Genomic DNA, 57,501 nt, shown 5'->3' with positions numbered 1-57,501 from the left:
ACGGTCAGGCTCCCGCAAACACGGCACTTGCGGCATCCCGCCACGGCGGAGCGCCCCTCACTTTCTTCGCGCCCGCTCCCCGCTCTCGCCGAACGTACGACGGTAGGCCCCCGGCGTGGTGCCGAGGGCGGAACGGAAACGTCGACGGAGGTTGACGGCCGAGGCGAGGCCGACGCGGGTGGCGATGGCCTCGACCGGCAGATCGGTCTGCTCCAGCAGAACCCGTGCCGCGTCCAGACGTTGACGCAGCAGCCACTGGCCCGGGCTGGTGCCCAGCTGGTCGGTGAAGCGCCGGGCCAGGGTGCGGCTGGACAGTTTGGCGTGCGCCGCGAGCCGGTCGAGGGTGAGCGGGGTGTGGAGTTGGGTGGTGGCCCACTCCAGAAGGGGTGCCAGCGATTCGTCGGGGATCCTGCCGGGTGCGGGCCGCACGGCGTACTGGAGCTGGCTGCCCTCGCGGTGCGGTGGCAGGACCATACTGCGGGCTATCTCGGCGGCGTGGGCCGAGCCGTGGTCGGAGCGTACGAGGTGCAGGCACAGGTCGATGCCCGCGCCGCTCCCGGCGCTGGTCGCCACGTCGCCGTGGTCGACGTAGAGCACATCGCTGGCCACGTCGACCGCCGGGAAGTCGGCGGCGAGCTGGGCGGTGCGGCGCCAGTGCGTGGTGGCGCGGCGGCCGTCGAGCAGCCCGGCCTGGGCGAGGACGAACGCGCCGGTGCAGATGGCGACGATCCGGGCGCCGCGTCGATGGGCCGCCCGCAGCGCGTCCAGGATGGCCGGCGATATCTCGACCCCTGGCTGCTGCCAGCCCCAGCCGGGTACGACCACGGTGTCCGCCGCTTCCAGGGCGTCGAGCCCGGCCTCCACGAGCATGGTGTAGCCGACGGTGGTCGGGAGCGGCCCGGGGTGCTCGGTGCACACCTGGAACGCGTAACGGCTGGGCAGTTCCGGCCGCTCGGTGGCGAAGACCTCGGAGGCACAGGCGAGTTCGAACGGTGACTGGGGTGAATTGAGCAGAGCCACGACACGGTGACGGTCCATGGCGGGAATGTACCCGACGATGTCTTTCTGGACTCTACGGCGCGGGGCTCGACTCGATCACAGTGGAGTCATGAGCGAGATCACTGAAACAGGACCGTTGAAGAGCGTCGTGCAGGTCGAGGAGGTGGAAGGCGTCGTGGTGGCACCCGGGATCGTGCAGCGCAGGGTGGGCGGCACCGACCACGCGCGCGGCTGGCTGGTCGACTTCGCGCCGGGCAGCGAGTGGCCGGGGATCGACTCCCACACCACCGAGGAGCGCTACTACGTGCTCAGCGGGGAGGTCATCGAGGGCGAGGAGCGCCACGGGCCGGGCACGTATGTGGTGTTCGCGCCCGGCAGCTCGCACCGGCCGCGCAGTGAGAGCGGGGCGCAGATTCTGGGGATCACGGTGCTCTGAGCGCGCCTGAACGCACGAGTGGGCCGGAGGCACGATGCCTCCGGCCCACTCGGCCGCGCGAAGTCGGGACTAGCGTGCGGCGTGCCCGCTCGCCAGCGGCCACTCGCGGTTCAGCGCGCCCAGCGGGATGCGGCGCTCGATCACAGGCGTCCCGAACAGCGAGAGCTGGAAGTGGAGTTGACCGCTCAGGTCGAATCCGCCGTACAGCACCCAGGCGCCGGACGCCGAGGTCTTGCCGTCGCTGGACGCGGTGGCCTTGGCGTCGGCCTCACCGCGCAGATACGGGGCGAAGTCGGCGCTGACGCCGACCGCGCCGTACAGACCCACCGACGCCTCGGCGCCGAGGGCGCCCTTGACGCGACCGGCGGCCGTGACGCCCGCCGTCACCGGGGTGCTGTGCACCGCCGAGGTGCTGACGGGGGACCAGCCCTTGCCGGCCTTGTAGCTGCCGCCGACGCGGAAGTCGCCCTTGACGTCCTGCTGGACGTCGAGCGTGACCTTGCCGTCGGCCTCGACCTGGACGTAGCAGGTCAGGTCGAGGTTGACGACGACGGGCACCGGGCCGACCTGGATGACGGGCGCGCTGTGCAGCTTGGCGAACGGGATGCGCTTGGGCTGGCCGGTGCTCGCGGCGGCGCGGCCCTGCAGCGCCCACTGCGAGGACCACTTGCCGCTCATACCGAGGAACGCGGAACTGGGACCGAAGCCGGTGCTCTTGCTGCCGTCGTACGAGAACTCGACCTCGGGGGCGAGCTGCACGAAGCCGGAGACGGAGGCACCGGCCGAGGCGGGAGCGTCCTTGGCGGTGTCCACGGCGGCGTTGACATCGAGGCGCAGGTTGCCGAGGGGCAGCTTCGCGCCCTTCGGGCCGAAGTTCAGGCCCTCGCCCTTGGCCCAGGAGAAGGTGACGCCCTTCATCAGGGGCAACACGGTGACCGACGACGGGTCGACGGGGACCTTGCCGTCGGCCTTGTCCTCCTTGAGCACGGAGGCCAGGGTCGTGTCGGCGGTCTTGACCTCGGTGCCGTGCTCGGTCTTGCCGACGACCTCGGTGACCTTCGCGAGCAGGCCGTTGGGGGCGCCCGGGGCCGGTGCGCTGGCGATGATGTCGCCGACCGCGACGGGCTTGTCGGGCGCGGGGGAGTGGCTCGGGGAGTGGCTGGGCGATCCGGGGCGGTGCTGCGGCGCCGAGGATATGACGGCCCGTTGCTTCGCCTTGTCGTAGGAGGCGACCTTCAGCGTGGACTTCTCCGGCTGGCCCTTGCCCGAGCGGGTGCGGGCGATGGAGGTCGGCGCGGACGACTCCAGCGGCGCGGCGGCCACGTCGAGCTGCTGGGTGTCGTCGGCCGCAGACGCGGTGGTGGAGGTGCTGCCCGGCTCGGCCGCGCTGGTGTGCCCCGAGGAGGAGCAGCCGGTGGCGGCGAGCGCCAGCGCGGTCAGACCGGGGACGAGGAGGCGTCTGGTGAGGATGCGCACGTAGGTGTGACCTTCACAGTGAGGGGGGTGGGGCGTTACTCATGAGTAACGGAAAGGTGATCATGCCATGTACGCCCGGTGGCAGTCACATCGAGACGGCCGCCAACTCGCCCTCCGCACGGGAAGGTTGAAGCTTCATTTACGCAGGGTGTGCGCGCCCTGCGTGTGAGGCATCGGTGTGCGCGGTGTGACGGCCTCCGTTCAGGCGCGCGGTGCCGTGCGCTGCCAGGGGTTGAGCCGTTCCAACTGGGCGACGAGGTCGAGAAGCTGATGCTCGGAACCGGGGCGCCCGACGAGCTGGATTGCACCGGGCAACCCGGTCGGCAGCAGGCCGAACGGCATGGCCAGGGCCGGTCGGCCGGAGAGGTTCCACGGCGGGGTCATGGGTGAACAGAGGGTGTTGACCGCGATGTTGGCGAGCCAGCCGCGCTCGTGCCAGGCCTGGGCCCTGTACGACCCGGGTGCGCCGTGTCGATACCGCGTGGATCTTCACCTCCGCCCTTGCGCCGAGCCCGGCCCGGGCTATGGACACGGTGTGCGGGCTGGGGCAGGCTCCGGCGCCATGACAGCTGACCAGATCGGCCCAACTTCCCTACCAGCAGGACTTGGTGAGGCGATACGTGGCACCGCGGACGACATCGCGGTACTGCTGCGCGAGGTCCGGGACACCGCCGTTCCGGTGCCCGGCCTCACCTGGACGCTGGGGGAGACGGCGGCACACCTCGCCCTGGCGAACATGCTGATGGCCGACCTCGCGGCGGGCCGCGAGCACGGCTACGGGGACGGCACGGTCGAAGGTATCGCGGCGGCCAACGAACGCGCGCTCGCCGAGTTCGGCGAACGCGCGGCGCGGCCGTTGGCGGAGATGATCGTGGCGCAGACCGGGGCGTTCCTCGCAGCGGACCGTGGTACGGCACCGGTGAACACCCCCATGGGCACCATGGGTCAGGTCGTCCTCGGCTCGTATCTCCTCACGCACATGCTGGGCCACGGGTATGACATCGCCCGCGCGGTGGGCCGCCCGCACATGCTCGACCGGCGGCGTGTCGAGCTCTCGCTGCCCTTCATGGTCGAGGCGATGCCACGGGTGGTCGACCCCACCACCGCACGCCGCCTCACCGCGCGCTACACGGTCCGTCTCTGGGGCGGAGCCCGGTTCGGCGTGACGTTCGACAACGGGGCGGCGACGGTCGATCCGGTCCCCTCGGGCCGTGCGGACTGCACCATCTCCATCGAGCCCGTCACGTTCCTGTTGATGGCGCTCGGCCGGGCCGATCCACGCGGCGCCGTCGCCCGGGGGCGGGTGCTGGCCTGGGGCCGTAAACCCTGGCTCGCGCCGCGCTTCCCGACGCTGTTCAAGGCGCCCTGAACACCCCTGACACCGCGTACGACAAACGCCCTCGACACCGCGTACGACAATGGGCGGGTACACCCACCACCCCACCCGAGGAGCCCTCTTGTCGTCACAGCCGTCTGCCGGCCGAATCCGCCGGAACGCCCGGGCGCGGGCGATGGTGCTCGCGGTGGCGCTGCCGCTGCTGGCCGCCGTCGCCGTCGAGCCCGCGCACGCTCAACCCCTCGCGCAGGTGCAGCAGCAGGCACCGGCCGCCGCCACCATCACCGAGGGGCAGGTCAAGGAGGTCGCCCGGGGCGGTGTGATCACGTATCCCTCCGTCACCAGCTGTCTGACCGTGACCGTACGGCTGCGCGGCGGCGGTCTGGTGGGTGCGCACGCGAGCCTGTTCCAGGTGCCGGGCGAGCTCCGGTCGGACGAGATCCTGCCCGCCGTACGGAAGGCCGTCGCGGGCCGTGCGGTGCGGGCCGTCGAGGTGCGGGGCGCGGTGGGCGCCTGGAATCCCGGCTACTTCACCCGGGCGATCGAGAGTTACGGGGACGGCGAGGCGGTGCCGGTTCCGCAGGGGCGGGACTTCGACGGTCTGGCGCGCGCGGTGGCCCGGCAACTGGGGCAGCCCCGTGGCGCGGTGAGCGTCGAGGACGTACCGGACGGGGACCAGATCGTCCGCTGACCAGCCCCCGGATCCGCTCGGGGGTTATCCCCACCGAGGTCGTCGTGCCTACCGGATGGGATCATGGAACGGGCTCAACCACCCTTGTTCCATGACCGCTTACCGCAATCGAAGCCTCGCCGTCGCCCTCTCCGCCGCAGCCGTCGCGACGGCCCTGACCGCCACCGTCGCCCCGACGGCCCACGCCGGGACGGGTGGCCCCGAGGTGCCCCAGCTCGACTGGACTTCCTGTGCCGGGGCGGGCGGCCAGGAGTGCGCACAGCTGCCCGTGCCGCTCGACTACCGCCACCCGGACGGGCCGACCCTCACCCTCGCCGTGACCCGGCTGCGCAGCGACAACCCCGACAAGCGGCGCGGGGTGCTCCTCGCGATCCCCGGCGGCCCGGGTGGGTCCGGGGTCGGGCTGCTGAAGGAGAAGGGCGACGCCCTGCGCAAGCGGATGGCGGGCGCGTACGACATCGTCAGCCTCGACCCGCGCGGGGTGGGCGGCAGCACGAAGGCGAGCTGTGAACTCACCCCGGATGACCGGATGTTGGTGAATGTACGGTCTTGGCCCGGCCAGGGCGGCGACATCAGCGCGAACACCGAGAGGTCCCGCCGCGTCGCCGACGCCTGTCACCGCAACGGCGGCGCGGTGCTGCGCAGCTTCACCACTCTGAACGAGGCCCGCGACATCGACCTGTTCCGGCAGGCTCTCGGCGAGCGCAAACTCTCCGGGTGGGGCACCTCGTACGGAACGTATGCCGGTGCCGTGTACGCGCAGCTCTTCCCGCAGCACACCGACCGCTGGGTGCTGGACAGCAACGACGACCCGAACCCGAACCGCGTCGGGCGCGGCTGGCTGGCCAACGCGGCGCAGGGGACCGAGGACCGGTTCCCCGACTTCGCGGCGTGGGCGTCCGACCCGGCGCAGGAGGCCAAGGGGCTGCGGCTGGCCGAACGCGCCGAGGACGTGCGGCCGTTGGTGCTCGGCCTGGCGGAGAAGCTCGACGCCGCACCGAGGAAGACGACCACGAAGGACGTCCCGCTCACCGGAAACATGCTGCGCCAGACGCTCCAGATCGCCCTGATGAGCGACGACTCTTTCCCGATGATGGCGCAGCTCGTCAAGGAGGCCCAGGAGCCGACGGCGACGCCCGCCCTGCCCCCGTTCCTGGCCCAGCCGCTGAGCGACGAGTCCGTGGCGGTCATGTTCGGGGTCGTCTGCAACGACGTCAGCTGGCCGACGCAGGTCTCCTCGTACGAGCAGGCGGTCGCCGCCGACCGCGTCCGGCACCCGCTCACGGCCGGGATGCCGGTCAACGTCACACCCTGCACGTTCTGGCAGGACGGGGCCGCCGAGAAGCCGGCCCGGATCACCGCCGACGGCCCGTCCAACGTCCTGCTGATCCAGAACCGGCGGGACCCGGCGTCGCCGTACTCCGGCGCTCTGAAGCTGCGTCAGGCCCTGGGCGACCGGGCCCGTATGGTCACCGTCGACCACGGCGGCCACGAGGTGTACCTGGCCAACGGCAACCCCTGCGCCGACCGCACGGTCACCACGTTCCTCACCACGGGCCAGCGCCCGGAGGACAGCGTCTGCGAGAACTGACGGCCATTCAGCTGGTGAAGCCGATGTGCACGTGGTCGTGGTGGGTGGCGTCGGAGAAGTACTGGTTGGCCGTCGCGCCGCCCGAGAGCTGAACCGGCCCGCCCACGTTGTACGAGCCCGCGGCGGCGGCCGCCCGCATGAACGCGGTGATCAGGCCGCGCGAGGTCGCCGGATCGACGACCGGGTGGCCGTCGATGCGCCAGACGTCGAAGGCCCGGCCGAGCGGATGGTCGCTCGGCCGGTCGGTGCCGAACACGTCCAGCGGGTGGCCCGACCGTACGACGCTCACCGACACCCGGTAGTCGCCCGCGAGACGGAGCATCGCGCTGAGCACGCTCTCGTGTACCTGGCCGCTGCGGATGTCGGCGGCCGAGGCGGGCGGCAGCTCGATCCGCGACTGGGCGAGCACCGCCCGCGCCGAGGCACCGAGCGCGGCCGGGGGCCCCGGGTTCGCGGGGTGCAGGGAGGTGACACCCCAGCCGGTGGAGGCGCGGCTCAGCCGTACGTCGACGGTGGTGCCGCCGTCCTGCACGGCCGCGTCCGTCCTGGTGCTCTGCGCGCAGACCACCAGGACGCTCGCGGAGTCGGCGAGGATCCCGCCGTACTGGGCGTCGATGACCCGGACGACGGCCGCGTCCGCAGTCGGGGTCAGTGGTCCGGCCTGGGCGGCGAGTGCTGCGGCGAGCCGGGTGGGGATGCCGAGGGCGGCGGCCCGGGCGGCCGCGTTGCTCTGTCCGCCCTGCCCGGTCGGCCAGGTCCCCAAGGTCTCGATCAGGCGGACGGCGGCGACCTTCGCGGCGGGCTCGACCTCGCTCGCGCCCGGCTTCCACGGCACGGCGGGCGGCAGCGTCGCTCCGGCGCTCGCTGTGGAGCCGGACGCGGTATGCGAACCGGCGGGGGATGGAGAACCGGCGGCGGACGGGGAACCGGTGGGCGGCGACGTCTTCGTACTCGTCGAGCAACCGGCCGCGCAGGCGCACCACGCGGCGGTGCCCAGGAGCAGGGAACGCCGTCCGACGGCTGGTGGCTGGTTCTCGCGGTGCGCGGGACGACGTGCCATGACCGCTCCTCGGACGACGCACGGTGTGCAGATGGTGTCCACTATCCGCCCCACGCCCCCCGGCGGCGACGAACGCCTCTCCGCGACTACTCCGGATGCGCCAACGCCCCGTGACCGATCATCACGTCGGAAAGCTGCCGGACCCGGCCCCCGGGCGGCTGCTGGACTGTCGGGACGAAGACCGGCGGACCACCAGCCATGGGACGGGACCACATGAGCACAGCCACCACCACCCCCTCGACCTCCGCAGGCCGTGCCGCACGGCGACCACCCCTGTCCGGTTGGCTCGCGGTCCTGTCGGTCACGGCGGGCCTCTTCTCGATCGTGACCAGCGAGATCCTGCCGATCGGTCTGCTCACCCCGATCGGGTCCGACTTCGGGGTCTCGGACGGTACGGCGGGTCTGATGATGACGATGCCGGGGATCCTCGCCGCCCTGGCCGCGCCCGCCGTCACCCTGGCGACCGCCCGCATCGACCGCCGTTTGATGCTGTGCGCGCTCGTGCTGCTGCTCGCCGTGGCGGACTTCCTGGCGGCGGCCGCGCCCGCGTACTGGCTGGTGGTCGTCTCGCGGGTGCTCGTCGGCGTGACCATCGGCGGCTTCTGGTCGATAGCGGTCGGACTCGCCGAGCGGCTGGTGGGGCCGGAGTCGGCAGGGCGGGCAACTGCCGTGATTTTCGCGGCCGTTCCGCTGGGATCGGTACTGGGCGTGCCGGTCGGGACCCTGGTGGGGGACCACGCCGGATGGCGAACGTCCTTTGCCCTCATGGGAGTTGTCTCAGCAGCGGTGTTCGTGGCGTTACTCGTGGTCCTTCCACCGCTGCCCGCCCTGACGGCCGTCCGTCCCGCCGTACTCCGTGCCCTGCTGCGCGCCACCGGCATCCGGCGCACGCTGGTTGTCACCTTCCTGATCGTCATCGCCCACTTCGGCGCGTATACGTATGTGACGCCGTTCCTGGAGCAGGTCACGCGGGTCGGCCCGGGTGCGGTCACGGGTCTGCTGCTCGTGTACGGGGCCGCCGGTATCGTCGGCAACTTCCTCGGCGGTGCGATGGTCACCCGCCATCCGCGTGCCGCCTTCGGCGGGGCCGCTGCGCTGGTCGCCCTGGCTGCTTCGCTGCTGCCCGTGCTGGGCGGTTCGGCCGTGGGAGCGGTGCTGCTGCTGGTCGTGTGGGGGATCGGCTACGGCGCTGTGCCGGTCTGCTCGCAGACCTGGTTCGCCGTCTCGGCGCCGCGTGATGCGGAGGCGGCCGGGATGCTGTTCACCGCGTCGTTCCAGGCGACGTTGTCCCTGGGAGCGCTGTCCGGCGGGGTGGTCGTCGACCACGCCACACCGTCGGCGGTCATGCTGCTCGGCGGATCGGTGGCGGCCGCCGCCGCGCTCGCGACGACGGCCGTGGGCCCGGGCGGGCGGCGCCGTCCCCGATGAGGACGGCGCCGCCGTGGGGCGTTACGGGACGGTCGGCGCCGGGTGGACCGCCCAGTCGGCCGCCCCCCGGGGCTCGAAGCCGTCGGCCGGGTCCAGCGTGAGGGTGGTGAGCCGGGCCTGGGCGTCCAGGATCGCGACGACCACGCGGCCCTCGGCGTCCAGGACGGCGGAGGGGGCGTGCACCAGCGGGCCGCCGCCGAGCGGGATCCACCGCTGGCGGACCGGGCTGCCGTCGAGCGGCTGGATCGAGAGGCTCAGCCCGTTGTCGTCGGTGCGCTGGACCACGGCGGCCTCGCCGGTGGGGAGCAGCACATGGGCGACCGGGCCGAACCCGGGGGCGGTGTCGGCGATCTCGGGCTGGGTGTCCCAGGTCCCGCCCGCCTCGCGCTGACGGTTGACCAGCAACCAGCCGGTCCCCGGCTGCCGCGAGATCATCATCAGTCGGCCGTCCGACTGCTCAAGCAGCGTCACCGGCGCCGCGGGCCGCGCCAGCTGGGTGCCGTAGTCGCGCTGGAACGGGCCGCTGGGCGTCTGCTGGTACCAGCGCAGCATGCCCATGCCGATCATCCGGCTGGTGGCGTAGAGCTCGACGGCCCCGTCGCCCTTGGTGACGGCGGCCGCACCCTCCAGCGCACCGCCCTGGAGGTCGCCCCACGGCTCCCAGCCGCTCGGGGTGTACACCCGCGAGCTCAGTCCGGTGCCGAAGTTGCGGATGACGACCTGGATGCCCTTGTCGGTGGCGGCGACCACGGGCATGCCGAGCGCCCGGCGGCGCGGCTCGTGCTCCGCCGACGTGCCGTACGGGCTCTTGAGGTCGGTCCAGGCGCCGAACTCGCCGGTGGCGGCGTCCTGGACGACGTGCATGAGGTCGCGCTGGTGGGCCTCGGGCGCGGCGCCGAGCGTGGCGCGCACCGCGATGACATGGATGCGGCCGCCCGCGTCGCGCACGGCGTCGAGCCGGTCCAGGCAGCGGCCCTCGCCCCGGGGCCACTGCCCGAGCGCCTCCGGTCCCGACCAGGTCTCGCCGCCCGGCCGGTCCTGCGTCCACATCACCGGACGGCCGCCGAGCACCGCGAAGGCGGTGAGCCGGCCGTCGGCGCGCTGCTGGAGCCAGCTGGTGCTCGGCTGCCAGCGGTAGCTGGTGCTCTGTCCGTAGAAGCGGTTGTACGAGCGGTTGCCCAGCACGCGGTCGCCGCACATGCCCGGGGCCTCGCGGCACTCGTGGCCGTCCTCGCCGCCGTACACCGCGAGGTAGGAGAACTTGCGGGCGGCCTGCTGGGCGCTGAGGTTGTTCGGGCGGAGCTTGTTGCAGTAGCCGAGGTAGCTCTCGACGGCGGGCTTGCACACCGGGTTGGTCCGCTCGTACGCCTCAAGGGCGGCCAGGGCGAAGCAGGCGGCGGCCGTGTGGTCGGAGTTGTCGGCGTAGGCGATGTGACCGGTCGCCTTGTCGATGCCGGTGCGCTCCGGGTCGGGGTTCATGACCCGCACGACACTGGGCGCGTACGTCTGCAGGATGTCGGTCAGCGTCTCGATGACCCCGTCGCGCGTGAGCGGCCGGCCGTCGCTCTTGGCGGGTATGGGGCTGTCGGTGGGCCGCAGGGTGGCCAGGCGCGGGTTGAGCCCCCGCCACAGACCCATGATGCTCTCGCCATTGGTGCCGAGGCCGGTGCGCAGGTTGAGGAAGATCAGGGTGACATCGCCGTCACCGAGCGTGCTGATCTCGGCGGTGACGCCCTCGCGGACCTTCATGGTCGAGCGCTGCCAGTCGGCGCGGCGGTTCCCGGTGACCATGGCGGCGTACGCGGCGCGGATGCCGTGCTGGCGCGCGGCGGTGTATCCCGCGAAGTCGGGCACGGCGGTCTTGCGGCCGGGGTCGTCCGTGGGGAGGTTGATGCCGTCGGCCTCGCCGGTGGTCAGATACACACTGACCATGCCCACCCCCGACTGCAGGGACTCCAGCAGGTCCGGCGTCATGAAGTACAGGTCGTCGTCCGTGTGGGCGCAGATCTGCAGATGGGGCGCGGCGGTCGTGGGCTGCCGGGGTTGCGGCAGCGAGGGTGTGGTGAAGCGCTTGAGAAGACGCATGGTCGGTAGTGGCCTTTCCTGAGCTCCGATCGGTGGGGCGGTCGGTCCTTCGGACGGGAGCGCAGCGGACGCACAGGAGGTCGCACGCTCCTGCGTGTGGTGCTGATATGGGTGATGTGGAATGCGGAGCACGCCTCGACGGGGGCTCCGCGGCGCACCGGCCGGAGTGTGGGGTTTCTCCGGCCGGTGATGACGAAGGTCAGAGCTGGGCGAGGCCCTGCTTGAGCCGGCGGCCCAGCGGTCGCTCGACATAGCGGTGCACCAGCCAGGAGGCGCACAGCATGGTGACGATCACCGAGCCGAGCAGCACATAGGACGGCACCCGCGGGGACAGCGAGCTGAACAGCTCACGCCCGATGACCTCGTGCAGGAGGTACAGCGGATAGGTGAGAGCGCCCGCGTACGGCAGCCAGCGCCAGGTGATGCCCGAGAGCTTGCCGGTGGCCACGAGGGCCATGAGGCCGAAGCACGCGGCGATGATCAGGACCACCGGCCAGGACGGGACGTTGTGTCCCATGTACTTCTCGGTGTTCGCCCAGGTGTTGAGGGCGAAGGGAAGACTCGCGGAGAAGCACAGCAGCACGACGCCGCTCAGCATCAGGTTCGGGCGGAACCGGTACATCAGGTAGAACGCCATGCCCGCGATGAAGTACCAGCTGTTGTCCGGCATGATCAGCAGCCGCAGAGGGCTGTTGGTCGGTGCATTGGCGAAGAACACGCTGGTCACGGCCCATATGCAGCAGAATGCGAGCACTCTGCGGTAGGTGAGACCCCACCAGGCGATGACGGCGAACAGCAGATAGAAACGCAGCTCGGCGAAGAGCGTCCAGTAGACGCCGTCGACGTGCTCCACCCCGATCGGCTCCTGGAGCATGGTGAGGTTGGTGATCACCGCGTTCCAGGGCAGTGGCTTCGCGCCGCCGGGTATGAGGGCGACGGTCAGCGTGGTGGCGAGGACCCCGAACCAGTACGCGGGGTACAGGCGCACCACGCGTGAGACGAAGAAGTCCTTGAGGGACTTGCCCCAGCAGCTCATACAGATGACGAAGCCGCTGATCAGGAAGAAGAGCTGGACACCCAGCCAGCCGTAGGCGGCCACCGGGAACGCCTGCGGGAAGAGCGTCTTCACGTCGGTGTGCCAGCCACCGCCGCGGGCCATGTAGTGGTAGATCACCACCGTGAGGGCCGCGATCAGACGGAGTCCGTCGAGCGCGTAGATGCGTCTGGGACGGGTGGCTTCGGGTGGAGAAGCGGTTTCCGGCCGTTGCATCGTCGATATGAGCGCGCGCGTCGGATCAAGCATTGGTCTGGTGATCCCCCTACCGGGTGGTGTCCCGCCACCGGGCTGATTGACTGCGCCGCAGAGAGGGCGCACTGGTCAGGTGGCCCCATGGCACATTGGCCGGATCATATGACTTGCCACAGGAACCTCACAACAATGATCATGTTCCGGCGTGTTGGGCCTCGGTGCCCGGCCCGAAACGTCGCCGGTATGCGGACGGGCTGAGACCAGTCTCACGGCGCAGCCGGGCGCGCAGGTTCGCGGCCGTGCCCAGGCCACTACGTTGGGCGACGGCGTCGAGGCGCTGTTCGCCGCGCTCGATGAGGCGGCACGCGAGGGCGACGCGCTCACCGGTGAGCCAGGCCAGCGGGGTCGTGCCGAGCTGGACGCGGAAGCGGCGGTGCAAAGTGGCGGGGCTCACAGCCGCGCGGGCCGCGAGGTCGATCACCGTGAGGGGTTCGCCGAGCCGCTCCTGGGCCCAGGCCAGGACCGGCGCCAGCGATTCGTCCGGGACATCGGGGACGGGTCGCTCCACGAACTGGCGCTGGCCGCCGTCGCGGTGCGCGGCGAAGACGAGGCGTCGGCTCACCGAGTTCGCCACCTCCGCGCCGTGGTCGCGGCGGACCAGATGCAGCCCGAGGTCGAGCGCGGCCGCGCTGCCCGCCGCGGTGAGGATGTCGCCGTCGTCGACGAACAGTACGTCCGGCTGGAGCGCGACCGAGGGGAAGCGGGCCCGGAAGGAGTCGGCCCACTGCCAGTGCGCGGTGGCGCGGTGCCCGTCGAGCACCCCGGCCTCGGCCAGTGTGAAGGCGCCGCTGCACATCCCCACCAGCCGCGCGCCCCGTGCGTGCGCGCGCCGGATGGCGTCGAGGACCGCCGGGCGGCGCGGCACCTCGGTGTCCGGCCGGTTCGGCACGATCAGGGTGTCCGCCGTGTCGGCCGCGTCGAGTGGCGCCACACCGGTGAGCGTGAAGAACCCGTCGCGCATCACGGTCCGCGGCTCGGGGGAGCACAGGGTGAAGTCGTAGAGGTCGCGGCCCAGTTCCGGCCTGCGCAGCCCGAACACCTCGGTCACACAGCCGAGTTCGAAGGGGTTGGAGTTCTCGTCGACGATCACGACGACGCGGTGGGTGCGGTGGGTGCGGTGATCAGCCGTCCCCTGAGAGGAATCTTGCGGCATGTGCGATTTCTAGCACTCGTGGCGGCGGTGCGCCACGGCCGAGGATGAGCCCATGAGCAACGAGAACGACACCGAGAGCAGTGCACCCATCGCCCTTGCGCAGGCCCTGACCTCCTTCGACGCCCTGTGGAGCCCCCGCATCGTCACCCGCGTCAACGACTACGACGTACGCATCGCCAAGGTCGAGGGCGACCACATCTGGCACGTCCATGAGCACACCGACGAGTTCTTCCTCGTACTGGACGGGGAGTTGAGCATCGCGCTGCGCGAGCCCGCCGGGGAGCGTTCGGTGACCCTGCCCACCGGCTCGGTCTTCACCGTCCCGCGCGGCACCGAGCACAAGCCGTCCGCGCCCGACGGTGCCTCGATCCTCATGTTCGAGCCCAGCGGAACGCTGTCGGTGGGCGACCGCCACGACGACGTCCCCGGTCATGTGGACGCGACGACCGGACACGCTCTCTGAGCGGGTCTTATGCGCACCGAGTTACCTCGGTACCGCCAGGCACGAACCTGAGCCGGGCATTCCGCTCGCCCGGGCAACGTCCGTACAGCGAAAGGGACTTCCCTCCCCGGGTGATCGTCTGACATCTTGCGTCCACCACTCGTTTCGTACGACCCGGTAGGTGCCAACAGCCCCCGGGTCATCGGAGGACGCATTGATACCCCCCATATCCAGACGCCCCCGACGTACCCTGATCGCGGCCGCGGCCGTCGGGGCCGCGCTGACGTTCGCGGCGCCCGCGCTCGCGAGCACCCAGCCCGTCGCACCTTCGCCGTCGCTGTCCCGGCCCGCCGCGGCCAAGGTCACGGGCCGGAGTGCGGCCACGGTGGCCGGCACCCGCGCCTACCTCGTCATCAGCGCCCCCGGTGACAGCTCGGCGGTGCGCTCGGCCGTCACCGCCAACGGCGGCACGGTCTTCTCGTCCTTCGACCCGATCGGCGTGATCGTCGCGCACTCGGCCTCCGCCACCTTCGCCACCACCATGCGGGGCGTCGCCGGAGTCCAGCAGGTCGGAGCCACCCGCACCGCCGACGTACCGGCCGACGCCGACAACCCGGCGCTGCCCGACAACCCCGCCCAGTCCACCACCCCGGCGGGCGAGCCGGTGCGCTGGGACATGAGCCAGATCAAGGCCGACCAGGCGTGGGCCGTCAATCCCGGCTCCGCCTCGGTGAAGGTCGGCATCCTGGACACCGGTGTGGACGACCAGCACCAGGACCTCGCACCCAACTTCGACGCGGCCGACTCGGTGTCCTGCGCCTACGGCAAGCCCGACACCCGTACGGGCGCGTGGCGGGACGTGGACAGCCATGGCACCCATGTCGCGGGCACCATCGCTGCCGCGAAGAACGGCAAGGGCGTCGTCGGTGTCGCGCCGGGCGTGAAGATCGCCTCGGTCCGCCTCGCCGAGCCGGGCTCCACCCTCTTCTACGCCGAGAACACCATCTGCGGTCTGGTGTGGGCCGGTGACCACGGCTTCAAGGTCACCAACAACAGCTACTACACCGACCCCTGGCAGTTCAACTGCCCCGACGATGCCGACCAGGCCGCCATCATCGAGGGCGTGCGCCGGGCCCAGGAGTACGCGGAGGGCAAGGGCTCCCTCCAGGTCGCCGCAGCGGGCAACGCCAACTACGACCTCGCCCACAAGACCACGGACACCGCGAGCCCCAACGACTCCACCCCGACCACCCGCCGTATCACCAACGCCTGCCTCGACATCCCCACCGAGCTCCCGGGCGTCGTCACGGTCGCGGCCATGGGCAGCGGCAATGTGAAGGCGTCGTACTCCAACTTCGGCAACGGTGTGATCGACGTCGCGGCCCCGGGCGGCGACGGCGCCAACGGTGTGTACTCCACGCTGCCGGGCGGCAAATACGGCACCAAGAGCGGTACGTCGATGGCCTCGCCCCACGTCGTGGGTGTGGCCGCGCTCATCGCGAGCGCCAACCCCGGCATCACCCCGGCGCAGATCCGCGACAAGCTGGCCGTCCAGGCCAATGACGTCGCCTGCCCGTCGGACAGCCGGTGCACCGGCACCACCGCCAACAACAGCTTCTTCGGCGAGGGGCAGGTCGACGCGCTCAAGGCGGTCGGCGCGACGCCGCCCGCGGGCAAGTACTTCGAGAACCGGACCGACGTCGCCATCGACGACAACACCACCGTCGAGAGCCCCATCACGGTGAGCGGTGTGAGCGGCAACGCTCCCGCGACGCTGAAGGTGGGTGTGGACATCAAGCACACCTACATCGGTGACCTGCGGGTCGACCTCATCGCCCCCGACGGCACGGTGTACAACCTGCACAACCGCACCGGCGGCGGCACGAACGACATCAACCAGGTCTACACCGTCGACGCCTCCGCGCAGCAGGCCGACGGCACCTGGAAGCTCCGCGTGAACGACAACGCGGACGGGGACACGGGCCGGATCGACGCCTGGAACCTGACGTTCTGAGGACGTACCGATGAGGGGCCCTCGGGCGGCGGAGCGACCGCTGCCCGAGGGCCCCTCTTGTCGTGGTGCCCGGCGCGCGCCCGGTTCGCCTCCGGCAGCAGGCCGTCAAATTCCATCCAATCGGATGGTTTTTGTCAATCTCACCCGATAAGTGGGGAGTTAGAGAGCATGATTCGTGCGCTCGCCAGATCCTCACCGACCACTGCCCTGACGCTGCTCGCCGCGCTCGCCGTGGCCGCCGCGCCGACGTCCCCGGCGGCAGCGGCCGCGAGCCAGTCGCTGACCGTTCTCACCTACAACATCCACCACGGCGCGGGGGCCGACGACAGCCTCGACCTCGACCGCATCGCGCGCGTCGTCAAGGACAGCGGCGCCGACATCGTCGGGCTCCAGGAGGTCGACCGGCACTTCGCCGCGCGCAGCGACTTCGTCGACCAGGCGAGCTGGCTCGCCGACCGCCTCGGGATGCACCTGGTCTACGGGGCCAACCTCAACGAGGACCCGGCCCGGTCCGGCGGCTCCCGCCGTCAGTACGGCACCGCCATCCTGTCCCGCTTCCCCGTCCTCGACGCGCACAACACCCTTCTGCCGCACCCGAGGCAGGGCGAGCAACGCGGCCTCCTCGCGGCGGACATCAATGTGCGCGGCACCACCGTGCGCATGCTGAACACCCACCTGGAGCACACCTCGCAGACCGAGCGCCTCGCCCAGGCGGACGCGATCAACCAGGTGATCGACGAGTCCGGGCGCCCCACGGTGCTGGTCGGGGACCTCAACGCCACCCCGGACACCCGCGAGGTCACCACGCTCACCAAGCACCTCCGCGACCAATGGCGCGCCGTGGGAGACGGCGACGGCTACACGTTCGACGTCAGCAACCCGCGCAAGCGCATCGACTACGTCCTCACCTCGCGGGGGATCGGCGCGCAGAGCGCCGACGTCCTCGACAGTGACGCCTCCGACCACCTGCCGGTACGCGCCGAGATCTCCGTTCCCTGAGCCGCGCGAACCACTCGTAGGGACCGCTCTTAGAACCTTCTTAGAGCGCACGACTATCCACGACCCATGACATCCAACTCCGCACTCCGCGAACACGATTACGACCACCACCGTGCCCGACGGCGCGCCGCCGTACGCGGGTTCGCCGCCCTGCTGGTCCTCACCGCGATCACGGGGTGCAGCACGGCCGTCGGAGCCGAGGCCACCTCGGCTCCGGCGGGCGCCGACCCCGCCCACTCGGTCCGGGACGGCAAGCTGACCGTCGCCGTCGAGGGCGGTACGGCCGTCGTCGACATCGCCTCGCTCGGCGTACGGGCGCATCCGGCATCCGGTGGCGACCTGGAGCTGTCCGCCGCGTCCGCCACCGGCCTTGGCAAGCCGGGCCCCGTCACCGACGTCCAGGGGGGAGCCAGCTGGACGTACCCCGACAAGGGCCTGACCGTCACCGCCGTCTCCGACCACGGGCGGCTGAAGGTCAGCATGCGGGCGCAGCGCGACGGCGAGGTGCGCTGGCCGGTCACCGGCGCGGACCGGTCGGCCTCGGACCTCCAACTCCCGCGCGGCGAGGGCCTGGACATACCCGTCTCGGACGCGTTCTGGAACGCGCCCGACCGTGGACTGACTGGCGACCCGATCGATGTCGGCTCCGGCGCGCTGAGCATGCCGCTGTGGGGCTATACGTACGGCCGGAACGGCGCCAGCTATCTCGTCCCCACCGACATCGGCACCTCGCTGCGGTTCGTCTCCGACCACGGTCGGCTGCGCAACACGGCCACCCACACCTTCGACGCCGGCGCGGACACCCGCTCGTACACCGTCACGTTCAAACTCACCGACGGCAACCCGGTCGCCCCGGCCGTCGACTACCGCGACTGGCTCTCCGAGCACGGTGAACTCGGCAGCCTGCGCGAGAAGATCAAGAAGAACCCGGCCACCGGCAAGCTGCTCGGCGCCTTCCACGCCTATTTGTGGGGTGACGCCCGCAAGCCGCAGGGCGTAGAGGCGCTGCGGCGACTGGGGGTGAGCCGGATGTGGCTCGGCTACGATCCCGGCAACGACCCGATGGGCGCCGACGCGGTGAGCGCCGCGAAGAAGGACGGCTACCTCGTCGGCCCGTACGACTCCTTCGCCAACGGCCAGGACCGCGCCACCGCCGACTCCCCGAACTCGGCGTGGCCCGACACCGTCTACCCGGACTACTGCGTGATCGACGCCAAGGGCAAGCCGGAGACCGGCTTCGGGAACCGGGGCTGCTACCTCAGCACCCAGGCGTTCGAGCAGTCCGAGCCGACCAAGGGGTATCTCGCCGCCCGCACCCGCGCGATGGTGGCCAACGGCTCCGACAGCTACTTCCTGGACGTGGACTCGGCGGGCGACCTCTTCCGCGACTACGCCCTGGGCCACAAGATGACGATGGCCCAGGACCGGGCCAACCGCCTCGCCCGGATGAAGCGCCTTCAGGACGGCGGGCTCGTCCTGGGTTCGGAGGCCGCCGTCTCCTGGGCGAACGGAGTCGTGGACTTCAACCACGGCTCGGCCACCCCGGTCGCGGGCGGGCTGTGGATGCTGGAGCGCAACAAGGAGACCTGGGGCGGCTACGTCCCGGAAAAGGCGCCGAAGACCTTCTTCAAGCCGGTCGGCCTCCCCGCCGACCTGGCCAAGGAGATGTACGACCCGAAGTACCGCATCCCGCTGTACGAGACCGCCCTGCACGGCTCGCTCGTCAACGTCGAACGCTGGGAGCTGTCCTTCGGCAAGCTGCCCCAGCAGAAGACGGCCCGGGCGCTGCTCGCGATGCTCTACAACGTGCCGCTGAACTATGTCCTCGACGGCCCGACGATCAAGCAGTACGGCCCTGAACTCGCCGCCCTGCAGAAGTACTTCGCCCCGCTCCACGAGAAGGCGGGCACCGAGCAGCTCACGTCCTTCGCCTGGCTCACCAGCGACCGCAGCGTGCAGCGCGCGGTCTTCGGCAAGGGCGCGCTGACCGTTACCGCGAACTTCGGCACGAAGGCCCACGACGGCCTGCCCGGCGGATGCGTGAGCGCGAAGCTGAAGGACGACAAGAAGCCGCGCCTGCTGTGCCCGGCGAAGGTCATCGGCTCAGGCCCGCAGAAGTCGGCACGCTGACACACCTACCGGCGGGCGTCGGACGCGAAGGCCGGCGCCCGTTATGTCGGACTCAGCGGTACATCGGCGACGGAAGGTTGGAGCGCGGCGGGGCGATCACACGTTCCAGGCTGCGCTGGATGTGTTCGGCCTCCCGGCGTACGTCGCCGGGGACGTCGCCCCGTTCCCGTATGAGCTGGGCATAGATCGGTACGTCACCATGGCTGTTCACCGCGCGTTGTCCTCCTGGCTGCCGGCGACTGCCGCCGGCGGGACGATTTTAGGGGGGAGGGCCGGCAGCCGGGTACGCGGGCTAGCGCCGTGTGGAGTGTGCGGCGGTATGGGTCGAGGTGACCGTGTGCGGGATGGCTGCCGGGCTCGGCGCGGTCGGCGCGGTCGCCGGGTGCAGGAGGCCGCTGAAGGCGTCCGTGGAGTTCAGCGGCTGGTTGTCATTGGCCTCCACGAGGAGCGGACGCAGGGCGCCGGGCCCGTCGGTGACCAGCCCCTGGTAGTCGCCCAGGAAGTGCCCCCAGCCCGCGACCGGAGCCTGCAGCCAGTCGAAGACCCGGCTGATCCGCCGCTCGGAGGGGAACTGCTCGCCGCCGCGCGGGAACGACACCAGCCACTCCGCCGTGGGCAGGGTCGTGGTGTTGCCGGGCGTCAGGAAGCGCAGGTCGTAGTACGTGAGCGAGACCGTGCCCCGCCCGTCCACGGCGATGGCCGGGGTGAACGCGGGCGCGTTCGGCGCCTGGTTGATCCGCGTCGGACCGGACCACGTGTGCCCGCCGTCGGTCGAGTGCACCAGCTGGATGGCGTCGAACTTCCCGCCCGTGAACTCGCTCCCCTCGTACGCCATGTACAGCTCACCGGTCCGGGGATCGATCGCCGCGCTGGGCAGCCCGGACCCGGCGCGCAGCGCCTTGGTGGAGTCGGTGGGCGCGTTGGGGTCGACCTCGGGGACGGAGGTGTCGGTGGCGACCGTCTCCGGCTTGGACCAGGTGCGCCCTTGGTCGTGCGAGTGCACCACCGCGAAGTGGATGTCGGTGGCCGTGGTGGCGTTGACGTCCGAGTAGGTCTGCCACTCGAAGAAGTCGTGGAGGGTGCCGTCGCGCGGGTCGGCCACGATGACGTTGCCGATCGTCTGCGAATTGGGCACGACGCTCGTGTCGACGAAGGGCCGGGCGGTGGACCAACTGCGGCCGCCGTCACGGGTGATGGAGATGTAGGCGGGCCCGTCGAAGATCGCGTTCGGACCGGTCGGCACCTGCTGGATGCGGTCCCACACCTGGTAGGCGGTGCCGGGGTGCAGCGGGTCGGCGGTCACGGCGTTCTTGTCGTCGACGAACGCCGCGTCCGTGTCCTTGATGAGCTCGGTGGTGTTGCGCCAGCTCTTCCCGCCGTCGTACGAGGTGGTCGCGGCCACTCCGTTACGGGCGGTGGTCGCGTCGAAGACCAGCCCGCTGGCGTACGCGACGCCGTCCGGCCCGAAGCTCACCCAGGGGTCGGACGCGCGCTGGTACGCGAGCCCGCCGGGCGCGCAGTGCGAGAACGGCAGCGGCACGGTCGTGAAGTGCTCACCGTCCGTGGTGTACGTCGACGTCAGCCCGCGCGAGCCGCCGTTGGACCAGCGGTCCTGCTGGAAGGCCCCGATGACGTTGTGCGCGTCGCGCGGATTGGCCGAGAGGTTCGGCTCCTCCTCGGCGGCGGGGTAGTTGGTGCCGGTGCCGTCCCCGGAGATGTTGCAGGCGGCGTACGGGTCGCCGGGCGAGACCAGCTGTACGGGCTGGTCGGCCGCCTGGGCGAGCGAGGGAGCGAGAAGCGTCAGCGCCGCCGAGGCGACCGCCCAGAACGACGCTCTCGCGGGCCATACCGAAGATGTTACACGTACACGCATGAGACCCCCCATGGTCCTTTGGCTGTAGTGCCTGGTGACTGTCCTGGGTGGTGCTGTGCTGTGCCGGGTGCGGTGTTTCGTCACTGTGCCGCATGACTGCTACGCGATTTCCGTGCGCGGGTGAGCATATTGAGCCCTGCCGCGAACTGGCGGGATTTGGCCGGAGTTTGGCGAACTCCTGACCGTTCCGCGCCCACCGTCGGGCTTATGCGGCGACGGCGTACAGCACCTCCCGCAGCCCCGGCACGGCTTCCCGGTCAGCGCGCCAGACCACCCGCAGATGCAGGTGCAGCGCGGGGGAGTCCAGCGGGAGCCGGACCAGCGAGCCGGAGTCCAGCTCGTCCCGTACGGCGAACTCGGGCAGCAGCGCCATGCCCAGACCGCGCTCCGCACACGCCCGGGCGACGGCCACCCCGCCGGTGCGGATCCGCTCGACGTCCGGCCCGAGCAGCCGCTCCCCGGCGAGCCGGAAACTGCAGGCGGGGGCGTTGACCAGGAGTCGCTGGCCGCGCAGATCGTCCCGGGTGAGCGCGTTCTCCATGGCGAGCGGATGGGCCGGTGCCGCGACGAGGGCGAGCGGGACGTCCTCCAGATCGACGAAGTCCAGCGGGACCGGCGGCAGGTTGAAGCCGAGCTCGCCCAGCGGGCCCGAGGTGTCCAGGATCATCACCGCCTCCAGCTCTCCGGTGGCGACGGAGTTGAGGAGACCATCGCGTGCGCTGTCGGTGTGCAACGAGATGTCCAGCTCGGGGCGGCGTTCGGCGAGGCGGGCCAGGACGGCGGGCACATGTGTGGCCGCGATGGTCTCCAGCGCGCCGAGCCGCAGCCGGGGACGTGCGTCGACGACCTCGCGCCGCGCCTGCTCGGCCTGGTCGAGCAGGCGCCGCGACCAGAGCAGCAGACGACTGCCCGCCGCCGTGAGCGTCATTCCGCGTGGTGCCCGGTCGAAGAGGGGGACGCCGAGGGACTTCTCCAGGGTGCGTATCTGCTCCGAGACGGACGACGGCGCGAGGCCGAGCGCCACGGCGGCGTCCGTGACGGTGTGATGGGCCACGACCGCCTCGAAGGTACGCAACTGCCTCAGTTCCACGGGTCCCCCAGGGTCGGTCCGGCTCTGCGGGAGTCAAGCGTACGGTGCGTTCGGAAATTCCGAACGGGGTGTGCGGCGGGGGCGGTGGAGCGGTTCACGCCCGGGCCGGACAGTGGGCGACACACACCACCCGCCATTCGGAGATGTCCTGATGTCCGCTACCGCCCTCGCACCCAACTCACCTACTGCGCAAGCCAGTTCAAGACGCCCCCGTGCCCTCCTCGGCATCGCTCTCGGCTATTTCATGGTCCTGCTCGACACCACCGTTCTCTCCGTGGCCGAACCGGATCTCGCCCGGTCACTGGGAAGCTCGACGGCCGGTCTGCAATGGGTCGTCACCGGTTACAGCGTGGCCTTCGGGGCCGTACTGCTCTCGGCGGGCGCTGCCGCCGACCGGTTCGGGGCGCACCGCGTGTTCCGGTTCGGCATCGCCGCCTTCGGGGCGGGCTCGCTGCTGAGCGCGCTGGCGCCGAATCTGGGGACGCTGATCCTGCTGCGTGCCGTGCTCGGCGTCGCCGCCGCGGCCTGTGTGCCCGCGAGCATGGCGCTGATCACCCGGCTCTACCCGGTCCCCGCCGAGCGGGCCAAGGCGATCGCGGTGTGGTCGGCGGTGAGCGGCTGCGCCATGGCGTTCGGGCCGCTCGTCGGCGGCGTGCTGGTCGATCTGTCGGGCTGGCGGGCCGTGTTCTGGGTCAATGTGCCGCTCGCGGTGGCCGTGTTGGCGCTCGTGGCCGGAAAGGATGTGCACTGCCCGCGCGGCGAGCGGCGTATCGACTGGTGGGCCCAGCTCGCCGCGTGCGCGGCGCTCGCGCTCTTCACCGACGCGCTGATCGCGCTCGGCTCCGGCGACTGTGCCCATACGGGCGGGTCGGCGGCCGGGGCGCTGGTGGCCGGGACCGCGTTCGTGCTGCGCGAGCGGCGCAGCACCGCTCCCGTGCTCCAGCCGGCGGTGGTGCGGGCACGCGGGATGCGGACGGTGCTGCTGGCCGGTGCGGCGGTGAACTTCGCGATGCTGGGCGCGTTCTTCGTCCTGCCCCTGCTGCTGCGGCAGACGCTGCATCTGTCGCCGACGCTGCTCGGCGCGGCGTTCCTGCCGATGACGCTGCCGCCCGGCTTCAACCCGCTGCTGACCGGGCGGCTCGTCGCGAAGGTCGGGCCGTGGCGGCCTGCGTTGGGTGGTCTCGCCCTGCTGGTCGTCGGCAATCTGCTCTTCGGTGCCTCGGCCCTGGACGGGATGTCGTATCCGGTGCTCGCGGTGGGGCTGGTGTGCGCCGGATTCGGTGTCTCGTTCGCGCTGCCCGCGCTGATCACCGCCGTCGTCGCCACGGCTCCCGAAGGCAGCGCGGGCGCGGCGGGCGGGCTGCTGAACGCGGCCCGGCAGGTCGGGGCGACGCTCGGGATCGCCGTGCTCGGCGCGTTCGTCGGCGTGGACACGGGCGGCCGGGGCCACACCGCTGCTGTCGCCATGCTGATCCCCGCCGGAGTGTGCGCACTGGCGGCGGTGCTTGTCCTCCGGGTGAACAGCCGCGGCCGGGGGTGAACAAGCGCGCCCGGGTGGGTATCCGTACCCGGGCGGACCACCTCACACGGTGGGCAACCGCGCCGTGAGGTAGCTCACCGCACCGCCCCGCATTCCTCCTGTCCACAACCTCACAGGCGGCCGAACTCGACTGTGAGAATGCCGCAGTTGACCGGCTGCCCTTGAGGTCAGAGCGCTGCCCGGCGTTATCTTCAGGCCCCCGTCGGCCCCGGAAAACCAGTGCGCGGCGGGCGAACGCCCAGCGAACCGTCGCGGAGTCCCCGGGTCGGGAGACAGGAGTGTGTTGGCATGAGGAGTGGCGATACGAGGACGCTGTGCATCGTCGGAGCCGGCCCCCGCGGGCTCTCGGTTCTTGAGCGACTGTGCGCCAACGAGCGGGCCGAGCCATCGCACTCCGCCGTGACCGTCCACGTCGTCGAGCCGTGCGAACCGGGCGCGGGCGCGGTGTGGCGCACCGACCAGTCCCGTCTGCTGCTGATGAACACGGTGGCGTCCCAGATCACGGTCCACACCGACGCCAGCTCGCAGATCGACGGCCCCGTGGAGCCCGGACCCAGCCTGGAGGAGTGGGCGCGGGGACTGGTCGCGGCGGGCGCCCGCGCCGGGCAGGACGAGCAGACGCTCGCGGAGGCACGGGACCTCGGGCCCAACACCTACCCGAGCCGCGCCTTCTACGGCAGCTATCTGTCCGCGATGTTCCAGCAGGTCGTACGGCGTGCCCCCGCCCATGTCACCGTCGAGGTCCACCGCTCGCGCGCCGTCGCCCTGGCCGACAGCCACGGCCTGGCCGACGGCGAGCAGGCGGTGTGCCTGGCGGACGGCACCTGGCTCAGCGGCCTTGACGCGGTGGTGCTGGCCCAGGGGCATGTGCCGGTGCGGCCGACCGCCCGCGAGCAGACGACCGCCAGCCTCGCCCGGGTCCACGGCCTCGCGTACCTCCAGCCCGCGAACCCGGCGGACCTCGACCTGAGCACCGTCCAGGCGGGCGAGCCCGTTCTCCTACGCGGACTCGGCCTCAACTTCTTCGACCACATGACGCTCCTGACCCAGGGACGCGGCGGCTCCTACGAGCGCGTCGACGGCCGCCTCGTCTACCAGCCCTCGGGCCAGGAACCGAAGTTGTACGCGACCTCCCGCCGGGGCATTCCGTACCACGCCCGGGGCGAGAACGAGAAGGGCGCCTCGGAGCGGTACTACCCCCGGCTGCTCACCGTCGAGCACGTCGCCGGACTGCGCCGACGCGCCGAAGCCGGTGAACGGATCGTCTTCGGGACCGAGTTGTGGCCGCTGATCACCCGCGAAGTGGAGAGCGTCTACTACGGCGCCTGGCTCGCCGCCCACGGCAGAGCCGCGGAGCGCGAGAGCTTCGTGGACCGCTTCCTGGCCTGCGCCTTCAAAGACGAGCGGAACGTGCTGCTGGACGCGGTGGACATACCCCGCTCGGCGCGGTGGAGCTGGGAACGGCTCTCCCGACCGTACGACGGACACGACTTCCCCGACCGGGACGCCTTCCGTGCCTGGCTGCTCGACTATCTCCGCGAGGACGTGCGTGAGGCGAAGCACGGCAACCTCACCGGTCCGCTCAAGGCCGCCCTCGACGTGCTGCGCGATCTGCGCAACGAGATACGGCTCGCCGTCGACCACAACGGCCTCGAAGGCGACTCGCACCGCGATGAACTCGACACCTGGTACACCCCGTTGAACGCCTTCCTCTCCATCGGCCCGCCCACCTCCCGTATCGAGGAGATGATCGCGCTGATCGAGGCCGGTGTGCTCGAACTGACCGGTCCCGGGACCGAGATACGTATCGACACAGCCGCCCCGTCCTTCGTCGCCTATTCGCGTACCGTGCCGGGACCCTCGGTGCGCGCCCGTGTGCTGATCGAGGCGCGGCTGCCGGAGCCGGACCTGCGGCGCGCCGCCGACCCGCTGCTCCAGCACCTGGTCGCCACCGGGCAGGCCGTCAACCACCGTGTGCCCAACCGGGACAAGGGCGACTACGAGACCGGTGGACTGGCCGTCGCCGAGCGCCCGTACCGGATCCGCGACGCACACGGCCGCGCGCACCCCCGGCGGTTCGCGTACGGCGTGCCCACGGAGGCGGTGCACTGGGTGACCGCCGCCGGAATCCGGCCCGGTGTCGACTCGGTGACCCTGGCGGACTCGGACGCCATCGCCCGCGCGGTCCTCGCCCTCACACCCTGCCCCGAGACGACCGTCGCCGCTTCGGACGCGCTGCAAGGAGCTCTCGTATGACGAGTGGTCAGAACAGCCTGATCGACTCGGGGTTGCTCTCGCCGGTCCGGGCGGGCACCCCCGTGGAGGAGGTCGTCGGCGACGCGGCCTGGCTCCAGGCGATGCTCGACGCGGAGGCCGCCCTCGCCAGGACGCAGGCGCGGCTCGGCACCCTGCCCCGGAAAGTCGCGGAGGTGATCAGCGCCGAAGCCCGTGCCGACCACCTGGATCTGCGGGAACTCGCCCTGGCGGCACGGGAGACGGCCAACCCGGTGGTGGGCCTGGTGCAGGCGTTCAGCCGCCGGGTCGCGGCCGTGGACCCGGACGCCGCCAACTATGTGCACCGCGGCTCCACCAGCCAGGACATCTTCGACACCGGCGCGATGCTCGTCGCCCAGCGTGCCCTTCGGCTGATGCGCGCCGACCTCGGCAGGTCCGCCGAGGCGCTGGCCGCCCTCGCCGCGGCGCACCGCGACACCACCATGGCCGGCCGCACCCTCGCCCTCCAGGCGGTCCCCACCACGTTCGGCCTGAAGGCGGCCGGCTGGCGCAGGCTCCTGCTCGACGCCGACCAGCGCCTCGCGCGTGTACTGGACGGCGGACTGCCCGTCTCCCTCGGTGGGGCGGCCGGCACGCTCGCCGGATATCTGGAGTACGCGCGGCTCGATGGCGAGGGCCCCCTGGACGCGGCCGACTACGTGGCACGGCTCACCGACACCTTCGCCGAGGAGACCGGTCTGGCCTCCACCGAGCTTCCCTGGCACACCCTGCGCACCCCGCTCGCCGATCTCGCGGCCGCCCTCGCCTTCACGGCCGGCGCCCTCGGGAAGATCGCGGTGGATGTGCAGTCGCTGACGCGCACCGAGGTGGGGGAGGTGGCGGAGCCCGCCGTGACCGGGCGCGGCAGTTCCTCGGCCATGCCCCACAAGCGCAACCCGGTCCTGGCCACGCTGCTGCGCAGCGCCGCACTCCAGGTCCCGGTCCTCGCCGCCGGTGTCACCCAGTGTCTGCTCGCCGAGGACGAGCGCTCGGCCGGCGCCTGGCACGCCGAGTGGCAACTGCTGCGCGAGTGCCTGCGGCTGACGGGGGGTGCCACGTACACCTTGGTCGAGTTCGCCGAAGGGCTCGAAGCGCGGCCGGAGCGCATGACCGCGAACCTCGCCCTGACCGGCGGCCAGATCGTCTCCGAGCGGATCGCCGCCGTACTGGCCCCGAGGCTCGGCAAGGCCGAGGCCAAGCAGGCGCTGACGCGAGCCTCGCACACCGCGCAGGAATCAGGGCGTCCACTAGGCGAGATACTGGCCGAGTCAGCGGAACTGCGCAGCCACTTCACCGCCGCCGAACTGGCCGAGCTGTGCGACCCGGCCAACTACACGGGCGCGGCGGGCGCCTTGGTGGACCGGGCGGTGAGCAAGCCGCACTGAGCCGTCTCGTACGTATGAGATACCCCGGCGCCGCACCCGCCGGGGGATCCACCAGGTCAGTGGTGGAATCAGATCCGGGTTGTCCGAAGGGTGAGCTATGTTTTGAGCACGTTGTGAAGGCGCGAGGCACGAGAAGGAGGCCCGCCGGTGTCATCGGGGCAGAAGGCGCGAGCGCAGGCGGCCGCGATCACGCCCAGCGGGCAGCCCGCGTCCAACGAGCGCGCCCCGGCCGACCGGGTCCGCGCCCTGTTCGGCGGCCACCAGCTCTCCCCGGGCCAGCGCCGTATCGCCCAGTACCTGATCGACCACCTCACCGAGGCCGCGTTCCTGTCGATCACCGAGCTCGCCGAGCGGGTCGGGGTGAGCCAGCCGTCCGTCACCCGCTTCGCCGCGTCCCTCGGCTTCAGCGGCTTCCCCGCTCTGCGCGACGCACTCCAGCCGATCGCCCTGAGCGCGGTCGCCGGGTCCCCGGAGAGCCGTGAGGAGATGCGGCACAACGAGCTCCAGGCGGCGGTGGACGCCGAGATCGAGAACCTGGAGAACGTGCGCCGGCTGCTCGCCGACACCGACCAGATGCTGGAGATCGGCCGCGCGCTGGCCCGCTCGGTGCCGCTGACCGTCCTCGGCCTGCGGATCTCGGTCTCGCTCGCGGAGTACTTCGCGTACGCGGCCCGGCGCATCCACCCCGATGTGCGCCTGGTGACCCGGGGCGGCAGCGTCGCCTACGACGCCCTGCTGCAGTCCCGGTCGGCGGGCGGCACATGGGTGCTGGCGTTCGCGATGCCCCGGCACGCCAAGGAGACACTGGCCGCGATGCGGGCGGCCCGCAGCGCGGGGCTGCGCATCGCGCTGATCACCGACACCACGCTCGGCCCGCTGGTGGACGAGGCGGACGTGGCGCTGACGGCGGGCACGGGCTCACGGCTGATCTTCGACTCGTACGCGGCGCCGGGCGTCCTCGCGGCGGGCCTGCTGCAAGCGATGGCCGACGCCGATCCCGAGCGCACCCAGGCGCGTCTGGAGGGCTATGAGCAGGCCGCCGACCAGCATGGATTCTTCCTCTAGACGCCTGCGGATTCATCCCTCCGGGCCCGTATAGGTCCCATTTTCCCCAGCCGTTTCCTTCGGATCTTCACACTTCCAAGGCGCATGAATTTTTTCATACCCTTGTTTACTCGACGGTATATATGTTTACTGAGGCCGTGGTGCTCACGGATCCCTCACACGCCAAGGAGAGCGACCCCACGCACTCCTGGAACGCACACCCCGCCTGACGACCCCCTCCTCACGTCAGTCGCGGAGTCCGCTCCGGGCTTGCGGATCCGGCAGGGCCCGCCATGGCGGCCTCGGTTTACCCCTAGGCCGAGGCCGCCCACCCCTCTCGATCAACGTTTTTTTCGACATCATTCGGAAGCGACGAGAATGTCCTACACGGCCCGTATCACCACCCTCAGCCCGGAACTCAGTCCGGACTGGCCCTGTCAGGTCAAGGCACCCGGGACCCGTGACTGGGAACGCACGGCGACCCGCTGGCTGCGGGACCTCCTCCCGGCCCGCTACGCCGGATACTCCCCGCTGACCCGCCACCACGTACTCCTCGCCCGGCACGCCCAGCTCCAGCTCACGCACGAGATCCGCGCGGTGCGGGTGGCGCTCCAGACCAGCCGCGCCGAGCTGCCGCCGATGGGCGTCGCCGAGGCCGTCATCGAGAACACGATCCGGATGTACGCGACGGAGCTGGAGCAGCTGGGCCGGCTGGCCCGGGGCGTCCGCCTCGTCACCGACGCGCTCGTGGGCGACAGCGCCACCCACCGCAGGTTCTGACCCGCGACCGCCCGGCTCAGGTCAGCGCCGCCCCCAGTGCCACGAAGCCGCAGATCAGCACGAGCAGTACGGCCAGCAGCGGCCAGACGAAGCGCAGGTACTTGTCGTAGCCGACCTTGGCGAGGGCGACACCGCCGATGGTCACGGCCGTCGTCGGCACCCACAGGTTCATCCAGCCGCTGGCCGCCTGCCATGCCGTGACCACCACCGCGCGCGAGACGTTCGCGAAGTCGGCGAGCGGAGCGAGGATCGGCATCGCGAGGGTGGCGTGGCCGGAGGTGGAGGGGATGAGGAAGGCGAGCGGCAGGTTCACCAGGAACACGATGACCGCGAAGACGCCGGACGAAGTCCCTTTCACGACGCCCTCGATGGAGTGCAGCACCGTGTCCGTGATCTTCGAGTTGTTCATGATCACGGTGACGCCCCGGGCCAGCATGATGACGAGCGCGGGGGAGATGAAGTCCCCGGCGCCCTGAATGATCGTGGAGCTGAGCTTCTGCTCGCCCAGGCGCGCCACCACGCCCACGAGTACGGCCGCGCACAGGAACAGCGCCGCCAACTGCGGGAAGGACCAGCCGAGTTCGAAGGAGTACGGCTTCGCGTCGGCCTTGCCGGTGAGCGCGCTCGACCACGGCACCACCGAGAAGATCATGAAGGCGAAGACCAGCCCGAGCAGAGCGAGGACGGCCTTGTGCGTGCCGGTGAGTTCGGGTGCCTCTTCCGCGTCCTCGTCCGTCGCGGTCCGTTCCCGGTCGCCGGGCAGGAACCCGCTGACGGAACGCTCGGGATCCTTCTGTACGCGCCGCGCGTACCGCACCACGTATGCGATGGTGACCGCGGTCAGCACCAGCCACATCACGAACCGCAGCACGATGCCGTCGCCCAGCGAGATGTCGGCCGCCGACGAGGCGACGCCCGTCGCGAACGGGTTGACGGTGGAACACAGCACCCCGACCCCCGCCCCCAGGATCGCCGTGCCGACCGCCACCATCCGGTCGTAGCCGAGCGCGAGCATCATCGGGACCAGCAGCCCGTAGAACCCGAGCGTCTCCTCGGCGAAGCCCTCGACGGTGCCGAGGATGGAGAAGACGAGCATCACCCCCGCGATGAGCAGCGCACCGCGCTCGCGCAGCCGGTGGGCGAGCCGCGAGATGCCCCGGTCGAGCGCGCCGGTGGCGAAGACGACGGTGATGAACGCGCCGATGGCGAGCACGAAGAGGAACACCCCGGCGCTGCCGTAGAGCGCGCCGCTCAGATCGGGGCCGACCTGACCGCTGGTGGCGTCCTTTACGCCGTAAAGACCATTGACCGGTGCAAGAAACAGGTCGTTGAGGCGGTCGACGAAGCTCTGGGCCGATGCGACACGGTGGTAGGTGCCCTGGACGGGCGCGCCCTTGTCATTGCGTTCGTACTGCCCGGACGGGATGAGGAAGGCGAGCGCCCACACCGCGACCGTGACGATCGCGAGGACGGTGAGGGCGCTGGGAAAGGCGAACCCTGCCTTGTGCGGCGGCTCCTGCTCCGGCTCCTCCGCCTCGGCGGCCGGCCGCGTGTCGCCTGCGTCGCTCACTTGCGGCCGCCCTCGGCGCGGAAGTCGGCCGCGTACTCACGGACGAAGGCGGCCATGGCGATCACCGTGTTGCGCAGCTCGGAGAAGAGGACCCTCTCATTGGGCGCGTGCAGGTTGCACATGCTGTCCTGGGCGCCGAACAGCAGCACCTCGGCCCCGGGCGCGGCCTTGGCAAGACCGTTGACCAGCGGAATCGAACCGCCGGTCGCCACATACGAAGCCTCCTCGCCCCAGGCCTCCTTGAGCGCGGTGAGCGCGGCGCGATAGGCGGGCCCGCCGGTTTCCGCCTCGAAGCCGGGACCGGTGTCGCCGGGTGTCACCGTCAGCGTGATGCCGAAGGGCCGCAGCGCCCGCAGATGCTCGACCAGCCTGAGCTGCGCCTCCTTCGGGCTCTGGAGCGGATGGAAGCGCAGGTTCAGCTTGGCTCTGGCGTACGGGACCACGGCCGAGGCCGCGTGCTCGACGCTCGGGGCGTCCAGGCCGATCACGGTGATCGCGGGCCCGCTCCACAGCCGCTCGCCCAGCGATCCCGAGCCGATGAGCGGCACCCCGTCGAGGACACCCGCGAGCGAGCGGAACTCGTCCTCCCGGTACGCCGTCCCCGTCCAGGACTCCCGGAGCAGTCCCTCCACGGCCACATCGCCGTGTACGTCGTGCAGGGTGGCCAGGACCTTCACCAGGGCGAGCAGCGCGTCGGGCGCCGCGCCGCCGAACTCGCCGCTGTGGCGCGGCTCTTCGAGCGTACGGACCTCGACGGTCACTTCGGCGGCGCCGCGCAGCCCCGTGGTCAGGGTCGGGGTGCCGGGGCGGAGGTTGCCGAGGTCGGCGATGACCATCGCGTCGCAGGCGAACCGCTCGGGATCGGTCGGCGGATATGCGTCGAAGGGGCTGCCGTACTCCTCCTGCCCCTCGATGACGATCTTGACGCCGACCGGCGGCCGCCCGTCGTACGCCCGCAGCATGCCGAGGTGGGCGATGACGTTGGACTTGTCGTCCGCGATGCCCCGCGCCCGCAGCCCGCCCTCGACCGGCGTCGGCTCGAACGGCGGCGAGAGCCACAGCGCCGCGTCGCCGGGTGGCTGGACGTCGTAGTGGCCGTAGAGCAGGACGGTGGGCGCGGACGGGTCGGGCGGCGGGATCTCGCCGTACACGACCGGTGCGGTGCCGGGCAGATCGAGCCGCTCGACCGTGGGCACACCGGCGCCCCGCAGCAGCTCCACGACCAGGTCGTGGGCCTGCTCCACGGGTTCGGGCGGAAAGCCCGGGAAGGCGATCGAGGGGATCGCGGCCAGGCGTTCCAGGTCCGCGCGGAGCCCGTCCATCAGCGAGTCGACTCGGGTTTCCAGCTCCATCGCACGCCGCCCTGACTGCCGTTCTGCCGACGCGCCTCATACACATGTCGACATGGTCGAATGTCGTCGGCACCACGATTCTCGATCTGGCGCGGCGGCGCACTCCGGGTGGTGCACCCGGGTCACCCGTCCGGTCGCGGACCCCCTGGCGCACCGGCGATGTCAGTGGCGGCTGGCACGCTTGCGGGTATGGACGAGCTGATACGGCGCCGGGTCTACGGCGCGGACCACGACGACCCCGACCCCGGGCCCCGGCCTGGCCACCTCTACCGGGAGCTGGTGGCCGGTCCGCTGGACGGGTTGCTGCTCGACGTCACCGGGTGGAGCGAGGAGTGGCTGCGGGACGGCGCGGCCCTCGCCACCGAGATCGGCTCGCACGGCCCGGGCGGCCACGCCTGGTACGGGCCGCGCCCGGGCGACCCGGAGCACTGGGACTGGTCCGGCGACACGCCCTGACCTCCCGGTGGGAAGTCCCGGATCACGCGCCCCGCACGATCAGCCGCGTCAGCAGGACCACAGACCGGGGGGCCGAGCGGTCGCCGTCGATCCGGGCGAACAGCAGGTTGGCGGCCGTGGTGCCGAGCGCGACCGGGTCCTGGCTGACCACGCTCAGCGGCGGGCTGAGGCGATCGGCGAGCGGGAAGTCGTCGAAGCAGACGACGGCGACGGGGTCGCGCCGTCCAAGGCCGTTCATCACCCCCATGGTGATCACGTCGTTGGTGGTGAACAGGGCGGTGGGTGGCCGGGACAGAGCCCGCAGTTCGGCTAGGGCGACGGCCGCGTCCGCCCGGGAGCGCAGCTCGTGCCGGACGAGCGCGGGGTCCTCCGGCACGCCGTGGGCGGCGAGCGCGTCGAGATAGCCCGCGTGGCGCTCGCGCTGCGTCCAGATGCCGAACCGGTCGCCGAGATAGGCGATACGGGTGTGGCCCTGGCCGAGCAGATGGCGTACGGCCCGCTCGGCGCCGGCGCGGTTGTCGACGGTGACGGTGTCCACGGCCAGGCCCTTGGCGGGCCGGTCCACGCAGACGACCTGCGTCCCGCCCTCCATCGGCTGCTTGAGGAAGCCGTGGCCGCCGATGGTGGGGACGAGGATGAGGCCGTCCACCTGACGGGCCGTGAACGCGCCGATCACCTCGCGCTCGCGGCGCGGTTCGTCGTTGGTGCTGCCGACGAGGACGAGATAGCCGCGCCGATGCGCCTCGTCCTCCACCGAGCGGGCCATCAGCGCGTAGAACGGGTTGGCGAGGTCGTCAACCACGAGCCCGATGGTGGACGTCCCGAGGTTCTTGCGCCGTAGATTGCGGGCGTTGTCGTTGCGCTGGTAGCCCAACTGCCGTACGGCCTGCTCCACTCGGGCCGCCGTGTCCGGGGAGACACCGGGTTCGCCCGACACCGCGCGCGAGACGGTCATGGTGCTGACCCCCGCCGCGCGGGCCACGTCCTTCATCGTCGGGCGCTTCACGGGCCTCCTCGTCGTCGGATCCGGTGTACAGCTTGCTAACGTTCCCGGCGGAGTGCTGTGCGGCACCGATGGAATCTGATGAAGCGTCAAAAATAGTTGAGCACCGATGTTTTGGTCATTTTTGCAGATGAGGGCGGAGCGTGCGAGAGGTCGGCGGTCCCGAATCCGGTACGCGCTCTTGACGGGCGGTCAGGGACACCTCAACAATCCCGAGTTGATTGGTAACGTTCACACGCACTCCGAGCATCACCCGTCCCCGAGGCCCCCCGCCGGACGGCGAGCGGTCCTCCGCGAGAAGGTGGTCCCCCTCATGCTCCGTTCCGTGCACCCCGCAAGACCGGTGCTCTCAAGACCGGTCCTCCGATCCCGATATCTGGGCGCGCTGAGCGCCCTCGCCCTGTCCGCCTCCGCACTCGTCGGCCTCGCCGCGACACCCGGCCACGCGGCAGGGGCGCTTCCCCTGACCCAGTACGTCGACCCGTACATCGGAACCGACGACAGCAACGCGCCCAACCCCGTGCCCGGGGGCGCCGGAGGCAGTACCTACCCCGGCGCCGTGGTCCCGTTCGGCGGCGTGCAGTTCAGCCCCGACACCCCGACCGCCTCGCCGTCCGGCTACCGCTACAAGGACACCTCCGTCGAGGACTTCAGCCTCACCCACTTCGACGGCGCGGGCTGTGCCAACAACGAGGACCTGCCGCTGCTGCCGGTCACCGGCGCGCTCGGCGGCTCGCCCGGCACCAACTGGACGAGCTACGCGTCCGGGTACACCAAGGCCGACGAAGTGGCCAAGCCCGGCTATTACAAGACGCGCCTGGACCGGTACTCCACCGACGTCGAGCTGTCCGCCACCACCCGTACCGGCATGGGCAAGCTGACCTACCCGGCCTCGACCTCGTCCCGGCTGCTGATCAACACGGGCCGCAGCGCGACGGGCAACCGCGCCGGCACGGTCCACATCAGCGGCAACGAGCTCACCGGAAGCGTGACCGCCGGCGGCTTCTGCGGCTCGGCCAAGACGTATCAGATCTACTTCGACGTGCGCTTCGACCGGGCGCCCACCGGCTTCGGCACCTGGTCGGGCGGCAGTGTCACCGACGGCTCGGCGAACGCGTCGGGCACGAACACCGGCGCGTACGTCACCTTCGACACGACGAGCAACGCCTCCGTCCAGTTCAAGGTGGGTCTGTCGTACGTCAGTGTCGCGGGCGCGCAGGCCAATGTGACGGCGGAGAACAACGGCTGGGACTTCGGCGCGGTCCGCACGGCGGCCGACGACTCCTGGAACCGGATGCTCAACAAACTCCAGGTCTCCGGCGGCAGCGACACCGACCGGCAGAAGTTCTACACCGCGCTCTACCACGTCCTGCAGAGCCCCAACGTCTCCAGCGATGTGAACGGCGACTACCGGGGCTTCGACAACGCCGTCCACAACTCGTCCCACCCCGTCTACCAGAACTACTCCGGCTGGGACATCTACCGCTCCTGGGCCGCGCTGGTCGCCCTGATCGCGCCCACCGAGGCGAGCGACATCGCCAAGTCGATGGTCCTGGACGGGCAGCAGGGCGGTCTGCTGCCGAAGTGGTCGCAGCAGACCAACGAGGACCTCGTCATGACGGGCGACCCGGGCCCGATCATCGTCGGCAGCCTGTACGCGTTCGGCGCCCGCGACTTCGACACCTCGGCCGCGCTGTCCCTGATGGAGAAGTCGTCCAACGGCGGCACCGCACAGGGCAGCGCGATCCGCGGCCGTCAGTCGACGTACACCAGCCTGCACTACCTCGACGACCCCTCCGACTCCCTCGAATACTCCGCGTCCGACTTCGCGGTGGCCCAGTTCGCCAAGGCGCTCGGGAACACCGCCAGTTACGGCACGCATATGAGCCGGGCGCAGTGGTGGCGCAACACCTTCAACTCCGAGTCGTCGTACGTCCAGCAGCACAGGAGCGACGGCTCCTGGACCTGGCCGCTCGACCCGGCTAGCCAGTCGACCTTCACCGAGGGCAACGCCTCCCAGTACACCTGGATGGTTCCGTACGACTTCGCCGACCTGATCAACTCGATGGGCGGCCGCCAGACCGCCGTCCAGCGCCTCGACCACCACTTCACCGAGGTCAACGCCGGGCAGAGCAGGCCGTATTACTACATAGGGAATGAGCCCGAGCACGGTGTGCCATGGGCCTACAACTACGCGCGCCACCCCGCCGGTGCCTCGGACGCGGTACGCAAGGTGATGGCCGACTCCTTCACCACCGGCGCCGGCGGGCTGCCCGGCAACGACGACCTCGGCGCCACCTCGGCCTGGTACGTATGGGCGGCCCTGGGGATGTATCCGGCGACGCCCGGCGCGGACACGCTCGCCCTGCACGGGCCGCAGTTCCCGTCCGTCCTGATCCAGCGCGCGGCCGGGAACATCACCATCAACACCTCCGGGTCCGGCCCGTATGTGCAGGCGCTCGACGTCAACGGAACGGCGACCACGCACAACTACCTGCGGTACCCGGACGTCGCCGGGGGCGCGACCCTCACGTACACCATGGGCGCCGCACCCAGCGCGACCTGGGGCACCGGGTCCAACGACGTACCGCCCTCGTTCCAGGACGGCGGCACCCCGGTGCCCGCCGCGCCCGAACTCGGCCCCAACCTCGCCCAGGGCAGGACGGCGACCGGGACCGCCACCTGCGCGACGGCGGAGAGCGCCGACAAGGCGGTGGACGGGTCGTTGATGAACAACAGCAAGTGGTGCTCGGCCGCGGCCACCCCCACGCTCCAGGTCGACCTCGGCTCCGCCCGTACGGTGTCGTCGTTCGTCGTCAAACACGCCGGGCTCGGCGGTGAGAACACGGGTTGGAACACCGGTGCCTTCCAGATCCAGACGAGTACCGACGGGTCCTCCTGGACCACGGCGGCCACCGTCACCGGATCGCGCTCCAGCCGGACGTACCACCCCGTCTCGGCCCGCACGGCCCGTTACGTACGGTTGCTGATCTCCAGCCCGGCCAACACGTCCAGCAGCGCCGCGCGTATCTATGAGTTGGAGGTGTACGGGGGAGGCAGCAGCAACTTAGCCCTGGGGCAACCGGCCACCGGTTCCACTCCGTGCAACTCCTCGGAGACCCCCGACAAGGCGGTCAACGGCAGTGTGAGCGGCGGCAACAGCGACAAGTGGTGCTCGTTGGCGCCCGGCACCAAGACCCTCCAGGTGGACCTGGGCGCGACACATCAACTCAGCTCGCTCACCGTCCGCCACGCGGGCGCGGGCGGCGAGAGCGCGGCTTTTGACACCAAGGACTTCGACCTGGGTGTCTCCACCGACGGCAGCACCTGGACGACGGTGGCACAGGTGCGCGGCAACACCGCCGACTCCACCACCAGCCCGGTCGCCGTTTCGGCCCGCTATGTACGGCTCTCGGTGATCACACCCACCCAGACCACCGACCAGGCGGCCCGGATATACGAGTTGGAGGCCTACGGCACCTGACCCACCGCGACCGGTATGCCATGCTCACGGCATACACGAGCGTGCCCCGGCGGGTGTGGCCCGCCGGGGCACGCATGCGTGTGGTCCCGGATCAGACGAGGTCCATCGCGGCCACCTCGTCGGGGCTGCCGTAGCTGACCGGCCCCTGGAAGCGCCGGCGGGCGGTGGCGAACCACCAGAGGGTGGCGATGACCAGCACCGCACCCAGCGCGATCGGCGCGTAGTTGAAGTTGTCGGTGGTGATCGGAGACGTCTGCGGCAGCATGAACAGCACACTGCTCAGGACGATCCAGATCACGGCGACCGCCGCCACCGGCCTGCCGTAGCGCCCCAGGTTCCACGGGCCGGGCTCGAAGTCGTCCAGGCGCAGCCGCAGGAAGATGGGCACGCCGTAGGCGAGGTAGAGCCCGACGACGTTGACGCTCACGATCGCGGTGAACGCGGTGTGCGACCACCAGCCGGGAATGATCAGCACGAGCGAGCACGCCGCCGCCAGCCACACCGCCTTGACCGGGGTGCGGGTGCGCAGCGAAACCGAGTGCCACCAGCGCGATCCCGGCATCGCGCCGTCCCGCGAGAAGGCGAAGATCTGCCGGGTGTTGCTGGTCATGTTGGCGAGGCCGCAGAAGAGCATGGCGCCGATCACGATCAGCAGAAGCAGTTTGGCGGTGCCCATGCCGAGCGCGTCCACCAGGATCTGCACCGGCGGCGCCGACGCGCTCGCCTCGCCCGCGTAGTCACGGATCGCGTAGACGAGGGCGAGCATCAGGACCAGTCCGGCGAGCGCGGAGTAGACGATCGCGCGCATGATGCCCTTGGGGGTGTTGACGGTGGCCTTCACCGTCTCCTCGGACATATGGAAGCTGCCGTCGAAGCCGGTGAACGTCCAGCTGGTGACCAGCAGACCGAGCATCGCCGCGTACAGACCGTTGTTGAAGCCGGTGTTGTTGACGAAGTGGTTGGCGAACGACGCCGACTGGTGGTGGCCGGGCTTCAGGGTCAGGGCGGTCACGATGACCACCATGCCGATGAGCAGCCACCACACCGAGATCCGGTTCACGACCGCGACCAGCTGCACGGTGTACGTGTTGGCGAGGGCCTGCACCAGGAGGATTACCGCCGAGATGCCCACCGTCTGCTGGGCCGTGGGCTCGTACGACGTCCACTGCATCGCGATGAACGCCTGGATGAAGGTCGCGGCCGCGTAGTTGGTGGCGGCCGTCCCGCCCACCTGGCCGACGAAGTTGAGCCATCCCGTGTACCAGGACCAGGCGCCGCGATGGCGTTTGGCGAGCTTGCCCGCGGAGAAGTAGAGCGCGCCGCTGGTCGGGTACGCGGAGGCGATTTCGCCCATCGCGGCGCCGACGAACAGCACCATCACCGAGACGCCTATCCAGCCGAACACGAGAATCCGCGGCCCGCCGGCTGCCATTCCGAATCCGAATGCGGAGAAGATACCGGAGATGATGTTGATGATGGTGAACGAGATGGCGAAATTGTCGAACGCGTGGAAGCGGCGGGTGAGTTTCCGGGGATAGCCCATCGCATGCAGGGTCGCGTCGTCGTCGAAGGCGACGGACTCGTCATGGTCACGGATTTGCGGGCGAGTGCGGGATATGCGCTCGGACACAGCGGCAACCTTTCCGGTGGGGGGTGGGGACGGGGGTGCGGGGTCTTGCGCGGGTGGCCGTGCGGTCGGGGGAGTACGGCAATCGGAGGTCGGGCCGGTCTCAGGGGGCGGGTCAGGCCGGTCCGGGTACCGGGAGTCCGCATGACCGACGGGCCTTGGTCAGCCGTTCCTCGGGATCGCCGAACACGCTCCAGGGCATGCGCGAGGCATAGGGGCCCATGGCCGTGAGGACTTCCCGTGCCTCGAATTCGCGTTTCGCCATGACGAGCGCGTGCGCCAGATAGGCGAGGTCCAGTACCGGGGTGAAGCGATAGGCGGGCGTGCGCGGAAACCAGTGGTGGTAAATACCGAGCGCCGTGGTCGTCCACTGGGTCTGTTCCCAGGTGCTGTCCGCGAGGAGCGCGGCCGGGTCGTACTCCTCGACCAGTGCGACCAGCGGAAGGAGCCGCAGCGCGGAGGTGGCCGGGGCGCGGTGGCTGAGAAAGGAGGCGACGTCCCAGCGGGCGCTCGCCGAACCGCCGTTGCGGGTGAAGAAACAGGCCAGGAACCGGTGGTGCGCCTCACGGTTCCAGGGGTCGAGCTTCAGGATGTGCGAGAAGAGCAGCCAGGGTCCCGGCGGCGCGGTCAACAGCCCCTTGGGTGCGGGGTCGTACGAGCGCTGGAGGCGCGCCAGAGCCAGCTGGGCGACCCATGGAGTGGGGTCCTTGGGTAACAGGCGCGCGGCGCGTGTGCACGCCGACAGCGCGATGCGCACCAGGGTGTCCGCCCGGCCGTCGTCCGCGTCGGCCATGCGCAGCGCGCGTACCATCGCCACGCGCGCCGCCAACAGCGCGGCCTCCGGGCCCGGTTCCTCGGACATCCAGCGTTCGGCGAGGTCGGAGTCGGCCGCCTCGGACGCGAGCACCAGCGACCGGTGGGCCCGCACCTCGAAATCGGTGCGCGCCTCCTTGAGGACGTTGTGCGCGCCGAGGTAGCGCCCGGCCCTGACGTCGATGCAGGCCTGCGCCAGCGCGCGATCGTCGGCCGCCGGGTGCCACACGTACTGTCCCTCGAACGAACCAGCAGCCACGATTCCCTCCCCATCCGCCGACGCCACCACGCGGGTATGAATTCCGGCCACACCGCAATAGGCCGGAGTCGGCTCCCGAACTCGGGATCACCGACAGCGAGGATCACCTTACTCATCCCTAACTCGCATCGAAACTCATCGCCCGGAATATCTGCTTCCAGGCGCTTTATGGTGCACGTAAAGAGATGGCCGTACGCCCGAGTCGTGGCGGGTCGGTGGCAACGACGGCCGCAGGGTATGTATTTGGCATATTCTTCGCGCCGGTCGTCGCTCGTCTGTTTTCACTCAGAGGTGGCCGAAAACAGATGCCGGATGGATCGGTGCGGGAGCGGGCGGGCCGGCGACTCGGCGCCGATGAGTGCGGTGTGCGTCGGCGCGCCTGTTTGTCCGGTACGAAGGGTGGTGGCTCCGTCGCGGTGGGGAGTCCAGGCTGGTGAGGGTAGGCTTTGTCAGCCAACTCTGAACCGGGTGCCGACCCGTGGAAGTGGCTCTGCCGCCGTATCGGCAGGGGAGACGGGTGCACTTTTCGGCCGATGACGATCGGAAGTGGAACCGGAGCCTGCCGCTCTCCTTCAGACTTGGTTTTGCGGGGGACCTGTGTATTTTCCACTGGAGGGGCGATGGCGGACGGCGACTTGGCATCCTTTGCCGAAGCGGGCGAGGACCGGAGTGTTCGCGGGGTCCGGGATCTGATGGTGACCTCTCAGTGGGAGGAGTTCGTCGAGTTGGGCGACGCGGCCCCCGCCTTCGCCGGGGGCGTCGACGCCGTCGCGGCCGACCGCCGTTCTCCCGACGAGTTCTGGTTCTTCAAGGGCGACCAGGTGATGAAGGCCGACATCGTCACCCGCCAAGTCGTCGAGCCCGCGCGGAGCATCAGCGAGAAGTGGCCGCTGGTGACCGCGGACTACGCGGGCGATATCTGTGCCGCGTTCATGCCTCCGGGTGCCATCGCCCCGATCCTCGCGCTCGTCAAACCGAATGGGGACGCGGGTTTCCTGGACCTGGACGGTGCGCTCGAATTCCAGATCGCGACGGTCTGGGACCAGATCGGGGCGGCGGCGCCCGCGGGGTTCACCGGAATCGACGCGGCCATGCCGGACCCCTCCGACGACGGTCACCTCTACCTCTTCTCGGGGGAGCTGTCGATGCGGTGCAACCTGATGGCGGGCACGCTGGAGGCGCCCATGGCGACGGCCGAGCGCTGGACCGGAGTGCGGGCCACAGGTCCGGGTAAGCGGGTCGACGCCGCACTGTCGCGCCCGGACGACACCGTCGTCCATCTGCTCCACGGCGACACCTGCATCAGCCTCGACCTCGCCACCCAGACCTGCCGCGCCAACTCCTAGGGCTGCGTCAGCTCGCGTACAACTGACGTGCGGGGACGATCTGTTGGTCCTGGCCCGGGCTGGACCAGAGCAGTTTCATATGCGCCTCGCCGGTCTGCTCCGCGTAGTCGATCCTGATCGTGTGCCGGGTCCCCGCCGTGAGGCCGAGTTGCCCCTTGTCGACGCGCGGCTCGTGCGGCGACCAGGAGTCGATCACCAGCTTCCCGTCGATCCACACCCGCGTCATGTCGTCGGAGACGGTCGTGAAGGTGTACGTCTCGGAGCGGCGCGGCTCGATCGTGCCGCTCCAGCGGATGCTGAACCGGTCCGCCGGGATACTGCGGTCCGGTGAACCGGTGAACTTCCACGAGTGGTTGACCGTGGGGTCGACACGGGTGATCCTCGGGGTGCCGCTGAGGTCGGCGTTGTCGAAGATCTCCTCCTTGAGTCCCTTGCCGCTCCCGACGGGGGAGGTCGGGCCGGGGTCCACGGTCAGCTCGATCACCGTCGCCGTGGAGTTGGTGGCGGCGCCGGACGGCCGCAGGTCATACCCGTCCCCGGCCTTGACGGCCTGCACCTTCTGACCGCTGCCCAGCACCCGGGCCGCCTTCACGCCGAAGGCCGTACGGGCGCGCAGATGCAGGGCCGCGCCGGCCGACGGCCACTGGGTCACCGCCGCGTACAGCTTGTCGCCCTTGCGGCTGACCGAACCCCAGGCTGGTTCCTCGACCAGCCCGCCGTAGCTGGCCCCGTACACCGCCTCACCCTGACCGGCCGTCCGCAGCCAGTCGCCCATCTGCTTCAGGCGGTCGACGGCGGGCTGAGGAAGCCGACCGCGCGCGTCCGGACCGACATTCAGCAGATAGTTGCCACTGCGGGACGCGGTGGCGAGGAGGTTGCGGGTCAAGGTCGTACCGGACTTCCAGTTCTGGTCGTAACGGGCGTACCCCCAGTGGTCGTTGAGGGTCATGCACGACTCCCAGAGCTGGCCGTCGACCGGGCTCGCCGGGATCTCCTGCTCGGGGGTGCCGTAGTCGCCGTCGACGACACGGCGCTTGCCGACCCGGTTGTTGATGACCAGCCCCGGCTTCAAGCCGTGCAGATAGGCCTCAAGGCGCTCCCCGTCGTTCGCCGTCCAGGGGTTGGTGGGGTTGTCGGTGCTCCACTCGCCGTCGAACCACAGCAGGTCGGGGTCATAGCCGCCGACGAGCTCCTTGAGCTGGGCGTACATGCGTTGCTCGTACTTGGGGAAGGTCGCCGGGTTCGCGAAGTCCGGGTCGTGCCAGTCCCAGATCGAGTAGTAGAAGCCGAGTTTGATGCCCGCGGCGGTGGCCGCCGTCTTGAGCTCGGCGAGGATGTCGCGGTTCTTGTCGAAGGCCGAACGGTCATGGAGATTCCAGGAGTTGACCTTCGTGGGCCACATCGCATAGCCCTCGTGGTGCTTCGCGGTGATGACGATGTAGCGCATCCCGGCGTCCTTGGCCGCCTGCACGACGGCCTTCGCGTCGAAGTCGGCGGGGTTGAAGGTCGCGGCCTGTTTCTCGTACGCGTCCATCGGGATGTTGCACTCCCGCTTGATCCACTCCGCGTTGCGGCAGACCGTGCCGTCGGGGCGCCGGTACTCGCCCTCCCAGTTCGAGTACGAGCCGAAGTGGATGAACATGCCGAAGCGGTCCTGGCGGAACCAGTTGGTGCGGGAGGCGGTGAACGGGTCGTCGGTGGCGTAGTCGGTGCCGGGGCCTGCGGCTTGCGCTTTTGCGGCCGGAGCCGCACCGGGCGGGGCCTCGCTCGCTGAGGCGCTGGGGACCACCCCGGCTCCCAGGATGGCGGCGAGTAATACGGCGAGCCCGGCGACTCCTCGGCCGGTGCGCGTGAGCAGGGTGTGCATGAGGCGGCTCCCTGGTCTGGTGTTGAGGGTTCGCCGGGGAAGGTAGGGATGAATACATCGGATGTCAATGCGATACGTACGGGGTATGTGGCGTCGATTTGGTCCCAACCCCGATGAGTGGTCGGATGACTTCGCGAAGATGCCCAGGTGGCCGACCCCGCCGGTGCCGGGTTTGGTTGACTTGCCGCATGAGTGATCTCTTCGTCAAGATCTGCGGTCTGCGGACCGAGCGGGATGTGGACACGGCCGTGGACGCGGGAGCCGACGCGGTCGGGTTCGTCTTCGCGGCCAGTCCGCGCACGGTCGACGCCGACACCGCCCGGCGGCTGGTGCTGCGGGTGCCCGCGCACGTCCTCACGGTCGGTGTCTTCCGGGGCCAGTCGGTGGACGAGGTGCGGCGGCTCACCGAGGAGAGCGGCATCGGGGCCGTACAACTGCACGGGGACGAGGGGCCGGAGTACTACGAGGCGCTGCGGGCACCGGGCCGGACGCTCATCCGGGCCACCGCCGCGACCGAACACGCGCCGCACCTCGGGGAGCTGGGCGAGGACATGCTGCTGCTCGACGCCCCCGACCCGGGCTCGGGCAAGCCCTGGAACTGGGCCTCACCGCAGTTCACCGCCCCCGCCGGCCGCTGGCTCCTCGCGGGCGGGCTGCACCCCGGCAACGTACGCCGGGCGGCCGAGGTCACCGGTGCGTGGGGAGTGGATGTCTCCAGCGGGGTGGAGAGCGAACGCGGCGTCAAATCACCGGAGTTGATCCGGTCCTTCCTGGCGGCGGCGCGGTCCTAGCCGCAGCGGCGATACGGAGGTGTCGTGATCGCACGGGCCCGCCTGCTCAACCGAAGGCCCGGCCCCGCCGGTACCGTGGGCGTATGACGACACCCGACGCGATAAGTCCCGTAAGCCGTACGGCACTTGCCGTGGCCACCGTGCGGGCGCGTGAGAGCGCACGGTCCGACAAGCTTTTCGACGACCCGTACGCGGCCGCCTTCCGCGCCGCCGCAGACATGCCGCCCACCCGCTCCGCCGCGCCCAGCCCGCTCGCCGTCGGCTTCGCCCACCACGCCGTGATCCGTACGCGCTTCTACGACGACGCGTTGCTCGCGGCGGTCGATGCGGGCATCCGTCAGGTGGTGCTCCTCGCGGCGGGTCTGGACTCCCGGGCCTTCCGTCTGCCCTGGCCGGCGGACGCCAGCGTGTACGAGCTGGATCTGCCGCCCATCCTCGACTTCAAGGAGGGTGTGCTGGACGGCCGGGCGGCCGTGGCCCGCTGCGCGCGCACGGTGCTGCCCGTCGACCTCCTCGACAGCACGTGGCCGGAGGCGCTGCGGGAGGCGGGATTCGACCCAGCTGCCCCCACCGCATGGCTTGTTGAGGGACTTCTGGTGTACCTCACGGCCGACGAGGCGGCCGGTGTCCTCACCACGGTCGGCGAGCTGAGCGCGCCCGGCAGCCGGATCGCCACGGAGCGGGGGAGCGACAACACCGTCCGCCCCGACGGTCCCGAGCTCGCCCGGATCACATCACTGTGGAAGGGCGGACTCCGCGGCGGCATGGTGGACTGGCTGCGCGAGCGCGGCTGGCGCGTCGAGGAGTACGGGCTGCGCGAGCTCTCGGAACGGTACGGCCGCCCCGTCGAGCGCCCGCTCCCCACCGGGTTCCTGACCGCGCAACGCGCCGGATGACGAGTTCGCACGCCTCAGCAGGCGCGCCTCACACTTCATAGCGGGCGAATCCGGAGGTGCGCCAGGACCGCCCGTCCGGCGTGATCGCGTACGCCTCGTACTCCTCCAGCGGCTCCAGCCATCCCCGCGCCTCCTCACCTCTGGCGAAGGCGGCCGTGGCGTACGCGTCCGTCATGGTCAGCCGGGGACCGGTGACCGTGACGGACGCGAGGCCCGTCGCCGGTGTGTTCCGGTGCGGGTCGATGATGTGGTGCCCGCGTTCGGCGGTGCCGGAGGTGGCGACGGCCAGGTCGGTGCCGGTGACGACGGTGGCCAGTTCGCCCGGGCGCAGCGGGTCGGTGATGCCGATGCGCCAGGGGTTGCCCGGGGAGGATTCGCCGCGCAGTTGGAGGTCGCCGCCGCCGTTGACGCACGTGTTGCGGGCACCGGCGTCGTACAGGAGGCGGGAGGCGTTGTCGATCGCCCAGCCCTTGACGAGGCCGGAGGGGTCGAGGCGGCCGCCGGCAACGACGCTGAACCAGCCGCCGGTGGCCTCGGTGACCGCCGCGCACAGCGACAGCACCTCGTGTACCTCGGGCGGGCAGTCACCGAGGGCCATCTCGCCGCGGTCGAGCCGGCTGATGGCGCTGTCGCGGCGGTAGGTGGAGAAGACGGCGTCGACGGTGTGCAGCCCGCGCACCGCATCCGCGAGAGCGCTGCGGATCGACGGGGTGGGCCGGTCGCGGATGTCGAACGAGAACACCGTGCCCATCACATGCTCGACATGGCGCAGTCCGCGCGGCGCGTCAGACATGGGCCTGGTCCAGCGCGCTCTGCAGGGACTGGATATAGCCCTCGCTGGTGTAGCTCGCGCCGGAGACCGCGTCGATGCGGGCGCTCTGCGCACCGAGCGCCTCCTGCGTCAGACGCGGCAGGGAGTACGCGGCGAGCTGCTGGTCGCGCCCGTTGCGGTCGGGCGCCTGGAGTATCTGTACGTCGGTGATCTTCCCGTGGGCGAGGACGGCGGCCACCTGCACGGTTCCGTACGGCGTGTCGATGGGATCGCCGGTGTACGTGCCCGTCGCCGCCGGTGCGCCGGGCGACGCGCTCGCCGGTGTGCGCGGGGCGGAGGTGGGGGAGGTGCGCGGTCCCACTCCGGCCACCGCCTGCGTATGGTGCGGTTTGAGCGCGAGCAGGGTGACGATCAGGGCGCTGATCCCGGTGGAGGCGAGCACGGCTCGGCGCATGGGGTTCTCCTCAGAACTCGAACGACTCGTGGTGGACGCGGCGGCCGGGCACACCGGCCTCGCGCAGCGCGCGCCGGGCCGCCTCGGTCATACCGGGCGGGCCGCAGAGATATACGTCGTGCGCGGCCAGATCCGGTACCAGTGCGCTCAGGGTGTGCGCCGTGAGGGATGCGTCGGCGTCCGCGAGGTAGTGGACGCTCGCGTGACGGGCGGCGGCTATCGCGTCGAGTTCGGCGCGCAGGGCGAAGTCCTCGGCGCGGCGCGCCCGGTAGAGGAGCGTCACCTCGCCCGGCAGGGTTTCGAAGAGGGCCCGCAGAGGGGTGATGCCGACGCCGCCGCCGAGGAGCAGCACCTTGCCGGAGCTGCGCCGGTCCGCCGTGAAGCTGCCGTAGGGGCCTTCCGCCCACACCCGGGTGCCGGGGGCGAGCCGGGCCAGCGCCGCGCTGTGTCCGCCGGCGGCCTTCACGGTGATCCGCAGCCAGTCGGGGCGGACGACGGCGGACAGGGAGTACGGGCTCGCCGTCCACCACAGACCCCGGGCGAGGAAGCGCCAGCGCAGGAACTGGCCCGGCTCGGCGCCCAGTTCGGCCAGGCGCTCACCGGTGAGGTAGACGGAGACGACGCCCGGCGCCTCGGGGTGGACGGCCGCGACCCGTAGCCGGTGGCGCAGACCACGCCGTAGGGGACCGGCGAAGCGGAACCACACGACCAGGGCCGCGACGCCGAGATACAGGGCGTACCAGGCGAGCTGGGCCGACCGGTTGCCCACGAAGTCCGCGCCGTTGGAGAGCTGGTGGCCGAAGGCGAGGAAGACCGCGAGATAGGTGGCGAAGTGGAGGTAGTGCCACATCTCGTAACTCATCCTGCGGCGGGCCAGGCGCGCGGAGAGGACTCCGGTGGCCACGAGCAGCAGAAAGCCGATGGTGCCCTTGAGGAGGTCCGGGTAGTGCAGGACCAGCGCGGACGTCTGGCTCACCACGGAGGCGTGGGACGTCAGCGAGTAACCCCAGATGATCAGCAGCGCGTGCGCGAGGATCAGCGCGACGGTGCCCCGGCCGACCACCGCGTGCCAGCGTGCGAGCCGGTCGGTGCCGACGCGGTGGTCCAGGGCGGGGACCCGGGCCATGAGTGCCAGCAGGACCGCGCAGGCGTACCCGGCGAGAAGGCCGGTCATACGCCCCGCGCCCGTCAGCCAGCCCGCCGGGCCCACCACGGAGGTGGTGTCGCTCCACCACAGGGCCAGCACGCCGACGCCGCCCGCCCCGATGACCAGGGGCGCGAGGAACGGCACGACGTCGCGACGCGGCCGCCGATGGCGCAGACCCCCGCTCGTACGAGGGGTGGGCGTGAAGGCGGTGGCCATGAGGGCTCCTCCGGAAGGGTTCGCTCCGGTGATGGGCGCCCAGCTTCACAGGGCAACTTCTGCGTACTCTCTGAATCGCGCTCCGCTGAGGCGATTCAGAGGAAACTCAGAGGCGCCGCACATCTCGCGGCGGGCCGGTCCGGGGGATGCTGGGCACACCATGGAAGAGCGCCCCACCACCTCCCCCTTGCTGCGCCCCGACGGCGACCCCGTGCGGGTCCTCGTCGTCGACGACGAGCCCGACCTCACCGACGTCCTGGCCGGCGTCCTGACCAGCGAGGGCTTCGACGTCCGCACCGCCGCCGACGGGGCCACCGCGCTGGCGACGGCCCAGGCCTTCCGCCCCGACGCGGTGATCCTGGACTGGATGCTCCCCGACATCGACGGTCTGCAGGTGCTGCGCGAACTGCGCCGCGAGTCGGCGGGCATGTGTGTGCTGTTCCTCACCGCCCGGGACGCGGTGGAGGACCGCATCACCGGCATCACCGCGGGCGGCGACGACTACGTCACCAAACCGTTCAGTCTGGAGGAGGTCCTGGCCCGGCTGCGCGGGCTGCTGCGGCGGGCCGGGATGACCCGGGCGCCCGGCCAGAACTGGATCACGGTCGGCGACCTCATGATGGACGAGGAGGCGCGCGAGGTCCGGCGCGCGGACACGGTCATCGACCTCTCGCGCACCGAGTTCGAGCTGCTGCGGTTCCTGATGCGCAACCCCCGGCGCGTGCTGTCCAAGGACCAGATCCTCGACCGGGTCTGGGCGTACGACTTCGGTGGCCGGGCCCATATCGTCGAGCTGTACATCAGCTATCTGCGCAAGAAGATCGACGCGGGCCGGGTGCCCATGATCCATACGGTCCGGGGTGTGGGATACGTCCTGAAGCCGGAGTCGTCGTGAGGGGGCTCCTGAGACGGCTCGTGCCGCGCACCCTGCGCTGCCAGCTGACCGCCGGGCTCGTCACGCTTCTTGCCCTGGCGTGCCTCGCCGTCGGCGTCACCACCGTTCTCGCCCTCGAAGGCTTTCTGCGCGGGCGCCTGGACCAGCAGCTCACCTCCTCCGGCGGGCGCTTCGCGGCGAGCCTGGAGCACGAGGCCAGGCCCGACGCCGACAACGTCTTCGACACCCGGGGCCAGGCCGAGTCCACCTTCGGCGCCCGGCTGCTCAATGGCGCTGTCACGCAAGCCGCCGTGGTCCACGACGCGGCCGACCACCATGTCCCGCTCACCCCGGCCGACCGCCACGACCTCGCCGCCGTACCGGTCGACGGGCACGGACACGACATCCACCTCAGCCGGCTCAGGGCGTATCGCGTCATCGCGGTGCACGGCGACGACCAGGACGTCCTCATCACCGGGCTGCCCCTCCACCCGGTCGAGGAGACGCTGCACCGGCTCGAAGCGGTCGAGGCCGTGGTGTTCGGCGCGGCCCTGGTGGCCACCGGCATCGCGGGCGCGCTGTGGGTGCGGCTCTCGCTGCGTCCCCTGCGGCGGGTCACCGTACAAGCGGTGAACGTCGCCCAACTGCCGCTCGCCAGCGGCGAGATCGCCATGCCGGAGCCGCTGGCCGATGCCGATCCGGCCACCGAGGTCGGCAAGGTCGGCAACGCGCTCAACCATATGCTCGGCCACATCGAGGACGCCCTGAAACGGCGTCACGCCAGCGAGGAGCGGCTGCGCCACTTCGCCGCGGACGCCAGCCACGAACTGCGCACCCCGCTCGCCAACATCCGCGGTCACGCCGAACTCGCCCTGCGCCACCAGGGTTCCGTGCCCCCGGCCGTCCATCACGCGCTGGAGCGCATCGACGCCGAGTCACAGCGCATGACGGGTCTCGTCGACGATCTGCTGCTGCTCGCCCGCCTCGACGCGGGCCGCCCGCTGGAGCGCGAGAGCGTCGATCTGACACTGCTCGTCCTCAACGCCCTCGACGACGCCCGCGCCGCCGGTCCCGGCCACCGCTGGCTCCTGGACCTGCCCGAGGAACCGGTCACCGTGACCGGTGACGCCCACCGCCTCCAGCAAGCCATCGGCAACCTCCTCGCCAACGCCCGCACCCACACCCCGCCCGGCACCGAGGTGACCGTCGCCCTGTCCGTCGAGGGCGCCGGGGCCGTGCTCACCGTGACGGACAACGGGCCGGGCATCCCGACGGAGCTCCAGCCGGAGGTCTTCGGCCGTTTCGTCCGTGCCGATCACGCCCGCTCACGCAGCACGGGCAGCACCGGCCTCGGCCTCGCCATCGTGCACGCGGTCGTCACCGGGCACCAGGGCACCGTCGACGTCACCAGCCGTCCCGGCCGTACCGCCTTCCGCGTCACGCTGCCGGGCTGAGCGCCGGGCCGCGGGGCCCATCGCGTACGACGCCACGAGCATCCCGCCGCCGAGCACCAGCCATCCCGGGGTGCCCCAGTCCACCAGGAGCGCGGTCAGCAGCAGGGGGCCCAGGGTGCGGGCCACCGTGACACCCGTACCGAACAGGCCCTGGTACTCGCCGATCCGGTCGGCCGGGGCAAGCCCGAAGCCGAGCTGCCAGGAGCCCGCCGAGTGCAGCATCTCGGCCACCACGAGCAGTACCGACCCGGCGAGGAGCGCCGCGACGGCCACCCACGTCGAGCCGCCGAACGCCGACAGGGCGAAGACCAGGCAGGTCGCGAACATGACCGCGCCGGACCGGCGCACCGCACGCACCGCCGTCCCAAGTCCCGTGACCCCACGGGCCGTTCGCACCTGGAAGAGCATCACGGCGCCGGTGTTGAGGACGAACAGCGCCGAGACGAGCCAGGCCGGCGCGTTCGTACGCTCGGTGATCCACAGCGGCAGCCCCAGGCTGAGCAGCGGCATCCGCAGCAGCAGAACGGTGTTGAGGAGGGCGACCACGACGTACGGCCGGTCGCGCAGCACCTTGAGCCGGCCGTCCTTGCCGGTGGGCACCGGCTCCACCGCGGGAAGGCGCCACAGCAGCAGCGCGCACACCAGGAAGCTCGCCGCGTCCATGGCGAAGACCATGAGGTACGCGCTGGTCGTGCCCGCGCGCAGGGCCACGCCGCCGAGCGCCGCGCCCACCGCGAGCCCGGCGTTGAGCGTCGCCTGGAGGCGGGCGAGCAGGCCGGTCCGCTCGCTGTCGGGGACGAGTCCGGCGAGCAGCGACTGGCGGGCCGCGGCGAGTCCGGACTGGGCCGTGGCGTAGAGGCAGGCGGCTATGACGAACGGCAGGAAGGCGCGGACGAACAGGAACGACGCGACGGCCGCGCTCGTCGCCAGGGCCAGCAGCACCGATGTCCCCCGGGGCCCGCGCCGGTCCGCGAGCCGCCCGAGCGGCACGCCCGCGACCGACCCGATCGCCCAGGCCACGGTGAGCCCGAGCCCGACGCGCGCCGGGGAGAGGCCGACGACGTGGGTGAAGTAGAGCGCGGAGGTGACGTAGTAGGCGCCGTCGCCCACGGAGTTGCTGAGCTGGGCGAGCGCGAGGAGGCGTCGCGGTCCCGCGAAAGGCGTCTGCCGGATCTTCATGGACACGACACTATGACCCCGGTGGCCCTGTTGCATGGTCCACTGAACATCTTGATCAGTGGGCCACTTGAGGCGGCGTCACCTGGCGCTCATGGGGTCCGGACATGCCATGTGGTGCCGACCGCTTGCGCAGCGGTGGCACCACATGTGCACGTGCGTCCGGAGGGGCTCAGCGATGAGCCGGCCGGCTCAGTAGTGGTGGCGGTCGCCGCGGTCGTTGTCCGACTTGCAGTCGTTCTCGTAGAACGAGCCGTGGTTGGCGCTGCTGCCCATCGCGGTGTGGCACTCGTGGCTCTTGCCGTGGTCACGGCCGTAGCTGTGGTGGCGGCCGTAGTCGTTGTCGCGACCGTAGTTGTTGTGGTGACGGCTGTTGTCGTCGTCGCGGCCGTAGTTGTTGTGATGACGGCCGTAGTCGTGGTCGCGGTTGTAGCTGCTGTGGTGGCGGCCGTTGTCGTGGTCGCAGTCGTCGTGGGCAAGGGCGGATCCGGCCCCACCGAGGACGGCGCCGAGCGCCAGGACACCGGCGGCGATCGTGGTACGCAAACGCATGTGTTCTCCTGTGAATCGGAGACGGAACGTGACGTTGTCAGCGATCACCGTTACGGGCAGCGACGAAACCTGGTTCACCCGACCGCCGAGGGTGTTAGCCCAGTTCCCCGAACCCGGGGTGCGGCGTCGCCCCGGGGCGGGTTCGATGGCGGACGGTGGCCCGCAGCGGGGTCGTCGGTTGCAGGAGCAGTCCGGCGTACGGAGTCGCCTCGGTGTCCGGCAGGTCGAGGTGGCAGCGCTGGGCGAGGGTGGCCAGGATCAGGGCGGCCTCCACCTGGGCGAACCGCGCGCCCAGGCAGGTGCGCTGGCCGCCGCCGAACGGGAACCAGGCGTGGTCGGGCACCGCGTCCGGCGCGTCGGCGTCCCAGCGCTCGGGGCGGAACCGCCCGGGCTCGGGGAACCAGCGCGGGTCCCGGTGGGTGGTCCACTGGCTGCACCACACGAAGGTGCCGGCGGGGATACGGGTCCCGCCGAGTGTGGCGCCCTCGCGGGCGACCGCGGGGACGGTCCAGACCGGCGGATACAGGCGCATCGCCTCCTTGACGATCTGCCGGGTCCAGGAGAGGTCGTCGTAGTCGTCGATCGTGGGCGGCCGCCCGCCCAGCACCCGCTCCAGCTCGGCCTCCAGCCGGGCGCGCACCTCGGGCGCCCGCGCGAGCAGATACAACGTCCAGGTCAGGGCCGTCGAAGTGGTCTCGTGACCGGCGGCCCAGAGAGTGACCGCCTCGTCGCGCACCTCCTTGGGCGTCAGCGGCAGGCCCTCTTCGTCGCGGGCCGCGAGGAGCCGGCTGAGCAGGTCGTCCCGCTGCTCGGTGGCGCCGCCCGCCGCGAGCCGCGCCTCGATGAGGCGGTGCACCTCGGTGTCGATGATCTCCACGGCCTTCAGTACGCGCCGCCGGGACGGGGTGCGCACCCAGGCGGGCAGGAAGAGTGCGATGCTGCGCAGTTCCTCGCCCACGGCCCGCGCCGACAGGTCCATCGCGTCGCTCAGGGCCGCCGTCTGCTCGCCGACGTCGTTGCCGAACAGCGTGCGCACTACCACGCGCTGGGTGATGCGCGCCATCTCCTTCTGGATGTCGATCCGCTCGCCGTCGCGCCAGCGGCCGGCCTGCGCGCCCGCGCACTCGACCATGGTGTCGGCATACGTACGGACCTGGCGCGGCCGGACGGTGGGCTGGACGAGCGAGCGCTTGCGTCGCCAGTCGTCGCCCTTGCTGCGGATGACGCTGTTGCCGGTGATCTGCTGGAACGACCAGCCGATCTCAAGGATCTCGTAGGTGTCCTCCCGACCCGCCAGCATCTCCATGATGTGCTCGGGGCGGGAGATGAACAGGCTGCGCCGGGGCCCCAGCGACCAGGTCACGGCGTCCCCGAAGTCGTCGCGCAGCCGCGCGAAGAAACCCAGGGGATCCTTCCCGAAGGCGGGGAGATTGCCCAGCGGCGGCAGGCCGCGTGGGCCGGGGACGAGGCGCAGCGGGGGCGCTGATACGGGCAACGGGACTCCCGGGGTGTGCCGGATGCGGTTCACCATAAGGAGGTTGTGCCCGCTGTCGGGGTGCGACAGGCCAGGGGTTCCCGGACGTCACGCGTCCGAGGACAGCGGCCGCTCCGGCTCGCACGGCGGATGGAGCTCGGGGTGGGCGTCCCACCAGGCCCGGTGGAACGCGTTGTTGTCGACGTTGGCCAGATAGGCGCAGGCCGCCGCGCGGTACAGCAGCTCCGCCTGCTGCGGAGGGACGGCCGAGCGGTTCCAGGCGAGGCGGATACGTCCGGTCAGCGGGGTGCCGAGCAGTGGCCGCATCACGGTGCCGTCCGCCTCCGGCGCCGTCGGCTGGCTCAGGGCGACCGCGCGGCCCCTGGCGATCAGGGCGTACTGCATCTTGCGATCGGTGATCCGGTGCCGCAGTGCGGGCACGAACCCGGTCCTCGCGCAGGCTTCGACGAAGGCTTCCGGCCCGCCGTCGTCGTCCTCCACCAGGGCCATCCAGGGCTCGTCGGCCAGATCGGCCAGATCGATGAACTCCCGTGCCACGAGCGGGTGTTGGTCCGACATCCGAATGGAGAACGGTTCCTGGGGGATCAGGGTGCGGACCATGGCCCCTTCGGGCAGTGGGACTTCATGGCCGTTCACCTCGCCGTACACGATCGCGTCGTAGCGCCCGGCGCCGAGCATCCGGGCCAGCGCGGTCACCGAGTGTTCGAGCTCCACGGTGATCTCGCGGCCGGACAGGGAGATGTCGGTCTGTTCGAGCAGGCCGTCCACCAGGACGAGCAGGATGCAGCCGAGCCGCAACGGCGCGTCGGCGGCGACGGAACGCGCGCGCGTCCCCAACGCGTCCATCTCACTGAGCACTCGGCGCGCCCGCGCCAGGACGAACCGGCCGAGCGGAGTGAGCTCCGTTCCGTAGCGGCTGCGCACGAAGAGGTCGCCGCCGGTCACCCGCTCGATCCTGCGCAGCTGGGCGGAGAGCGAGGGCTGGGACACCCCGAGGCGGCGGGCCGCGCGGCCCAGGCTTCCGGCCTCCGCGATCTGGCAGACGGCCTGTAAGTGCCTCAACTCCAGCTGCATCTTTTGAACGTACACAGCACGTCTTCAGCAGGCCATAACCCGTGTCCTATGCCCGATTGGTATGTACCTATTTTGCCATGTCCACGTCCATACTCGGCGGCAAGCACAGGCCCCCCACGATCGGAGTGGACGTTGCGCCCCTTCAGATTGACGGCCGCCGTGGCAGCCCTGGCACTGACCACCAGCCTCACCGGAGCCATAGCCGGTACGGCATCGGCCGCACACCGCTCGCAGTCCGGGCCCGACCAGCGGCCCACCCCCCTCTCCCGCGCCCTCGCCGCCGCCGACCAGGCGGTGCGCAGCGGCCTCGACACCCTGGTCAACTCCCCGCAGGAACAGTACGAGAGACGCATGGTCACCCCCTGGGTGAAGGATCTCTACTCCATCGCGTACGAGCGCAGCTACCGCGGCCTGCCGGTCGTCGGCGGCGACGCGGTGGTGCTCGCGGACGGCGACGGCCGTGTCCGGGCCGTGCGCTCCGCGTCGTCGTCGACCATCCACGTGGCGACGACCGCGACGGTCGGCGCGAAGTCGGCCGAAACCACCGCACGCGCGAGGCTCGCGAAGGTGGACAAGGTCGTCAGTCATCGGCTCGTCGTCCGGCTCGTCGACGACAAGGCGACCCTGGCCTGGGAGACGGTCCTGACCGGCCGTACGAAGAGCGCCCCCAGCAAACTGCATGTGTTCGTGGACGCCCGGACCGGCAAGGTCGTCGACACCCATGACGACGTGGTGGCGGGTACCGACAACAGCAAGTGGAACGGCCCGCCGCCGGTGAGCATCGACACCACCAACTCCGGCGGAACCTACTCGCTGAGCGACCCCAACCGGCCGGGCCTGAGCTGCGCGGACTACGACACCGGCGCGGTCCTCACCAAGTCCTCGGACTCCTGGGGCACCGGCAACCCCACCAGCAAGGAGACCGGCTGCGCGGACCTGATGTTCGCCGCGCAGAAGGAGTGGAACATGCTGGGCGCGTGGCTCGGCCGCAACGGCGTCGACGGCAACGGCCGCAGCTTCCCCGGCAACGTCGGCCTCAGCGACCTCAACGCGTACTGGGACGGCAGCTCCGTCACCATCGGGCACAACAGCGCCAACGAGTGGATCTCCGGCATCGACGTGGTGGCCCATGAATACGGGCACGCCATCGACAGCAACACCCCCAGCGGCACCAGCGGCCAGGAGTCGGGCCTCGGCGAGGCCACCGGGGACATCTTCGGCGCGCTGACCGAGGCGTACGCCAACGAGCCCGCGCCGTACGACACTCCGGACTACACCGTCGGCGAGATGATCAACCTCCAGGGCAACGGGCCGATCCGGAACATGTACAACCCGTCGCTCGTCAACAACGACCCCAACTGCTACAGCTCCTCGATACCCGGCACCGAGGTGCACAAGGCCGCCGGGCCGCTCAACCACTGGTTCTATCTGCTGGCCGAGGGCAGCAGCCCCGGCGGCGGCAAGCCCAACAGCCCCACCTGCAACAGCTCCACCGTCACCGGCGTCGGGGTCCAGAACGCCGGAAAGATCTTCTACGGCGCCATGCTGCTCAAGACCAGCGGCATGTCGTACAAGAAGTACCGCTCCGCGACCCTGAGCGCCGCCAAGGCGCTCGACCTCACCACCTGCAACCTCTTCAACCGGACCAAGGCGGCCTGGGACGCCATCAGCGTGCCCGCCCAGAGCGGCGACCCGACATGTACGCCCAGCGGCCAGAACGACGACTTCTCGATGGCCCTGAACCCGGCGTCCGGCACGCTCCAGCAGGGCGGTTCTCTCACCACGACCGTGTCCACCAGCATCTCCACCGGCTCGGCCCAGTCGGTGGCGCTCACCGCCTCCGGCCTGCCCTCCGGCGTCACCGCCTCCTTCAACCCGGCCACCGTGCAGTCCGGCCAGTCCTCGGTGCTCACCCTCTCCGCCACCGCCAACGCGGCGCCGGGCAGCTCCACCGTGACGATCAAGGGCCAGGGCACCACGCTCTCGCACACCGTCGACTACGCGCTCACCGTCGGCAGTACGCCACCGGGCAACGACCCGCCCAACATCGACGTGGCCAACGTCCAGGCGCACCTGGCGCAGCTCGGCACCATCGCCACCCAGAACGGCGGCAACCGCCGTGCGGGCAGCGGTGGTTACACCCAGTCGGTGGCGTACATCAAGGGCAAACTGCAGGCCGCCGGATACACCGTCGCCGAGCAGAACTGCTCCACCTGCACCTACCCGTCGAACAACCTGATCGCCGACTGGCCCGGCGGACCCACCGACCAGACGGTGATGTTCGGAGCACACCTCGACAGCGTGTCGGCGGGCCCCGGCATCAACGACAACGGCTCGGGCTCGGCCACGCTCCTGGAGAACGCGCTCGCCCTCGCACAGCGCAACCCCACCATGACCAAGCATGTGCGCTTCGCCTGGTGGACGGACGAGGAACAGGGCCTCAACGGCTCCAAGTTCTACGTCAACCAGCTCTCCAGCGCCCAGCGCGCGGCCATCAAGGGCTACTACAACTTCGACATGGTCGGCTCGCCCAACGGCGGCTACTTCATCAACAACGTCGACTCCACCACGGCCGCGCCGCTCAAGGCGTACTGGGCCTCGCTGAACCTCGCCCCCGAGGAGAACGTCGAGGGCCAGGGCCGCAGTGACGACGCCTCCTTCCAGGCGGCCGGCATCCTCACCTCCGGCTACGCGGCCGGTGCCAGCGACACCAAGACGTCGGCGCAGGCGGCCAAGTGGGGCGGCACCGCGAACGCCCCCTACGACTCCTGCTACCACAGCGCCTGCGACACCACGAGCAACATCGGCGCCACGGAACTGGACCGCAGCGCGGACGGCGTCGCCTACACGATCTGGAAGACGTCCGTGGGCGGGGGCGCGCCGGCACAGGACTTCTCGATCGCGACCAACCCGTCCTCCGGCAATGCCAACCCGGGCGGCAGCGTCACGTCCACGGTGAACACGACCACCGTCAGCGGTGCCGCGCAAACGGTCGCGCTGTCGGTCTCGGGCGCGCCGAACGGTGTGACCGCGACCCTGAGCCCGACATCCGTGCAGTCGGGCAGCTCCTCGACGCTGACCGTGCAGGTCGGTGCCTCGGCCCAGCAGGGCACGTACACCCTGACGGTCACGGGCTCCGGCACGGTCACGCACAGCACCACGTACACCCTGACCATCGGCGGTGGCGGCACCTGCACACCGCGCCAGCTGGTCGTCAACGGGGGCTTCGAGAACGGCTCAAGCCCCTGGACCGCGACCTCGGGCGTGATCACCAACCAGGCCGGCGAGTCGCCGCACAGCGGCACGTACATGGCATGGCTCAACGGCTGGGGCTCCCCGCACACCGACAGCGTCTCGCAGTCGCTGGCGATCCCGGCCGGGTGCTCCAGCTACCGGCTGTCGTTCTACCAGCACATCGACACGGACGAGACCGAGAACGTGGCCTATGACGTCTTCACCGTCACGGTGGGCGGCAAGACCCTGGCGACCTTCTCCAACCTCGACGCCAACTCCGGCTACGTACAGAAGTCCTACGACCTCTCGCAGTTCGCCGGACAGACCGTCGTCCTGAAGTTCAACGGAGTGGAGGACCAGGCGCTGCAGACGTCGTACGTGGTGGATGACGTCACGCTCAATGTGAGCTGACACCGTCCCGCACGTGTCCCCTATAGGTATCCGCTCCCGGCTC

43 protein-coding genes and 2 pseudogenes are annotated in these 57,501 nt (G+C 70.7%); 22 read left to right on the top strand and 23 right to left on the bottom strand.

Annotated features, from left to right (window positions below; genetic code table 11):
- Nucleotides 1–57: 57 nt before the first annotated feature.
- Entirely contained in the window at nucleotides 58–1,038 is a 981-nt protein-coding gene (locus ACT1U9_RS00500) for a GlxA family transcriptional regulator (protein WP_444536351.1), read from the bottom strand.
- Nucleotides 1,039–1,108: 70 nt separating this feature from the next.
- Here ACT1U9_RS00500 and ACT1U9_RS00495 point away from each other — a divergent pair, with 70 nt between their 5' ends.
- Nucleotides 1,109–1,435, top strand: a complete 327-nt coding sequence (locus ACT1U9_RS00495; protein ID WP_444536350.1) for a cupin domain-containing protein — start codon at nucleotides 1,109–1,111, stop codon at nucleotides 1,433–1,435.
- A gap of 69 nt (nucleotides 1,436–1,504) precedes the next feature.
- On the opposite strand, the gene ACT1U9_RS00490 is transcribed toward ACT1U9_RS00495, so the two are convergent.
- Complete coding sequence (locus tag ACT1U9_RS00490) at nucleotides 1,505–2,911, bottom strand: hypothetical protein (RefSeq protein ID WP_444536349.1); 1,407 nt, start codon at nucleotides 2,909–2,911, stop codon at nucleotides 1,505–1,507.
- A 201-nt stretch (nucleotides 2,912–3,112) separates the two neighbouring features.
- A pseudogene (locus tag ACT1U9_RS00485) lies at nucleotides 3,113–3,358 on the bottom strand (amidase family protein); the annotation flags it as partial.
- 115 nt (nucleotides 3,359–3,473) lie between these two features.
- On the opposite strand from ACT1U9_RS00485, the gene ACT1U9_RS00480 reads away from it, so the two are divergent.
- The 3 genes from ACT1U9_RS00480 (at nucleotide 3,474) to ACT1U9_RS00470 (ending at nucleotide 6,529) form a co-directional block, all read left to right on the top strand.
- The gene (locus ACT1U9_RS00480) at nucleotides 3,474–4,280 is read left to right on the top strand and encodes a maleylpyruvate isomerase family mycothiol-dependent enzyme (RefSeq protein WP_444536348.1); all 807 of its coding nucleotides are present in this window, start codon (nucleotides 3,474–3,476) and stop codon (nucleotides 4,278–4,280) included.
- 88 nt (nucleotides 4,281–4,368) lie between these two features.
- Nucleotides 4,369–4,938, top strand: coding sequence for a hypothetical protein (locus ACT1U9_RS00475; protein ID WP_444536347.1), 570 nt, complete (start codon nucleotides 4,369–4,371; stop codon nucleotides 4,936–4,938).
- Between the two features lie 91 nt (nucleotides 4,939–5,029).
- Nucleotides 5,030–6,529 carry an alpha/beta hydrolase gene (locus tag ACT1U9_RS00470; protein ID WP_444536346.1) on the top strand — a complete coding sequence of 500 codons (1,500 nt, stop codon included), beginning with the start codon at nucleotides 5,030–5,032 and terminating at the stop codon, nucleotides 6,527–6,529.
- Between the two features lie 7 nt (nucleotides 6,530–6,536).
- Here ACT1U9_RS00470 and ACT1U9_RS00465 read toward each other — a convergent pair whose 3' ends face one another.
- Nucleotides 6,537–7,589, bottom strand: a complete 1,053-nt coding sequence (locus ACT1U9_RS00465; RefSeq protein WP_444536345.1) for a hypothetical protein — start codon at nucleotides 7,587–7,589, stop codon at nucleotides 6,537–6,539.
- Nucleotides 7,590–7,802: 213 nt separating this feature from the next.
- Between ACT1U9_RS00465 and ACT1U9_RS00460 the strand changes: the two genes are divergently transcribed.
- Nucleotides 7,803–9,017, top strand: coding sequence for an MFS transporter (locus ACT1U9_RS00460; protein ID WP_444536344.1), 1,215 nt, complete (start codon nucleotides 7,803–7,805; stop codon nucleotides 9,015–9,017).
- Between the two features lie 21 nt (nucleotides 9,018–9,038).
- Here ACT1U9_RS00460 and ACT1U9_RS00455 read toward each other — a convergent pair whose 3' ends face one another.
- The 3 genes from ACT1U9_RS00455 to ACT1U9_RS00445 form a co-directional block, all read right to left on the bottom strand.
- Nucleotides 9,039–11,102 (bottom strand): PIG-L family deacetylase, encoded by a 2,064-nt coding sequence (locus ACT1U9_RS00455; protein ID WP_444536343.1) that lies wholly within the window; start codon nucleotides 11,100–11,102, stop codon nucleotides 9,039–9,041.
- A 199-nt stretch (nucleotides 11,103–11,301) separates the two neighbouring features.
- Complete coding sequence (locus ACT1U9_RS00450; RefSeq protein ID WP_444536342.1) at nucleotides 11,302–12,405, bottom strand: acyltransferase family protein; 1,104 nt, start codon at nucleotides 12,403–12,405, stop codon at nucleotides 11,302–11,304.
- Nucleotides 12,406–12,544: 139 nt separating this feature from the next.
- Nucleotides 12,545–13,564, bottom strand: coding sequence for a helix-turn-helix domain-containing protein (locus ACT1U9_RS00445; protein WP_444536341.1), 1,020 nt, complete (start codon nucleotides 13,562–13,564; stop codon nucleotides 12,545–12,547).
- Nucleotides 13,565–13,616: 52 nt separating this feature from the next.
- Between ACT1U9_RS00445 and ACT1U9_RS00440 the strand changes: the two genes are divergently transcribed.
- From ACT1U9_RS00440 to ACT1U9_RS00425, 4 genes are all read left to right on the top strand, one after another.
- Nucleotides 13,617–14,027: a cupin domain-containing protein gene (locus tag ACT1U9_RS00440; protein ID WP_444536340.1), complete on the top strand. Its 411-nt coding sequence runs from the start codon at nucleotides 13,617–13,619 to the stop codon at nucleotides 14,025–14,027.
- Between the two features lie 232 nt (nucleotides 14,028–14,259).
- On the top strand, nucleotides 14,260–16,020 hold the full coding sequence (locus tag ACT1U9_RS00435; protein ID WP_444539319.1) for a S8 family serine peptidase: 1,761 nt from the start codon (nucleotides 14,260–14,262) through the stop codon (nucleotides 16,018–16,020).
- Nucleotides 16,021–16,188: 168 nt separating this feature from the next.
- Nucleotides 16,189–17,019, top strand: a complete 831-nt coding sequence (locus ACT1U9_RS00430; protein WP_444536339.1) for an endonuclease/exonuclease/phosphatase family protein — start codon at nucleotides 16,189–16,191, stop codon at nucleotides 17,017–17,019.
- A gap of 66 nt (nucleotides 17,020–17,085) precedes the next feature.
- Entirely contained in the window at nucleotides 17,086–19,149 is a 2,064-nt protein-coding gene (locus ACT1U9_RS00425; protein WP_444536338.1) for a glycoside hydrolase, read from the top strand.
- 52 nt (nucleotides 19,150–19,201) lie between these two features.
- Here ACT1U9_RS00425 and ACT1U9_RS00420 read toward each other — a convergent pair whose 3' ends face one another.
- The 3 genes from ACT1U9_RS00420 to ACT1U9_RS00410 form a co-directional block, all read right to left on the bottom strand.
- Complete coding sequence (locus tag ACT1U9_RS00420) at nucleotides 19,202–19,360, bottom strand: hypothetical protein (RefSeq protein WP_444536337.1); 159 nt, start codon at nucleotides 19,358–19,360, stop codon at nucleotides 19,202–19,204.
- An 81-nt stretch (nucleotides 19,361–19,441) separates the two neighbouring features.
- A complete protein-coding gene (locus ACT1U9_RS00415; RefSeq protein ID WP_444536336.1) occupies nucleotides 19,442–21,022 on the bottom strand; it encodes a sialidase family protein in 1,581 nt (526 codons plus the stop codon).
- A gap of 205 nt (nucleotides 21,023–21,227) precedes the next feature.
- Nucleotides 21,228–22,112, bottom strand: a complete 885-nt coding sequence (locus ACT1U9_RS00410; protein WP_444536335.1) for a LysR family transcriptional regulator — start codon at nucleotides 22,110–22,112, stop codon at nucleotides 21,228–21,230.
- Nucleotides 22,113–22,263: 151 nt separating this feature from the next.
- Here ACT1U9_RS00410 and ACT1U9_RS00405 point away from each other — a divergent pair, with 151 nt between their 5' ends.
- The 5 genes from ACT1U9_RS00405 (at nucleotide 22,264) to ACT1U9_RS00385 (ending at nucleotide 29,135) form a co-directional block, all read left to right on the top strand.
- Entirely contained in the window at nucleotides 22,264–23,652 is a 1,389-nt protein-coding gene (locus tag ACT1U9_RS00405) for an MFS transporter (protein WP_444536334.1), read from the top strand.
- A 288-nt stretch (nucleotides 23,653–23,940) separates the two neighbouring features.
- Nucleotides 23,941–25,908 carry an FAD/NAD(P)-binding protein gene (locus ACT1U9_RS00400; RefSeq protein ID WP_444536333.1) on the top strand — a complete coding sequence of 656 codons (1,968 nt, stop codon included), beginning with the start codon at nucleotides 23,941–23,943 and terminating at the stop codon, nucleotides 25,906–25,908.
- Complete coding sequence (locus tag ACT1U9_RS00395; RefSeq protein ID WP_444536332.1) at nucleotides 25,905–27,311, top strand: class-II fumarase/aspartase family protein; 1,407 nt, start codon at nucleotides 25,905–25,907, stop codon at nucleotides 27,309–27,311. Before ACT1U9_RS00400 ends, ACT1U9_RS00395 begins: the two co-directional genes overlap by 4 nt.
- A 147-nt stretch (nucleotides 27,312–27,458) precedes the next feature.
- Entirely contained in the window at nucleotides 27,459–28,376 is a 918-nt protein-coding gene (locus ACT1U9_RS00390; protein ID WP_444536331.1) for a MurR/RpiR family transcriptional regulator, read from the top strand.
- Nucleotides 28,377–28,733: 357 nt separating this feature from the next.
- Nucleotides 28,734–29,135 carry a hypothetical protein gene (locus ACT1U9_RS00385; RefSeq protein WP_444536330.1) on the top strand — a complete coding sequence of 134 codons (402 nt, stop codon included), beginning with the start codon at nucleotides 28,734–28,736 and terminating at the stop codon, nucleotides 29,133–29,135.
- 16 nt (nucleotides 29,136–29,151) lie between these two features.
- Here ACT1U9_RS00385 and ACT1U9_RS00380 read toward each other — a convergent pair whose 3' ends face one another.
- Together ACT1U9_RS00380 and ACT1U9_RS00375 are read right to left on the bottom strand one after the other, a co-directional pair.
- Entirely contained in the window at nucleotides 29,152–30,705 is a 1,554-nt protein-coding gene (locus tag ACT1U9_RS00380; RefSeq protein ID WP_444536329.1) for a YfcC family protein, read from the bottom strand.
- A complete protein-coding gene (locus ACT1U9_RS00375; RefSeq protein ID WP_444536328.1) occupies nucleotides 30,702–32,057 on the bottom strand; it encodes a M20/M25/M40 family metallo-hydrolase in 1,356 nt (451 codons plus the stop codon). The genes ACT1U9_RS00380 and ACT1U9_RS00375 overlap by 4 nt, the downstream gene beginning before the upstream one ends.
- 189 nt (nucleotides 32,058–32,246) lie before the next feature.
- Here ACT1U9_RS00375 and ACT1U9_RS00370 point away from each other — a divergent pair, with 189 nt between their 5' ends.
- Nucleotides 32,247–32,513, top strand: a complete 267-nt coding sequence (locus ACT1U9_RS00370; protein ID WP_444536327.1) for a hypothetical protein — start codon at nucleotides 32,247–32,249, stop codon at nucleotides 32,511–32,513.
- Between the two features lie 22 nt (nucleotides 32,514–32,535).
- Here the strand turns inward: ACT1U9_RS00370 and ACT1U9_RS00365 are convergent, their stop codons facing one another.
- Nucleotides 32,536–33,519: a LacI family DNA-binding transcriptional regulator gene (locus ACT1U9_RS00365; RefSeq protein WP_444536326.1), complete on the bottom strand. Its 984-nt coding sequence runs from the start codon at nucleotides 33,517–33,519 to the stop codon at nucleotides 32,536–32,538.
- A gap of 322 nt (nucleotides 33,520–33,841) precedes the next feature.
- Between ACT1U9_RS00365 and ACT1U9_RS00360 the strand changes: the two genes are divergently transcribed.
- Entirely contained in the window at nucleotides 33,842–37,000 is a 3,159-nt protein-coding gene (locus ACT1U9_RS00360) for a GH92 family glycosyl hydrolase (protein ID WP_444536325.1), read from the top strand.
- A gap of 91 nt (nucleotides 37,001–37,091) precedes the next feature.
- Here the strand turns inward: ACT1U9_RS00360 and ACT1U9_RS00355 are convergent, their stop codons facing one another.
- Together ACT1U9_RS00355 and ACT1U9_RS00350 are read right to left on the bottom strand one after the other, a co-directional pair.
- The gene (locus ACT1U9_RS00355; protein WP_444539318.1) at nucleotides 37,092–38,543 is read right to left on the bottom strand and encodes an amino acid permease; all 1,452 of its coding nucleotides are present in this window, start codon (nucleotides 38,541–38,543) and stop codon (nucleotides 37,092–37,094) included.
- Nucleotides 38,544–38,742: 199 nt separating this feature from the next.
- A complete protein-coding gene (locus ACT1U9_RS00350; RefSeq protein WP_444536324.1) occupies nucleotides 38,743–39,699 on the bottom strand; it encodes a hypothetical protein in 957 nt (318 codons plus the stop codon).
- A 692-nt stretch (nucleotides 39,700–40,391) separates the two neighbouring features.
- Between ACT1U9_RS00350 and ACT1U9_RS00345 the strand changes: the two genes are divergently transcribed.
- A complete protein-coding gene (locus ACT1U9_RS00345) occupies nucleotides 40,392–41,045 on the top strand; it encodes a hemopexin repeat-containing protein (protein ID WP_444536323.1) in 654 nt (217 codons plus the stop codon).
- A gap of 7 nt (nucleotides 41,046–41,052) precedes the next feature.
- Here ACT1U9_RS00345 and ACT1U9_RS00340 read toward each other — a convergent pair whose 3' ends face one another.
- Nucleotides 41,053–42,912 carry an alpha-L-fucosidase gene (locus ACT1U9_RS00340; RefSeq protein WP_444536322.1) on the bottom strand — a complete coding sequence of 620 codons (1,860 nt, stop codon included), beginning with the start codon at nucleotides 42,910–42,912 and terminating at the stop codon, nucleotides 41,053–41,055.
- 188 nt (nucleotides 42,913–43,100) lie between these two features.
- On the opposite strand from ACT1U9_RS00340, the gene ACT1U9_RS00335 reads away from it, so the two are divergent.
- Both ACT1U9_RS00335 and ACT1U9_RS00330 read left to right on the top strand, forming a co-directional pair.
- The gene (locus tag ACT1U9_RS00335; protein WP_444536321.1) at nucleotides 43,101–43,703 is read left to right on the top strand and encodes a phosphoribosylanthranilate isomerase; all 603 of its coding nucleotides are present in this window, start codon (nucleotides 43,101–43,103) and stop codon (nucleotides 43,701–43,703) included.
- 83 nt (nucleotides 43,704–43,786) lie between these two features.
- Nucleotides 43,787–44,599, top strand: coding sequence for an SAM-dependent methyltransferase (locus tag ACT1U9_RS00330; protein WP_444536320.1), 813 nt, complete (start codon nucleotides 43,787–43,789; stop codon nucleotides 44,597–44,599).
- A 28-nt stretch (nucleotides 44,600–44,627) separates the two neighbouring features.
- Here ACT1U9_RS00330 and ACT1U9_RS00325 read toward each other — a convergent pair whose 3' ends face one another.
- From ACT1U9_RS00325 to ACT1U9_RS00315, 3 genes are read right to left on the bottom strand one after another with little or no spacing between them, the layout of a single operon-like run.
- A complete protein-coding gene (locus tag ACT1U9_RS00325; RefSeq protein WP_444536319.1) occupies nucleotides 44,628–45,392 on the bottom strand; it encodes an FAD:protein FMN transferase in 765 nt (254 codons plus the stop codon).
- Nucleotides 45,385–45,825 carry an FMN-binding protein gene (locus tag ACT1U9_RS00320; RefSeq protein ID WP_444536318.1) on the bottom strand — a complete coding sequence of 147 codons (441 nt, stop codon included), beginning with the start codon at nucleotides 45,823–45,825 and terminating at the stop codon, nucleotides 45,385–45,387. The genes ACT1U9_RS00325 and ACT1U9_RS00320 overlap by 8 nt, the downstream gene beginning before the upstream one ends.
- A gap of 10 nt (nucleotides 45,826–45,835) precedes the next feature.
- Nucleotides 45,836–47,188: a ferredoxin reductase family protein gene (locus ACT1U9_RS00315; RefSeq protein WP_444536317.1), complete on the bottom strand. Its 1,353-nt coding sequence runs from the start codon at nucleotides 47,186–47,188 to the stop codon at nucleotides 45,836–45,838.
- Between the two features lie 160 nt (nucleotides 47,189–47,348).
- Between ACT1U9_RS00315 and ACT1U9_RS00310 the strand changes: the two genes are divergently transcribed.
- Together ACT1U9_RS00310 and ACT1U9_RS00305 are read left to right on the top strand one after the other, a co-directional pair.
- The gene (locus ACT1U9_RS00310; RefSeq protein WP_444536316.1) at nucleotides 47,349–48,083 is read left to right on the top strand and encodes a response regulator transcription factor; all 735 of its coding nucleotides are present in this window, start codon (nucleotides 47,349–47,351) and stop codon (nucleotides 48,081–48,083) included.
- An 8-nt stretch (nucleotides 48,084–48,091) separates the two neighbouring features.
- Nucleotides 48,092–49,516, top strand: coding sequence for a sensor histidine kinase (locus ACT1U9_RS00305; protein ID WP_444539317.1), 1,425 nt, complete (start codon nucleotides 48,092–48,094; stop codon nucleotides 49,514–49,516).
- Here the strand turns inward: ACT1U9_RS00305 and ACT1U9_RS00300 are convergent.
- The 4 genes and pseudogenes from ACT1U9_RS00300 to ACT1U9_RS00285 all read right to left on the bottom strand — a co-directional run.
- A pseudogene (locus tag ACT1U9_RS00300) lies at nucleotides 49,481–50,695 on the bottom strand (MFS transporter); the annotation flags it as partial. The gene ACT1U9_RS00305 and the pseudogene ACT1U9_RS00300 overlap by 36 nt on opposite strands.
- A gap of 189 nt (nucleotides 50,696–50,884) precedes the next feature.
- Nucleotides 50,885–51,244 carry a hypothetical protein gene (locus ACT1U9_RS00295; RefSeq protein WP_444536315.1) on the bottom strand — a complete coding sequence of 120 codons (360 nt, stop codon included), beginning with the start codon at nucleotides 51,242–51,244 and terminating at the stop codon, nucleotides 50,885–50,887.
- A 94-nt stretch (nucleotides 51,245–51,338) separates the two neighbouring features.
- A complete protein-coding gene (locus ACT1U9_RS00290) occupies nucleotides 51,339–52,775 on the bottom strand; it encodes a cytochrome P450 (protein WP_444536314.1) in 1,437 nt (478 codons plus the stop codon).
- A 51-nt stretch (nucleotides 52,776–52,826) separates the two neighbouring features.
- Complete coding sequence (locus ACT1U9_RS00285) at nucleotides 52,827–53,813, bottom strand: LysR family transcriptional regulator (protein WP_444536313.1); 987 nt, start codon at nucleotides 53,811–53,813, stop codon at nucleotides 52,827–52,829.
- A 159-nt stretch (nucleotides 53,814–53,972) separates the two neighbouring features.
- Here ACT1U9_RS00285 and ACT1U9_RS00280 point away from each other — a divergent pair, with 159 nt between their 5' ends.
- Nucleotides 53,973–57,458, top strand: a complete 3,486-nt coding sequence (locus tag ACT1U9_RS00280) for a M28 family peptidase (RefSeq protein WP_444536312.1) — start codon at nucleotides 53,973–53,975, stop codon at nucleotides 57,456–57,458.
- Nucleotides 57,459–57,501: the final 43 nt, after the last annotated feature.

Origin of the sequence: Streptomyces sp. BR1, assembly GCF_052373795.1 — a bacterium.
Lineage (GTDB): Bacteria > Actinomycetota > Actinomycetes > Streptomycetales > Streptomycetaceae > Streptomyces.
Note: the sequence above shows the minus strand (reverse complement) of the source record. Positions and strands in the feature narration are given on the sequence as shown.

Excerpts from the sequence above, each read along its gene's own strand:
- ACT1U9_RS00455 (WP_444536343.1), bottom strand. The coding sequence starts at position 11,102 with ATGCGTCTTCTCAAGCGCTTCACCACACCCTCGCTGCCGCAACCCCGG.
- ACT1U9_RS00370 (WP_444536327.1), top strand. The coding sequence starts at position 32,247 with ATGGACGAGCTGATACGGCGCCGGGTCTACGGCGCGGACCACGACGAC.
- ACT1U9_RS00285 (WP_444536313.1), bottom strand. The coding sequence starts at position 53,813 with ATGCAGCTGGAGTTGAGGCACTTACAGGCCGTCTGCCAGATCGCGGAG.
- ACT1U9_RS00385 (WP_444536330.1), top strand. The coding sequence starts at position 28,734 with ATGTCCTACACGGCCCGTATCACCACCCTCAGCCCGGAACTCAGTCCG.
- ACT1U9_RS00375 (WP_444536328.1), bottom strand. The coding sequence starts at position 32,057 with ATGGAGCTGGAAACCCGAGTCGACTCGCTGATGGACGGGCTCCGCGCG.
- ACT1U9_RS00345 (WP_444536323.1), top strand. The coding sequence starts at position 40,392 with ATGGTGACCTCTCAGTGGGAGGAGTTCGTCGAGTTGGGCGACGCGGCC.
- ACT1U9_RS00310 (WP_444536316.1), top strand. The coding sequence starts at position 47,349 with ATGGAAGAGCGCCCCACCACCTCCCCCTTGCTGCGCCCCGACGGCGAC.
- ACT1U9_RS00450 (WP_444536342.1), bottom strand. The coding sequence starts at position 12,405 with ATGCTTGATCCGACGCGCGCGCTCATATCGACGATGCAACGGCCGGAA.
- ACT1U9_RS00355 (WP_444539318.1), bottom strand. The coding sequence starts at position 38,543 with ATGGGCTATCCCCGGAAACTCACCCGCCGCTTCCACGCGTTCGACAAT.
- ACT1U9_RS00395 (WP_444536332.1), top strand. The coding sequence starts at position 25,905 with ATGACGAGTGGTCAGAACAGCCTGATCGACTCGGGGTTGCTCTCGCCG.
- ACT1U9_RS00495 (WP_444536350.1), top strand. The coding sequence starts at position 1,109 with ATGAGCGAGATCACTGAAACAGGACCGTTGAAGAGCGTCGTGCAGGTC.
- ACT1U9_RS00465 (WP_444536345.1), bottom strand. The coding sequence starts at position 7,589 with ATGGCACGTCGTCCCGCGCACCGCGAGAACCAGCCACCAGCCGTCGGA.
- ACT1U9_RS00315 (WP_444536317.1), bottom strand. The coding sequence starts at position 47,188 with ATGGCCACCGCCTTCACGCCCACCCCTCGTACGAGCGGGGGTCTGCGC.
- ACT1U9_RS00340 (WP_444536322.1), bottom strand. The coding sequence starts at position 42,912 with ATGCACACCCTGCTCACGCGCACCGGCCGAGGAGTCGCCGGGCTCGCC.
- ACT1U9_RS00460 (WP_444536344.1), top strand. The coding sequence starts at position 7,803 with ATGAGCACAGCCACCACCACCCCCTCGACCTCCGCAGGCCGTGCCGCA.
- ACT1U9_RS00425 (WP_444536338.1), top strand. The coding sequence starts at position 17,086 with ATGACATCCAACTCCGCACTCCGCGAACACGATTACGACCACCACCGT.
- ACT1U9_RS00290 (WP_444536314.1), bottom strand. The coding sequence starts at position 52,775 with ATGGTGAACCGCATCCGGCACACCCCGGGAGTCCCGTTGCCCGTATCA.
- ACT1U9_RS00480 (WP_444536348.1), top strand. The coding sequence starts at position 3,474 with ATGACAGCTGACCAGATCGGCCCAACTTCCCTACCAGCAGGACTTGGT.
- ACT1U9_RS00400 (WP_444536333.1), top strand. The coding sequence starts at position 23,941 with ATGAGGAGTGGCGATACGAGGACGCTGTGCATCGTCGGAGCCGGCCCC.
- ACT1U9_RS00430 (WP_444536339.1), top strand. The coding sequence starts at position 16,189 with ATGATTCGTGCGCTCGCCAGATCCTCACCGACCACTGCCCTGACGCTG.
- ACT1U9_RS00320 (WP_444536318.1), bottom strand. The coding sequence starts at position 45,825 with ATGCGCCGAGCCGTGCTCGCCTCCACCGGGATCAGCGCCCTGATCGTC.
- ACT1U9_RS00325 (WP_444536319.1), bottom strand. The coding sequence starts at position 45,392 with ATGTCTGACGCGCCGCGCGGACTGCGCCATGTCGAGCATGTGATGGGC.
- ACT1U9_RS00500 (WP_444536351.1), bottom strand. The coding sequence starts at position 1,038 with ATGGACCGTCACCGTGTCGTGGCTCTGCTCAATTCACCCCAGTCACCG.
- ACT1U9_RS00335 (WP_444536321.1), top strand. The coding sequence starts at position 43,101 with ATGAGTGATCTCTTCGTCAAGATCTGCGGTCTGCGGACCGAGCGGGAT.
- ACT1U9_RS00295 (WP_444536315.1), bottom strand. The coding sequence starts at position 51,244 with ATGCGTTTGCGTACCACGATCGCCGCCGGTGTCCTGGCGCTCGGCGCC.
- ACT1U9_RS00405 (WP_444536334.1), top strand. The coding sequence starts at position 22,264 with ATGTCCGCTACCGCCCTCGCACCCAACTCACCTACTGCGCAAGCCAGT.
- ACT1U9_RS00470 (WP_444536346.1), top strand. The coding sequence starts at position 5,030 with ATGACCGCTTACCGCAATCGAAGCCTCGCCGTCGCCCTCTCCGCCGCA.
- ACT1U9_RS00330 (WP_444536320.1), top strand. The coding sequence starts at position 43,787 with ATGACGACACCCGACGCGATAAGTCCCGTAAGCCGTACGGCACTTGCC.
- ACT1U9_RS00445 (WP_444536341.1), bottom strand. The coding sequence starts at position 13,564 with ATGCCGCAAGATTCCTCTCAGGGGACGGCTGATCACCGCACCCACCGC.
- ACT1U9_RS00440 (WP_444536340.1), top strand. The coding sequence starts at position 13,617 with ATGAGCAACGAGAACGACACCGAGAGCAGTGCACCCATCGCCCTTGCG.
- ACT1U9_RS00415 (WP_444536336.1), bottom strand. The coding sequence starts at position 21,022 with ATGCGTGTACGTGTAACATCTTCGGTATGGCCCGCGAGAGCGTCGTTC.